The sequence below is a fragment of the Ruegeria sp. CDSA241 genome (genome assembly GCF_059611265.1).
Genome location: NZ_JBXWPF010000028.1, coordinates 1 through 53,215 on the forward strand (window position 1 = coordinate 1; position 53,215 = coordinate 53,215).

The following is a 53,215-nucleotide window of genomic DNA, read 5'->3' on the forward strand; positions in this document are numbered from 1 at the left end:
CTGTCCGAACTGATCGAAAGCGTCCCGGTCAAGTATAACCCAGCAATGCAGCGTTTGCTGTTCACGTTGCTTTTAACCGAAGCTCGGGCACCGACATCCAGTAAAGGGAAAGAGATTTTGCTTTTGGCGCGGCTCGACCGCCTCATGCATCTTGGCGCTGCGGACCCCACGCAATCATTGGTACAGCTGGCAGGCCCGACGAACAGTCTTGACCGATTTCAACGCTGGTTCGACGCCACCCTTCTGACCGGGGATGAAGATCGCAGTTGCACGGCGCTGATTGCTCAGCCGCATTTGTCACGGGACTATGCCGCTCAGATTTTCTGCAAGGCCCGGCGTGGGGATTGGGACTCGGCCGCTCTCACGCTTGAGGCAGCCCATGCCCTACAGGTTCTAGCACCACAAGAGCTGGAGGTTCTGGACAGGTTTCTAAGCCCTGAACTGTACGAAGACGCCGAGTATCTGCCGCAACCGGACGACCCCTCGCCCCTGATGTTCCGCTTGTTCGAAGCTATTGGCGAACGTTTGCCCTCGGCTGCTTTGCCCCGCGTCTTCGCAAATGCGGATCTGCGGGATGTTGCGGGCTGGAAGGCTCAGGTCGAAGCCGCGGAACGGTTGACACGCGTTGGGGCGCTAACGCCAAATCAACTGCTGGGGCTCTATACAGAACGGTCTCCGGCTGCGTCTGGAGCCGTATGGGACCGGGTATCGTCGATACAGCGGTTCGAAAATGCACTTGATTCTGGCAATTCGGCAAAGATCGCCAAAGCTCTGCCGGTGGTTTGGAACCAGATGCGCAATATCGGCCTGGAAGTGCCATTCGCTGAACTTTTCGCCGGGCGCCTCTCTCAGGTCAAACTACAGAAACCCGCGGCCGAGGATCTGCGGTGGCGCATTCTGTTGCTGTCAGATCTATATGAAACAGCGGCGTTGTCGGCTCCGGACAATTCTGAAGAAAGTCAGTTTCTGGCTGCGCTGGCTCAAGGTGATCCGGGGCGCGCGCCCTCCCCTTCGCCGCTGGCGGATGCCATCGCAGAGGGGTTTGCATGGGCGGCGCCGGTGCCAACCGATATCAGCAACATGCTGGACGAAGGCCGCCTCGGTGAGGCGCTTCTGGAGACGATGGTCCTGTTTGCCCATGGATCGCGGGGAAATCTGGTCGACCTGACAGCTGCCATGGCAACCCTGCGCCGGGTCGGTCTAGAAGATACCGCGCGCCGCGCCGCGCTGAACCTGCTGATCCTGCAGGGCAAGTGATCATGACGTCTCCGGGCTCTGACGAAATCTGGATTTCGACCTTTCTGGAAGCACAGGCCGCCGAGTTAGGCGCTGCCCAAAATACGCTTGTTGCCTATGGCCGCGATCTCAAGGATTTTGCGGCCTGGCTGCGGCGCCGGAAAATTGGGTTTGCCGAGGCCGACGCCAAGCAGGTTGAGGATTACCTGATCAGTTGCGACGCACAGGGATTGGCTCAATCCACCCGCGCCCGCCGTTTGTCTGCCATAAAACAGATTTATCGGTTCGCATTCGAGGAAGGCTGGCGTTCGACAAACCCCGCGATCAAGATCAAAGGTCCAGGACGGCCAAAGCGGCTGCCGAAAACTCTGGATGTATCCGAGGTGGACCGGTTATTGATTGCTGCGCGCGAAAGCGGGCGAAACAACATCGAAAAGCTGCGCAATACCTGCCTGATGGAAATCCTGTATGCCACCGGGATGCGTGTCACTGAACTGGTATCGTTGCCGGTGTCATCGGCGCGCGGCGATCCAAGGATGCTCTTGGTATTGGGAAAAGGCGGCAAAGAGCGGATGGTTCCACTGTCCCCTCCGGCTCGACAGGCGCTTTCGGCATGGTTGGCGGCTCGGGATGAGACTGAGGAAAAGCGTGTTACAAAGGGTGGGCAGAGTTCCCGATTTCTTTTTCCCTCACGTGGCAAGGCCGGGCATCTGACACGGCATATGTTCTATCATCTGATCAAGGAACTGGCGGTTCACGGTGGGGTCTCGCCCGAAAAGGTTACACCTCACACCTTGCGTCACGCTTTTGCGACACATCTTCTTGCCAACGGTGCCGATTTGCGATCGATCCAAACATTGCTTGGTCACGCGGATGTGGCGACCACAGAAATCTATACTCATGTCCTGGAAGAACGGCTGGCTGAACTGGTGTTGCAGCATCACCCATTAGCTAAAGATCCAGTTGAAAAGGGCTAACTCCTTGATCCAGTCAAGCCGCGCCCCCATAACAGACGCAGAAACACAAGCAGCTAAGGACCAATGGAACCCTCAACTTCTCTGATCGACGGCACATTCTGGCTTACGTCCGGTGCCATATTGCTATTGCTCTTCTTATCGGGGTTTTTCTCGGGTTCTGAAACGGCTCTGACGGCCTCGTCACGCGGCAAGCTGCGGGCGCAGGCGGACAAAGGGTCGCGCGGGGCGCAGAAGGCGCTGGACATCACCGACGACAACGAACGGCTGATCGGATCGGTTTTGCTGGGCAACAACCTGGTCAACATTCTTGCGGCCTCGTTGGCCACAGCGATGTTCACGCGCCTCTTTGGCGAAAGCGGTGTAGCATTGGCAACCCTGGTCATGACCTTGTTGGTTCTGATCTTTGCTGAAGTTTTGCCCAAGACCTATGCCATAACCAATTCGGAAAAAGCGGCATCCGCCGTTGCTCCGATCATCAGCGTGGTTGTCACCCTATTCTCACCGGTCGTTTCGGCCGTACGCCTATTGGTACGGGGAGTTTTACGCCTGTTCGGTGTACAGATCGACCCGGACAGCAACATTCTGGCCGTGCGCGACGAAATCGTTGGGGCCCTGCATCTGGGCCATTCCGAAGGCGTGGTCGAGAAGGAAGACCGTGACCGTATTCTGGGCGCCTTGGATCTGGGTGAACGTGCGGTTGAAGAGATCATGCTCCATCGTTCGAATATCGAGATGGTTGATGCGGATGACGCTCCCGAGGCGATCCTGAAACAATGCCTTGAAAGCCCCCATACACGCCTGCCTGTCTTTAGGGACGAACCAGAAAACATCGTTGGGGTTGTTCACGCCAAAGACCTGTTCCGCGCTATGTATGCCCATGCAGGAAGCAGCGAACGTGAAAACAACCGATTGAAAGAGTTCGATGTCTCAAAGGTAGCGAACGCCCCTTATTTTGTGCCTGAAACGACCACTCTGGACGATCAGATGCGGGAATTCCTGCGGATGCATAGCCATTTTGCGCTGGTGGTCGACGAATATGGTTCACTCAGGGGTCTAATCACGCTTGAAGATATCCTCGAAGAAATCGTCGGCGAGATTGCTGATGAGTTTGATATTGATGAGGACGTCCCGGTAACGCGAACCGAAGACGGCCAGTACCTTGTTGAAGGCGCCATGACGATCCGCGATGTAAACCGCGCGATGGAATGGTCTTTGCCCGACGAAGAGGCCAATACCGTGGCCGGTCTGGTCATCCACGAAGCGCAGATGATCCCGATCACGGGTCAGGTATTCTCGTTCCACGGTTTCAGATTCGAAGTCGTCGCGCGCGAAGGCAACAGGATCACAGAGCTGAAGATCCGTCCCCTCTGATCCTCTCGCCGCGACAGCCTATGTCGTGAACGGAACAGTATCCCTGGTTCTGCGATTGCAGGCTTTGACTATATCGCAAGGGGAGACTGTGACGTGAAGACAACAACTCAGGTAGCTGTAATCGGTGGCGGCGTTGTCGGGTGTTCGGTTCTTTATCACCTGACCAAGCTGGGCTGGTCGGATGTGATGCTGCTGGAGCGGTCCGAATTGACCAGTGGCTCGACCTGGCACGCGGCGGGTGGTTTCCACACGTTGAACGGCGACACCAATATGGCCGCACTGCAAGGCTATACGATCCGGCTGTATAAAGAGCTGGAAGAGATCACCGGCATGTCCTGTGGCCTGCACCACGTTGGCGGCATAACGTTGGCCGACGACCGCGACCGGTTTGACATGCTCCTGGCCGAACGTGCCAAGCACCGCTTTATGGGGTTAGAGACCGAAATCGTAGGCCCTGAAGAGATAAGGAAAATCGCACCAATCACCAATACCGACGGCATCATCGGCGCGCTCTATGATCCGCTGGACGGGCATCTTGATCCGTCCGGAACCACCCATGCCTATGCCAAAGCGGCGCGGATGGGCGGCGCAACAATCGAAACCCATTGCATGGTGCACGAAACAAATCAGCGCGCCGATGGCACCTGGGATGTGGTCACCAACAAGGGCACGATTCATGCTGAACATGTGGTCAACGCTGGTGGGCTCTGGGCGCGCGAGGTTGGCGCCATGGCCGGTGTCTATTTCCCGCTGCATCCGATGGAACATCAGTACCTGGTCACCGACTCGATCCCCCAGATCGAGGCAATTATCGACGCAGGTGGCGAACATCCCCATGTCATGGATCCCGCCGGCGAAAGCTATCTGCGGCAAGAGGGACGCGGTCTGTGCATCGGCTTTTATGAACAAACCTGCAGGCCCTGGGCTGTCGACGGCACCTCGTGGGATTTCGGTCACGAGCTTCTTCCCGATGATTTCGATAAGATCACCGATAGTATTGAATTCGCCTATCGCCGCTTTCCTGTTCTGGCCGAGGCTGGTGTGAAATCGGTGATCCACGGGCCGTTTACCTTTGCACCGGACGGCAATCCTCTGGTCGGGCCGGTTCCGGGGTTGCGCAACTATTGGTCGGCCTGCGGCGTGATGGCCGGGTTCAGCCAGGGCGGCGGCGTTGGTCTGACACTGGCACAATGGATGATTGAGGGCGAGCCAGAGCGCGACGTCTTTGCGATGGACGTGGCGCGGTTCGGGGATTGGATCAGCCCGGGCTATACCCGTCCAAAGGTCATCGAGAACTATCAGAAGCGGTTCAGCGTCTCTTATCCGAACGAGGAATTGCCGGCAGCCCGCCCAGCCCGCACAACGCCGATGTATGATATCTTTACCGATCTTGGTGCTGTGTGGGGTCAGCAATACGGGCTTGAGGTGCCCAATTACTTCGCCCAGGGGGATGAACCCGGCTATGAAACGCCCTCGTTCCGCCGATCCAACGCATTCGATGCCACCGGGCGCGAAGTTCGGGCCGTGCGATCAGGTGTTGGCATCAACGAAGTGCACAATTTTGGCAAATACCGCATTGCTGGACCTGCTGCCCGCGATTGGCTGGATCGGATCATGGCGGGTCGAATCCCGAAACCGGGCCGCGTGTCGCTAACCCCGATGCTATCACCAAAGGGCAAGCTGATCGGTGATTTTACCGTTTCCTGTCTTGATGAGACCGAGTTCCGTCTGACCGCCTCCTACGGCTCTCAGGCGTTTCACATGCGCTGGTTCCTGCAAAATGCGCAGAATGGCGTGACTGTCGAAAACATCAGCGATCGGCAGAACGGGTTCCAGATCGCAGGCCCAAAAGCCACGCAGGTTCTGGCGGCCTGCACCCGTGATGACCTGAGCGGATTTCGGTTCCTCGATCTGCGCCGCATGACCGTTGGGATGACCGACTGTATCGTCCAGCGCGTCAGCTATACCGGCGATTTGGGGTACGAGGTCTACTGCGATCCCATGGCACAAAGGCAGTTGTGGTGGACATTATGGCAGGCCGGGCAAGAACGCGGCATCGTCCCCTTTGGTATGCGCGCGATGATGAGCCTGCGACTGGACAAATTCTTTGGCTCCTGGATGCGAGAGTTCTCGCCCGATTACACGGCCGCGGAAACCGGTCTGGATCGGTTCATTTCATTCTCTAAGAACGCCGATTTCATTGGCCGCGCAGCTGCCGAGGCTGAAGGCGCCTCTGGCCCTGCCCGTCGACTGGTCGCGTTCGAGGTTGATGCCGAGGACGCTGATGTCAACGCGTATGAGCCGGTTTGGCTGGGCGGAAAGGTCGCCGGGTTTTGCACTTCGGGTGGCTATTCACACTATGCAGGCAAGTCCATTGCCATGGGGTTTCTGCCAACAGACCGCGCTGCGGACGGGCTGGAAGTGGAAATCGAAATACTTGGCCAGTTGTGCAAGGCACGCGTGATCTCAGAACCGTTATTCGACGCCGATGGCGCGCGTATGAGGGGATGACACTGCGTTCATTCGTCTGCATTGTTGGCGCATGACGCAAATACCCATCGTCCTTCTGGCCGCCGGACAATCCCGGCGTATGCGAGGCGCAGATAAGCTGCTGCAAGAAATTGATGGCTGCCCGCTGCTGCTCCGTTCCGCCCAGACAGCACGGGCCGCATCGTCGGTTATTGTTGCCCTGCCGTCCAAGCCTCATCCCAGGTACGACGTGTTGCAGGGGCTGGACCTGCATCTGGTCGAAATCGCAGATGCGGAAGAAGGTATGAATGCCAGCTTACGAGGGGCCCTGTCCGCTGTTGGGCAAGAGGCCGAAGCCGTCATGGTTCTGCTAGCTGACCTGCCTGAAATCACTCTGGATGACCTTCAGACGCTGATCAAGGCAACTAAGGCGTATCCGGATAAGCTGATCTGGCGCGGGTCGACCGCGTCAGGACAGCCTGGCCACCCTGTGATCTTCAGCCGTCTCCTGTTCGATCAGATCAGCCGCCTGACCGGAGACGAAGGCGCACAATCTGTGGTTCGGGACCATCCGGACAAGGTCCATCTATGTGTGCTCCCCGGCCAACATGCCGTGCTGGATCTGGACACGCCCGAAGCATGGGATATCTGGACCAAAAATCGCAACAGTTAAAACGAGTACGGCCCGGTCAATGAAGACCGGGCCGGTTACCCAATTAAGGACTACCACTTTTCACTGATCCTGAAAGCGCGTCCAGAACACACTAGGCATTCCGAATATTCCGCAACCGAACCTAAACAAGACCCCCTCGTTAACATGCCGCTCAGCGCTTCCAGAGACTGTGACAAGCCGTTGGCACCCCCTAGTGCCGCCGACTTCCCTTCGCTTGGGCAAGACCATCGTCACCTATCAGATGCTCTCAAACAACGTAAAATTGGCCTAAACTTGCATTTTCTGATGTATCAGTTTGGTTTTTACGCAACATTTCTCTCAATGTGTTTCTACTATAGGTTGTTCGTCCGAGAAAATCCAAATGCAAGTACACTCCATTTATCACAGACCATATATATAACATGTTCATAATATGATATGTTTCCGGCAAATTCAGCCTATGACATCAAATCTACTCACAACCAATGGCTGTGTCATAAATCCATCAAATTCTGAGCGCTCGCTTTGTTTATCAAACAGATTTAATTCAACCAAAATCATCATTTGACTGCCGAACAGGCAACAATCCACCGATTCTCACCTTATGATTCGGAAGAATTCCGCGAATCTTTGCCACCCGACGCCGGGATAGAGCCTCTCGTTTGTGGCAAAATTAAGATTTATTAACCAACCAATCAGGAAAGTCACAGACTGATGCAGCATCTCTTGATCCAAGGCGCGGCCAGTGTCGCGTGCTTCAATCAGGAGACCAAAATGAGCATCCGTAAATCCTCTCTTCTTATGCCACGCACATCAAACTGGATAGGCGTCTCAGCGCTGAGTGCGGCACTATTGGCGACGACTGCCCTGCCTTCGAAAGCTGACGAAGCGCTGGCTGATTTAGTTGAGAGCGTGTCACCTTCTGTCGTGACCATCATCGCGGAACAAAACGCCGCCAAGGGCCCGGAAAACGGACAGCAGTTTGATTTCGAAGGCCAACCTTTCGGTGAGTTCTTCAAACGCTTTGGCGTGCCTGAAGGGTTCGATGCCCCCCGTCGTGGTCCGTCTCAGGGTTTGGGGTCAGGTTTTATACTGGATGAAGCCGGGTACATCATTACGAACCATCACGTGGTCGACGATGCAGCGACCGTGACCGTGCGCCTCAATGATGACCGAACTTTTGAGGCTGAGGTGATCGGTACCGACCCGTTGACCGATATCGCAGTTCTCAAGATCGACGCGGGCGAGCCACTTCAGGCCGTAGAGCTTGGCAATAGCGATGTAATCCGTGTGGGCGAGGATGTCGTCGCCATCGGGAACCCGTTTGGCCTCAGCTCGACCGTGACGACCGGGATTGTATCGGCCAAGGACCGCAATATTTCGCAGGGACCTTATGCCGAGTTCATCCAGACGGATGCGGCCATCAACAAAGGCAATTCCGGTGGCCCGCTGTTCAACATGGATGGTGAGGTTATCGGCGTGAACTCGGCCATCTATTCCCCGAGCGGTGGGTCGGTCGGGTTAGGTTTTGCCGTCACGTCGAACATTGTGGACCATATTGCTGCGGATCTGCGCGATGATGGCCAAGTCAGCCGCGGTTGGCTGGGTGTGTCAATCCAGAATGTCAGCCCTCAGATCGCTGCGGCGATGGGAATTGATGCCTCAAACGGCGCATTGGTTTCGGACGTTGTTGCCAACAGCCCTGCCGAAGGCATCCTGGAACAGGGCGACGTCATCCTGACCTTTAACGGCGAACCCGTCGCGTCCAGCAGCGACCTGCCGATCCTTGTCGGAACTACCAAGGTTGGAACAGAAAGCACGCTTACAGTTTTACGCAACGGCAGTGAGCAAGACATAAAGTTGACGATCGGACAGCATCAGTCCGCATCGGCCGAAATGGACAAGTCAGTGGATGAAGGCATTTCGGGCACCGCCCTGGGCGTCACCGTTGCACCACTAACAGAAACCAACCGTGCGGAACTGGGCATGGCCGAGAATATTGACGGTGTGATCGTCACGGACCTGAAACCGGACAGCCCTGCAGCCAAAGCCGGTCTTCAGCGTGGCGACGTGATCGTGAAGCTGGGCAACCAGGACACGGCCACTCCTGACGCGCTGAAAGACGCGCTGGACAGTGAAAAAACTGATCCCGCGCTTGTCCTGATCAACCGTGGCGGCAACCAGATCTTTGTTGCGGTGGAAATCGCCTGATCGAACACCTGCGCGCGCCACGTGATGGGGAGATCTGGCGGGCGCCTCTCTGGCATGATTGAATTGTCCGCAATCTGCCGGAGCAGCCGGGTGCGCAACGACGCACCCGGCATCTAAACCGGTCAAATCTTGTACTTTGTTTGAAAAATTGTGTTTAAGTTCCGGTAGAAAGGATTTCAGATCATGAGCCGACGCCTGTTGATCGTTGAAGATGATGAAGACACCCGGGAATTCATAGCAAAAGGGTTCAGCGAGGAAGGATATGTCGTCGAACAGGCCGCGGATGGGCGCGAAGGGCTGTATCACGCCACAGATGGTGGCTTTGACGCCATCGTTCTGGATCGAATGCTGCCCGGTCTAGACGGCCTGTCACTGATCAAATCCATGCGCGCCGCGGGTCTGAAAACTCCGGTTCTGATGTTAACCGCAATGAGCGCGGTCGATGAGAGAGTCAAAGGCCTGAGGGCCGGTGCAGATGATTATCTGGTCAAACCGTTCTCTTTTCAGGAACTGCATGCGCGGATCGAAGCTCTGTTAAGACGCCCGCAGGAATCTGAGGAAAACCCAACCCTGACCTGCCGCGATCTGGATATGGATTTGCTGACCCGCAAAGTCACTCGCAACGGGCGAGAGATTACCCTGACACCGCGTGAATTTCAGATTTTGGAATTCTTCCTGAGACGCAAGAACCGCGTAGTGTCACGCACCATGTTGCTGGAAGGTGTCTGGGATTATCATTTCGACCCGAACACCAATGTGGTTGACGTCCATATCTCGAAACTGCGCCGCCAATTGGATGAAGGCGGAGAGATCCCGTTGATTGAAACAGTCCGGGGCGCAGGTTACATGATATCTGATGGATAACCTACGGCTTTCGTTCAATAATTCCAGAACGCGTTTGGTTCTGGCCAGCATGGTTCTGAGCACATTGCTGACAGCCACCGTGCTGGCCCTTGTCTATGTCACCGCAAATCGCAGTATCGAAAGCGAAACCCGCTCGGTGGTTTCCGCGGAATTGACCGGTCTGGCCGATGAATACGAAAGGCGCGGGCTCATCGGTTTGCTGACAGCCATCGAACGCCGTATTCCCACCGCCTCTGAACGGGATGCCCTCTACTTGTTGACCGACCGCAACGGGACGAAATTGGCTGGCAACCTGAGACAATGGCCCGATGACATCACTGCCGGAAGTGGTTGGGTCCAACTAGAGCTGCGACGCTCGGACAGCGAACAGCTGGTGCCAATCTCGGCTGCATCCATTCGTCTGCCGGGCGGAGAACGCCTGCTTGTCGGGCGGGATGCGCTGGCACGACAGCAGTTTGACCGTGTTCTTTTACGCTCGGTCGGCTTCGCGCTGGCAATCGCGCTGGCGCTGAGCGTCCTGACAGGCTGGCTGTTTACCAGGCTCGTCTTTTCGCGCCTGTCTGACATCGCCTCGACCGCAGAAAATATCGTTTCAGGCGACCTGTCGCGCAGGATGCCCTTGCGCGGGACCGGTGATGAATTCGATCAGGTTTCAGGTACGCTCAATACGATGCTGGACCGGATCGAGGAGTTGGTCAGCAATCTAAGGACAACCTCGAATTCGATCGCGCATGATCTACGCTCTCCTTTGTCGCGGTTGAAACAGCGGGTCGAATCCCTGTCAGATAGCCGCAAATCCGAACAGGATCGCGAAATCGACATCGCGCGCGCGACGACCGAGGTTGATCATGTCCTGCGGGTTCTGGGCCAACTGACTGAGATTTCGCGTGCCGAAGCAGGTGTCGGGCGAGAGCAGTTCGAAGATGTCGACCTTAATCAACTCGTGGCGGACGTGGTCGAGCTCTATGATCCGGTTGCCACGGATCAGGGCGTAACACTTGAAGTTACAGGGTCAACTGCCCCCCTTCCCGGCCACCGCCCCCTTTTGTCTCAGGCACTGTCCAACCTGTTGGAAAATGCTCTGCGATACGCGCCTGATGGTTCGACCATCACGATCAATATTGCGGATGACGGCCGGTACGCTAACCTCAGCGTGCGGGATCGCGGCCCGGGGGTTCCTCAGGACGATCTGGCCCGCCTGCAGATGCCCTTTGTGACGCTTGACCCCGCAAGAACCGAGCGCAATGCAGGTCTTGGGCTGGCTTTGGTTGCGGCGATTTCACATATGCACAAAGGCATGTTCGACGCCCGCAACTGTGACCCGGGGCTTGAGGCCACAATCCGTCTGTCACGCAAACCCTGACCCCCAAGGCAAAAGGATCGGGTGACAGTAATTCTGACACCGGTTAAAACGTCGATTATGTCTGACCCGATCTCAACTATCCGTAATCTCGGCCCGGCCTATGAACAGGCTTGCGCGCGTGCCGGTATCCACTCGGCCCAGCAACTGCGCGAGATAGGCCCCGACGCGGCCTATGCAAAACTCTTGCAGGCAGGATCGCGCCCTCATTTCATCGGCTATTATGTTTTGGTGATGGGGCTGCAAGGCCGCCCCTGGAACGATTGCAAAGGCGAAGAGAAAAAAGCCCTGCGGCAAAGGTTCGACGCAATCAAAGCCAGCAACAGCACTGCGCCGCAAACGAAGATGATCGCCGACTTGGATGCGATCGGCGTCCGGATATCTTCGGACGATTTGAAACCCGCATAGAAAAAGCCGCCCCCGACCCCGGGAGCGGCTTTATAGGCTTGATCTTAAAACAGATTAGCCGACCAGTTCGATGCCCGAGAAGAAATAGGCGATCTCAACCGCTGCGGTTTCCGGTGCGTCTGAACCGTGGACCGAGTTCTCGCCAACCGATTCAGCGAACTCGGCGCGGATGGTGCCGGGGGCCGCATCTGCGGGGTTGGTAGCGCCCATGACTTCGCGGTTCTTGGCAATGGCGCCTTCGCCTTCCAGAACCTGTACAATAACCGGCTCGGACGACATGAATTCGCACAGTTCGTCATAGAACGGGCGCTCGGCATGGACGTCATAGAACTTGCCAGCTTGTGCTTTGGTCATGTGAATGCGCTTTTGCGCTACGATGCGCAGACCGGCCTCTTCAAACTTGGCGTTGATCTTGCCAGTCAGGTTGCGGCGGGTTGCATCGGGTTTGATGATCGAGAATGTGCGTTCCAGTGCCATGTCGGCCTCTCCTTAAAATAGGGCGCGGGGCCCGCGCCGAAATCCATCGCGGGCCGCGTATCATGGTCTGTAGCTTATGAAAAGTGTTATGATGCCCTGCTCCGGCGCTTTGCCGGTCACAATGTGCTGGGCAACGGGTCCAGACTGTCGATCCGACGAACATAGAGCACGGCCAGAAGGCCGATAAAGCTGCACCCGCACATCATGCCAAGCACAAGAAAGGGTCCGTTTTCCGGGCTGACAAAGGCGCCGGTGATCGTGGTCAGAACCGCCCCCAGCGCAACGATCATTGCACCTGACAGGCCCGCCGCGCTGCCTGCCAGTTTGGGACGAACCGACATCACGCCCGACGATGCATTGGCGTTGGTCAGTCCATTGCCGAAACCGACACAGATGGCCGAGCCGAAAAAGACCCAAACCGTACCAAGCCCGACCCAAAACAGAAGCAGCCCGCAAAGCGGCCCTGCCGTGGCCACATTCCGCCCTATCAGGATCATCGTTGTTAACTGCGTCCGCGCCGCCAATCGGCCAGTGACAAAATTCCCGACCATGAACCCGCCGGTGATAATGCCGATCCCAAGACCCAGCATCGCGGGGCTCAGATCAAACCAAGCAGCTGCAACCAACGGTGCACCGGTGATAAAACTGAAAAAACCGCCGATCGAAAATGCCGCGCATAGGGCATAACCCCAAAACCTGCGGGCGCGGAACAGATGCGGATATTCCTTCAGCTGCGCCGCGAATGTTGGGGCGCGGTTTATATTGGTCTCTCCCATATCAAACCACAGCAAAGCCAGCAGACCGGTGCCAAGTAAGGAATACAGAACAAACCCCGAGCGCCAGCCAAACAGCATGTCCAACGCGCCGCCCAACATCGGTCCCAGCATTGGCGCCAATGCCATAGCCATTGCGACATAGCCCAGCTTGCTGGCCGCCTCGTTGGGGGGATAGCGGTCGCGGATTGAGGCGCTGGACAGCACAGACCCGGCGACGACCACAGCCTGAATGAGGCGAAAACCCAGAAACACCCAGATTGACCCAGCCAGCACGCAGCCGATGGATGCGACCACGAAGATCGACATGCAGATCAACAGGACCGGTCTGCGCCCATATCGATCCGACAGAGGACCCATGATCAGTTGCAGCACAGCAGAAACCGCCAGATATCCCGCAACCGCCAGATTCATAAGGCCGTAATCCACCTGAAAGTCCACGCTCATATGCGCCAGCGATGGCAGGAACATATTCAGCGTCAGCACCGACAACGCCGTGGCAAAGACCAGCGTGACCAACGACGGAGGTGTTCGGGCTGTATGCATGATGGAACCGTGTGAAAACTTCAGGCAAAACAGCGCTAACACATTGAATGCCGGTTGAACATGCAAGCTGCTGGCGGCGGCATAACGGCTCTGCTAAGAGCAGCATATGTTACGGATTCAAGACATCACCTATGCCGTTGAAGGCCGCCCTTTGTTCGAGGGCGCAAGCGCAACCATCCCCGATGGCCACAAGGTTGGGCTAGTGGGGCGCAATGGCACCGGCAAGACCACCCTGTTTCGCTTGATCAGGGGGGAACTGGCGCTGGAATCGGGCAGTATCGCTGTCCCGAAACGGGCGCGTATTGGTGGCGTGGCGCAAGAGGTGCCCTCGTCCGATGCCTCACTGATCAATACCGTTCTGGCCGCCGATACCGAGCGCAGCGCGTTGATGACTGAAGCCGATAGTGCCACGGACCCCGGACGCATCGCCGATATTCAGACCCGGCTGGCCGATATAGACGCCTGGTCGGCCGAAGCGCGCGCAGCCTCGATCCTCAAGGGGTTGGGGTTCGATGACGAGGATCAGCTGAAACCCTGTTCGGACTTTTCCGGCGGCTGGCGCATGCGCGTCGCGCTAGCAGCGGTACTGTTCTCGCAGCCTGATCTGTTGCTGCTGGACGAACCGACCAACTATCTGGATCTGGAAGGCGCTCTGTGGCTGGAAAGCTATCTGGCGAAATACCCGCACACGGTGATCATCATCAGCCATGACCGCGGCTTGCTGAACCGCGCTGTGGGGTCGATCCTGCATCTGGAAGACCGCAAGCTGACCTATTACGCGGTGCCTTACGATAAATTTGCGGAACGCCGCGCCGAACGTCTGGCACAGGCGGAATCGGAAAACACCAAGGCCAAGGCGCGCATCGCGCATCTGCAAAGCTTCGTGGATCGCTTTCGCTATAAGGCGTCCAAAGCAGTTCAGGCCCAGTCGCGCCTGAAGATGATCGAACGCATTCAATTGGTCTCGACCCCGCAAGAGGCTGCTCTGCGCGCTTTTTCCTTCCCCGAACCCGAAGAACTGTCGCCCCCGATCATTCAGATCGAAGGCGGTGTGACGGGATACGGCGAGACCGAGGTGCTGCGCAGACTGAACCTGCGCATTGATCAGGATGACCGTATCGCGCTGCTGGGCAAGAACGGTCAGGGCAAATCGACCCTGTCCAAGCTGCTGTCTGATCGTCTGCCGTTGATGGCTGGCAAGATGAGCCGCAGCACCAAGCTGCGCATCGGCTATTTTGCGCAGCATCAGGTGGATGAGCTGCATGTGGACGAGACGCCCTTGGATCATCTGCGCCGATTGCGCCCGAATGAAGCACCGGGCAAGTGGCGCTCGCGCTTGGCCGGGTTCGGATTGAATGCCGATCAGGCAGAAACCAAGGTCGGGCGGCTGTCCGGCGGTCAAAAGGCGCGCCTGTCGCTGCTGCTGGCCACCATCGACGCCCCGCATATGCTGATTCTGGACGAACCGACCAACCATCTGGACATCGAAAGCCGCGAGGCGCTGGTTGAGGCATTGACCGCCTATTCCGGGGCCGTAGTGCTGGTCAGTCATGACATGCACCTACTGTCGCTGGTGGCGGACCACCTCTGGCTGGTCTCGGACGGATCCGTCAAACAGTTTGACGGGGATCTGGAATCTTATCGGTCCCTACTGCTGGGCCGCGACAAACCTGTTAAGGAAAAGCCGCTGACGGCCAAGCCCAAACGCCCATCGCGCGAGGCGGTTCTGAACTTGCGCGCCGATCTGCGCAAATGCGAGGAACGGATCGAGAAATTGACGGATATGCACGAAAAGCTCTCGGCCAAACTGGCGGACCCCAGTTTGTATGAAGACGACAAGATCAACGACTTGGCAACCTGGAACCGGAAATTTGCCGAGGTGGTCGAGGCCATGCAAAAAGCCGAGGCGCTTTGGGTGGTTGCAGCAGAGCGGCTGGAACAGGCAGAGACCGCAGCATGATGGATACAGCCTTTCTCATCACCTCGTTTACAACATTGCTTGTGGTCATTGATCCGCCAGCACAAACGCCGATCTTTGTGGCCCTGACACAAGGCATGGATCGGCATGCGCGTTATACAATAGCGGTGCGCGCCTGTCTGACGGCGGCTGGGATTCTGGCCATGTTCGCCGCATTCGGCGAGGCGGTTCTGGGCTTTATTGGCATCTCGATGGAGGCGTTCCGCGTTGCGGGCGGCGTTCTGTTGTTCCTCACAGCGCTGGACATGCTGTTCGAACGGCGCACCAAGCGGCGCGAAAACAGCGCCGAAGAAGAAGAGCATCCTGATCCTTCGGTATTTCCGTTGGGTATTCCCCTGATTGCAGGACCCGGCGCGATTGCCACAATGATCCTGCTGGCCGGGCAGCATCCGGGCATAGAGGGTCTGGCCGTAGTGATCGGCATGATGCTGATCGTAGTGGCGATGGTGTTCGTCACCTACCTGTCTTCAGGCGCGGTGGCACGAATTCTGGGCAAGACCGGGCTGAATGTGCTGACCCGCCTGCTGGGCATGCTGCTGGCGGCCTTGTCAGTTCAGTTTATCTTGGATGGGCTAAAAGCCTTTGGATTTGCGTCATAAATCCCCATATTGGATTCGAGTGACTCAGTAAGGTAGCGGTATGGACGGCGACAGCATTGCAAATCTGGCCTATCTTGGATTGCTGGGCGCAGCGGTCGTGGCCTGGTTTATCTCTCAGAACCGGCAAAGCCTGAACAAAACGTTGCAACAGGCTCTGGCCTGGGTGTTTATTTTTATCGGCATCATTGCCGCCTATGGACTATGGGGCGATATCCGCAGCACTGTGGGCCCTGCCCCGCAGATGACCGTGACCGGCGAAAGCATCGAAGTGCCGCGCGCTTATGACGGGCATTACTATCTACCGGTTCTGGTCAACGGAGAACCCATCACCTTTTTGGTCGATACCGGCGCCAGCCAGATTGTGTTGAACGAGGCGGATGCCAGACGCATCGGTGTTGACCCCGATCAGCTGAACTATTTCGGGCGGGCCCTAACGGCCAATGGCGAGGTGCGCACCGCCCCGATACGGCTGGACAGCCTTGAACTGGGGCCGATCACGGATCGCAATGTCTCGGCCTGGGTGAATGAAGGTGCGCTGGATCAGTCCTTGCTGGGCATGGATTACCTGCACCGGTTCTCGAATATTCAATTCGCGGATGGGCGTCTGATCCTGTCGCGCTGATGCCCTCTCGATATTGAGAACATAATAAGAACATGCTAGAGTAATAGCATGTCCACACATCTTCTTGGCCGCAAACCCGCACGACAAATGGCAGGGCTGAATCTCCATCCGCAGATCACCCTGCAACTGGCCCGCGTGCACGAGGCCTGCGGCCCCGCCCGGCGCAGCTTTGCCATGTGGCTGGCCGGTCAGGCACAGGGGCCGGTGTTGTGGATTTCCCCCGCGTGGGAGGCCAGCCAGTTGCACCCAGGCGGGATGATGGCCTTTGCCGATCCTGCTCGGTTCCTGTTTGCCCGCCCCAACCATGCCGAGGATCTGCTGTGGTGCATGGAAGAAGCGTTGCGCAGCGGGGCAACCCCACTGGTGATCTGCGATCTGCCCGAGGCGCCCGGCCTGACGTCGGTCCGACGGATGCATCTGGCCGCGGAACAAGGCGGCACGATGGGGCCAGCCCCGCTGGGCCTGCTACTGACCCCTGGCGATGGCGGCGCACAGGGGGTTGAAACCCGCTGGCACATGGCTGCGGATCATCACGCCGGGGTTCCCTGCTGGACCCTGACCCGCCGTCGCGCCCGCGCCCTGCCCCCGGTCAGCTGGCAGGCCACCCAGACCAAGCCTCATGCCGGGCTGAACCTGACGCGGATCAAAGCCCAAGATGTGTATTGGGGGGAATAAGTTACGCGGCTCACGGCACTTGTGACTAGCCAAGTGCCACATCCAACCCTAGCGTTCCGGTATGAGCCATCCAATCCATGACAGCCGCTATTCTTGGCTTCGCCTTCTGATCACCCTCGCAATCGCTACGGTGGCGAATGTGGGCATGTGGGCGGTAATCGTCGTGATGCCCGCGATCGAGGCGCAATTCAGCGCCGGTCGGGCCGAAGCCTCATTTCCCTATGTCTTGTCGATGATCGGGTTTGCACTGGGGAACATGTGGCTGGGACAACTGGTTGATCGGTTAGGCGTGACCAAGGCACTGATCGGTGCCGCCCTTCTGAGCGCGGTCAGCTATCTGTTGGCAACATGGGCGCCGAATATGCTGCTCTTGTCACTGGCCCATCTGCTGTTGGGGTTGGGCACGGCTGTTGGTTTTGGCCCTCTGATCGCGGATATCTCACACTGGTTCATGAAACGCCGCGGGATTGCGGTGGCGTTGGTTGCCAGCGGAAACTACCTGTCCGGGGCGATCTGGCCAACGCTTCTGTCAGGCATCCTTGCACGTGAGGGATGGCAGCAGGTCTATCTGACGCTGGCGGTCATAACGCTGCTCGTTGTCATCCCCCTGTCTCTGCTGTTGCGCCGGCAAGTCCCGATCGAGGCCCATCAAACCGCCGCCGCCAATGCGCAGATCAACGCGCGCAGCGTGGGAATATCGCCGCGCAGCTTGCAATACGTTCTTGGTCTGGCCGGAATCGGCTGTTGCGTGGCCATGTCGATGCCGCAGGTCCATATCGTGTCCTACTGCGTCGGGCTCGGATATGGCCCGGCGGTCGGGGCCGAGATGCTCTCGCTGATGTTGCTGGGCGGCGTGGTCAGCCGAGTGATCTCGGGGTTGGTCGCCGACAAGCTAGGCGGGTTGATGACATTGCTGGTCGGCTCTTTCCTGCAATGTATCGCCCTATTTCTGTTCCTGCCCTATGACGGGATGGCCTCACTTTACATTATCAGCCTCATGTTCGGTCTGGCGCAGGGCGGCATTGTCCCCAGCTATGCGCTGGTCGTACGTGAATATATGCCCCCACAAGAGGCCGGAGCACGCGTTGGCTTTGTCATGATGATGACCATCATGGGCATGGCACTGGGCGGATGGATGTCCGGGTGGATTTACGACTTAACCGGAAATTATCAACTGGCCTTTATTAATGGCATCCTCTGGAACGGGCTGAACATCGTTATCCTGCTGATGTTGCTAAGGCGATCGCGGCCCCGCAGGCAGGAGGTCATGATATGACCCAACTGACAAGGCGCGCTGTACTGTCCGGGTTGACCGCCCTGCCATTTGCGCACCCGGCTCTGGCCGGGTTGCGTCCCTATGAACTGGTCCGCAATGGCACTTCAGTAGATTTTACGTTCGAGCTGTCCGGAATCACACAGTCCGGAACCATGCCGATACGATCTGCAGATATCCGAATTGACATGACCGACCTGGCCAACAGCCGGGTGGATGTTTCGCTGAACGTTGCCAAGGCGCGAACCAACCTGCCCTTTGCCCGCAAACCCATGCTCAGCGCTGGGGTTCTGGACGCCACAGGATTTCCCACAATTCATTTCACCTCGACCGATATTCAGCTTGGCAACGGTGGACGTATCTCGAACGGGGCCGAGATCACAGGAGATCTGACCTTGCGTGGTGTAACGCGACCAATCACATTGCGCGCCAATATTTTTCGCCCGCCCGGCAGCGCCCGAGACAACTTGAATAACCTCTCCATCCAACTCAGCGGTTCACTGAACCGTCACGAATTTGGCGCCTCGGGTTATTCCGACCTCGTAAAGGAAACTGTTGGCCTTGATATCCGGGCCAAGATCAAAAAGACTGGATAGATCAAAAACGACGCCACAAAGTCGATAAGCCGCGCGCACCGCGCTGGAAATATCGCAATCTGAGCCCATCATGCGCACGATCATTTCCTTTGCCGCCCTATTTCTTTCCGTCATTCTGCTTCAACTGTCCACCGGTGGCGTTGGCCCGCTGGATGCGATTTCCGGCCTGACCCTGAATTTCACCACTGGGCAGATTGGTCTGTTGGGCTCGGCTCATTTCGTTGGCTTCTTTGTGGGATGCTGGTGGGCCCCGCGCCTGATGGGAAGCGTCGGCCATTCGCGGGCATTTGCCGTTTGCACAGCTTTGGGCGCAATGGGGTTGCTGGGGCACACCCTGACGGACAACGCTTATATCTGGGCGGCCCTTCGGATCGCGTCAGGCGCCTGTGTCGCCGGGTGCTACACAGTGATCGAGGCCTGGCTGAACGCAAAGGTCACGAATGAGACGCGCGGGCGCGCCATGGGCACCTATCGCATCGTCGATATGGGCGCGTCCCTCTGCGCCCAGCTGATCATCGCAGTTCTGCCGCCAGCATCATATGTCTCGTATAACTTGCTGGCGATCCTGTGCTGCGCTGCCCTGTTGCCGCTAACACTGACGCGCGCCAGCCAGCCCGAAACGCCCGACGCCCCGCGGCTGCGCCCGAAACTGGCCTGGAACAGCTCTCCTCTGGCGGTGGCCGGGGTGGTGGTTGCCGCTTTAAGCTCGGCGTCCTTTCGGATGGTCGGCCCTGTTTACGGGCAAGAGGTCGGGCTTGGCGTCGATCAGATCGCGTTTTTCCTGGCGTCTTTCGTGCTGGGCGGCGCGTTGGCGCAATATCCGATGGGATGGCTGGCCGATAAATACGACAGGCGCTGGGTACTGATCTGGCTTTCGGTAGCCGCCGTCCTAAGCTGCGGTGTGACCATGGCCGCCAGCAACACCGGGACCGTCGGCGTCATGCTGGCCGCGTGTTTGTTCGGCTTTACGACCTTCCCGATTTTCTCGGTTTCATCCGCGCACGCCAATGACTTTGCCACAACCGAACAACGGGTCGAGCTCTCTGCCGCGCTGATGTTCTGGTATGCGCTGGGTGCGATTGCCTCGCCTTATGTGTCATCCACCTTGATCCAATCCTTTGGACCCGGCGCGCTTTTTGCCTTTGTAGCGCTTGGCCACGTGTTCCTAATCATCTTTGGTCTGGCGCGGATGCGGTCTCGACCGACACCCGAGGAACGCACCAGTTATGTCTATTCACCGCGGACCTCGTTTACCATCGGACGCTTGCTGAAACGTTCGCGCGAGGGGCGATAGAAATAGGGCCGGGAATATCCCGGCCCATTCGCTTTAGTGTTCGGTCCGTAGTTCCTTGTCGACCTCTTCCACCGGATCAACAGTCGGTTCGAGCGCGCCGTTGACGATACCGCCTACACCGTTCTCCATCGACAGGCCCAGCTCTTCGCCCAGCTTTTTCAGCGCGGGCATCTGCACGGCCATGCCCATGATCGAATCCAGCGCCTGGTTCACCACCGGCTTGTCGCCATTGGCGCCTCCGCCACCACCGGCGGCACCGATCCCGCCAACCTGATGGATCTTGATCGAGTCGATCTTTTCGGCAGGTTTGACCATTTCCGCAATGATCGTCGGCATCGCCTCAATCCGGGCCAGATCAACCTTCAGACGGATCTGATCAACGGACAGGGCATTGTCAGCCTCGACAATCGCGCGCTTACCTTCCGCTTCGGCCAGCATGTCGTTCTTCTTGGCCTCGGCGCGGATGTTCAGCGCATCCGCTTCGGCTTGCGCCTCTTCGCGGCGCGCCTCAGCACGGTCAGCGGCGGCCTCTTTCTCGGCCTGGGCGGCCAGACGGATGGCTGTGGCCTGACGTTCCGCCTCACGCGTCGCTTCGATCAGAACGATCTGCTTCTGACGCTCGGCCTCGGCCACCTGACGGGCGGTTGCCACCGCTTCGGTCGCTTTGGTCGCCTCGGCGCGGGCCAGATCGGCAGACGCACGGGCGCGGCTTTCCTCTTCGGATTTCTGCGCGATGATGATCTGACGCTCTTGCTCGGCAACCTCCAGCTCGCGCTCTTTCGAGATCTCGGCCTCACGGATTTTACGCTCGCGTTCAATGTCAGCCGCTCGAATTGCTTCCTCGCGCGCAATCCGGGCACGCTCGGTTTCACGTACAGAATCCTCGGTCCGCGCGGCGATCTCGGCCTCTTGCGCCACGCGCAGGGTTTCGATCTGTTGCGTCTGTTCGATGCGCGCCTGCTCTTCGTCCTTGTCGATCAACAGCTTCTGACGCTGAGCTTCCATCGCTGCACGGCGCACTTCCACCTCGGCATCCGCATCAATCTGCGCGCGCTCTTTTTTCGAGGTCGCAATCACCTCGGCCAGCTTGCGCATACCCACGGCGTTAAAGGCGTTGTTTTCATCAAGTGCTTCGAACGGGGTCTGGTCCAGCGCGGTCAGCGAGACCGATTCCAGCGACAGGCCGTTTTTCAAAAGGTCTTCGGAGACCGCATTCTGCACCTCTTGCACAAAGTCAGCGCGGTTTTCGTGCAGACCGTCCATGGTCATCTGCGCGGCCACGGCGCGCAGACCGTCGATCAATTTGCCTTCGATCATTTCCCGCAGCTGTTCGACGTCGAATGTACGGTCGCCCAGGGTTTGGGCCGCGCGTGCGATGCCCTCTTCGGTGGCCATGACCGAGACATAGAACTCGACCCCCACGTCAACACGCATCCGGTCTTTGGTGATCAAAGCGGCCTCGGCGCTGCGCTGCACCTCAAGACGCAGGGTCTTCATGTTGACGGGGCTGACCTCATGCAACAGCGGCACGACGATGACGCCACCATCCATGATGACTTTCTTACCACCAGCACCGGTTTTTACCAGGCTCACCTCGCGGGTTGCGCGGCGGTAGAGTCGGGCCAGTACAAGGCCGATGAACATAACGACCGCTAAAATGGTCACAACTGTGACGGCTAGGAATGTAAGTTCCATGCAAATTCCTCCGAGATTGGGGTTTGAAATTTAGTTAGTTTGACAAGCCGACCAGAACGAACCGGTCTTGCCGTCGGTCGCGCAGGACAAGCACTTCAGTGCCTTGTTCCAGCGTATCCTTGTCCTGCAGGGGCTCAGCGCGCAGGTAATGCGCATTGCCAAAGCGATCCATGACCCGCACTTCGGCCGGGCGGCCACGCGATGCTGTCCCTTGCGAGATGAAACCGCGACGGCGGGCCAACATCCGTTCGGACATAGCCTCGGTCTCGGTCTTCGGCAGCAGGCGGGCAAAGACCGCGCTAAAGCCACGCGCAAACCAGATGCCTAAGGCCCCAGCCGGGATCGCAGCCATCCATGAGGGCAGATCAAAGCCCATCACATCACGCAGGCCCAGCTGCAGGCCGATGCCAGACAGGCCGAAACCAGCCAGCAGAACCACCAGCCAGATCATGAACGGCACTTTGCCAAAGCCCAGCCAGCTTGCAGGACCGTCCGAGGTCACAACCGGCGTTTCCGCCGCAACCTCGGCCAGCTCGAACTCACCCAGATCGACATCCGCATCCAGATCAAGTTCGAAATCACCGATGTCCAATTCCGGAGCGTCAACCAGATCAAGGTCAACGTCGCCCTCGCCCGCCATCAGGCTTCCACCCAGCATCAGCGCCACCAGTTCAAGCCCCAAAAGGCCAAACAACAGAGCAATCGCGATGGTAAAGGGCACAAATGCACCCTCGAGTAGAAAGCTGAACATCAGTGGGCTGACTCCATTATTGTATACTATGGTATGCATTAAATATGGGGAGTCATGACAAAGTTTCAAGAGGTTGTGATTCTATATTTCAACCTATGGGTAATTGACACGATGCCTTTGGAGCAGTCGTGAAATCAGTTTTCAGGGGTTTTTTCCGTGCACGGGACCCGAAAGTTGCATCCGTGCAAAAGCCGGGCTTTTGCTGGGCTGTGACATAAGATAGACGGGCCTGCAGTTACATACGCGGAAACGGAACATGGCTCGGATTCTCATCACCTCGGCGATCCCCTACATCAACGGGATCAAGCACCTCGGCAATCTGATCGGCTCGCAACTGCCCGCCGACCTGTATGCGCGGTATCAGCGCGGCCGGGGGAATGAGGTCATGTTTCTCTGCGCCACCGACGAACACGGCACCCCCGCCGAGCTGGCCGCCGCCAAGGCAGGCAAGCCGGTCGCTGATTACTGTGCCGAGATGCATGGTGTGCAGGCCGATATCGCACAGCGCTTTGGCCTGAGCTTTGATCACTTTGGCCGCTCATCCAGCCCCCAGAACAAGATGCTGACCCAGCATTTCGCAGGCAAATTGGATGACGCCGGGTTGATCCGCGAGGTGAGCGAGAAACAGGTCTATTCCCACGCCGATGGGCGCTTTCTTCCTGACCGCTATATTGAAGGCACCTGCCCCAACTGCGGGTACGACCGTGCGCGCGGTGATCAGTGCGAAAACTGTACCAAACAGCTGGACCCGACCGACCTGATCGAGCCGCGCTCGGCCATTTCCGGTTCGACCGACCTTGAGGTGCGCGAAACCAAGCACCTGTATTTGCGCCAGTCATCAATGAAGGATCAACTAAACGCCTGGATCGACTCCAAGACCGATTGGCCGATCCTGACCACCTCCATCGCCAAGAAATGGTTACATGACGGCGACGGCCTGCAAGACCGTGGCATTACCCGCGATCTGGACTGGGGCGTGCCGGTCAAGAAAGGCGATCAGGACTGGCCCGGCATGGAGGGCAAGGTCTTTTACGTCTGGTTCGACGCGCCGATCGAATACATCGCCTGCGCCAAGGAGTGGGCTGATGCGACCGGCAAGCCGGATGCCGAGTGGGAGCGCTGGTGGCGCACTGACAAAGGTGCCGATGACGTGCGCTATATTCAATTCATGGGTAAGGACAACGTGCCTTTCCATACCCTGTCCTTCCCGGCGACCATTCTAGGTTCGGGTGAGCCGTGGAAGATGGTCGACCATCTGAAATCCTTCAACTACCTGAACTATGACGGCGGCCAGTTCTCGACCAGCCAAGGTCGCGGCGTGTTCATGGACCAGGCGCTGGACATCCTGCCTGCCGATTACTGGCGCTGGTGGCTGCTGAGCCATGCGCCCGAAAGCAGCGATAGCGAATTCATCTGGGAGAACTTCCAGCAATCGGTGAACAAGGATCTGGCCGATGTGTTGGGCAACTTCGTCAGCCGGATCACCAAGTTCTGCCGCTCAAAATTCGGCGAGGCGGTGCCCCAAGGCGGCACCTATGGCGACCGCGAGCAGGCCCTGATCGAAGAGCTGACCCGCCGCGTCCGCGCCTATGAAGGGTTCATGGAGGCAATGGAAGTTCGCAAATCCGCCCAGGAATTGCGCGCCATCTGGGTTGCCGGGAACGAGTATCTTCAATCCGCGGCACCCTGGTCGACCTTCAAGGAAGATCCCGAACAGGCCGCGGTACAGGTGCGTCTGGGTCTGAACTTGATCCGGCTCTATGCCGTGCTCAGTGCGCCGTTCATTCCCGAAACCACCGCCCGTATGCTGAGCGCGATGAACACGATGGATACCGCCTGGCCTGACGATGTTGCGGCGGCCCTGTCCGCCCTGCCCGCAGGCCACGACTTTGCCGTTCCCGATGTTCTGTTCGCCAAGATCACCGACGAACAGCGCGAAGACTGGCAGGACCGTTTTGCAGGTGTCCGCACCTAAGACACCCGACCGGGAAAAGAATACAGGGGGCTTAACGGCCCCCTTTTTTCATTTTGCGTTTGATCCAGATTGCCGGAAACGACCTTGCCAGATCAGGGAACTAGCCCTGGCCGATTTGCGTAAACCTGCCGCCCTACAGAAAAATATCCTTGGGTAAGCGATTGCCCTACGGGCTAACACGCTTGAGAAACCTAGCAAAACCAGCCATCCTCACGAAGAGTTTAGGCGACTCGGACCGCTGGCGGCGACCCGAGTTGTGTCCAGTTTTTGTTTCAATGGGGCTTCTGCCATGATCCTTGCATCAACACTTTTCAGCTTTCGACCGAATGACCCCATAGCCAAATCCGTTTGGTATGCCGCAGCTTTGGCCCTGTGTGGGTTGGTGGTGCCAGCTGCCGCGCAGGATAAAAGTGACGCCCCACCGCCCAAAGTGTCCATCGCAGCGGCCTACACGCAAGAAATCACGGACGAGGCGACTTTCATCGGTCGAGCTGAGGCGCTGAACAAGGCCGATATTGTCGCCCGGGTCAGCGGTTTTCTGGACAGTCAGAATGTTGAAGACGGCTCGATGGTGAATGAAGGCGATCTTATGTTCACGATCGAGCCGGACCTGTATCAGGCGACACTAGATGCACGGAATGCCGATCTGGACCGTGCCGAAGCAAATCTTGAGCTCGCCAAAGTTGACCTGGCCCGGAAGGAAGAACTTTACAAACGCGATGCCACTCCGGAAAGCGAACGGGATATCGCCCGTGCCAACGAACTTGTAGCCATTGCCGAAGTCAAAGCCGCGAAAGCCGCGATCCAACAGGCCGAACTTGATCTGAGCTATACTAAGGTCCACGCACCGTTCACCGGCCGTATCGGGCGGGTCGCTATCAGCGTCGGGGACGTTGTTGGCCCGAACAACCCACCATTGGTGAATATCGTCAGCGAGGCACCAGTGTATGTGAATTTCTCGTTGAACGAAAAACAGTTTACCTCGGTTCTTGAACAATATGGCGAGAATGCATCGTCGCTGGCCGAAAGCCCCAAAAGCCCGAATGTACATGTAACGCTGCCCAATGGATCGGACTTGGGCGAAACAGGTTCGATTGTTTTCGTTGACAACCATATCGACCCGCTAACTGGAACGATTGCAATGCGGGCCGAATTCACAAATGCCGACCGGCTGATCCTCGATGGTCAGTTCCTGAGCGTTCATATCGAAGCCCTGGAGCCGACCTTGCAGGTTCTGATCCCGCAGGCGGCCTTGTCACGTGATCAGCGCGGTGATTTCGTTCTGGTCGTTAACGATAAGCAAATGGTCGAACAGCGCTATATCACCACCGGCGACAATGTCGGAACTGCTGTGATCGTTCTAGACGGCCTGCGCGAAGGGGAAAGCGTGATCGTCGAGGGCCTCCAGCGCGTGCGCCCGGGTGTGGCAGTGGATGCTGTCACCGCATCCGAGCAGCCGGGAGAGTAACAGATGTTCTCATCCCTGTTCATCAGCCGGCCCAAGCTGGCCCTAGTTATTTCGCTTGTCCTGACGATCATGGGCGGGATCGGCTATATGGTTCTGCCGGTCGCCCAGTTTCCTGATATTACGCCACCGGTCGTCAGCGTTTCCGCCACCTATACCGGTGCCAATGCCGAAACGGTCGAGAACACCGTCGCCGCGCCGATCGAGGCGCAGGTCAACGGCGTGGATGACATGATCTACATGACGTCCACCTCTTCGGATAACGGTTCGTATTCGTTGAATATTACCTTCGAAGTTGGCACCGATCCCGACATTGCATCCGTCAACGTGCAGAACCGCGTTGCGCAGGCCATGTCTTCGCTTCCGTCAGAGGTGACTTCGTCGGGTGTCGTTACGCAGAAGGCATCGACCAATATGCTGATGCTGGTCACGCTGACCTCACCCAAAAGCACCTATGACAGTGTATTCTTGTCGAACTACGCTTCGATCAACCTGAAAGATGCGTTGGCGCGGGTACAGGGTGTTGGTAAAGCCGACGTTCTGACTAACCTTGAATATGCAATGCGGATATGGATGGATCCCGACAAGATGACCGCCCTGTCGATTTCACCGGGTGATGTCATAAACGCTATCCGAGAACAGAATATCGAAGTGTCTGCCGGTTCGATAGGCTCGCCGCCGGTCCCTGAGGGACAGACATTTCAATATACGATCAAGACCAAGGGCCGGCTGACCTCGGCCGCTGAATTTGGCAATATTGTCATCCGTACTGGTGATGCAGGGGCAATCGTACGCATAAGGGACATTGCCAGAACCGAACTTGGAGCGCAGTTCTATTCGGCTTCGGGTTATTTCCAGTCAGAACCCGCAACGGTTATCGGTATTTATCAAGCCCCCGGTGCCAATGCGTTGGCTGTTTCAGATCGTGTTCAGGCCGAATTAGACCGGCTGTCGCGTTCGTTCCCAACAGATGTTGAATATCAGGTTCCGTTCAACACGACCGACTTCGTGGAACAATCTCTGAACGACGTGGTTTCCACCCTGATGCTGACGTTCGTTTTAGTGATTTCGGTCGTATTTGTCTTTTTGGGCAGTTGGCGTGCCACGATCATTCCGGCGGTTGCTATTCCTGTTTCGCTGATCGGGACGTTCGCGTTCCTGCTGGCGTTTGGGATGTCCCTGAACACAATTTCTTTGTTCGCGCTTGTACTGGCAATCGGGATCGTGGTCGATGATGCCATCGTGGTGGTTGAAAACGTTGAACGCATTATCGCCGACGAAGGGTTGTCCCCGCCTGAGGCGACACGGAAAGCAATGGGCCAAATCACCGGACCCGTCATCGCAACCACTCTGGTTCTGCTGGCCGTTTTTGTGCCCGTGACCTTTATGCCTGGCATCTCGGGGCGACTGTATTCTCAGTTTGCAGTCACCATCTCGACTGCGGTCGTGATTTCTTCAATCAACGCTTTGACCTTGTCTCCGGCGCTTTGCGGACTGGTTCTGCGCGCGCGCTCGGGTCCGCCCAAGGGTATTCTGGCCCTGTTTGAGCGTTTCATCGGAACGCTGCGTGACGGTTATGTTGTCATTGTCCGAAAACTGTTAATTCTGCCAGTCGCCGGACTGGGCGTCATCGTTGTTCTGGCCATGGGTACAGGGACGATCATGTCGAACACATCAAGCGGTTTTATTCCGCTTGAAGACAACGGCTATCTCTTTGTGGACATCCAGTTGCCAGATGCGGCAACACTGGAACGAACCGAGACTATCGCAGGTCGGGTCGACGACCAAATCCGCGATATCTCGGGGGTCGCCAGTACGGTTCTGATCAACGGGTTTTCGCTGCTGAACGGCACAACCACAAATGGAGCGACCGTTTTTGTGAACCTCGACAACTGGGACGAGCGGCAAGATCCCGACCTGTCTGCCGATGCCATTCTGGGCAAGGTTTTGGCGATTGCAAATGGCGAATCCGCAGCTTCGATCGTGGCCTTCAACCCGCCACCGATTCAGGGCCTCGGCATGTCAGCCGGTGTGGAAATGGAGGTTCAGCAAGTCGGGGGCGGTACGCCTCAGGATCTGGCCTCGGCCGTTGGGTCCTTCGTCTATGCTGCAAACCAGCGACCCGAGATTGGTCAGGCCTATACAACATTCCGGGCCAATGTTCCTCAGCTATTTGTCGATCTGGACCGTGAGAAAGCGAAAACCCTGGAAGTGTCTGTTGCTGAGATTTTCCAGACGATGCAAGCCCAGCTAGGCTCGTACTATGTGAACGATTTCAACCTGTTCGGCCGCGTCTACCGCGTGATGATTCAGGCCGAGGGGAGCTATCGGAACAAGGTCGAAGATATTTCGAACCTGTATGTGCGCTCGACCAAGGGCGATATGGTTCCATTGGGTACGTTGATCGACGTGGAAAACGTGTTGGGGCCAGTCCTGTTAAAACGGCATAACCTGTTCCGTTCGGCAACTGTTACAGCTGTACCTGCGCCAGGGCTGTCCAGTGGCGACGCTATCACTGTGATGACAGAAGAATCCGCCAACGCCCTACCCTCGGGATACGCGTTTGAATGGACAGGTACCGCGCAACAGCAGCTTGCATCCGGCAGCCTTGTGATCATTATCCTCGGGCTTGCTGTCCTGTTCGCCTATTTGTTCCTGGTGGGGCAATACGAAAGCTGGTCGATGCCGGTGTCCATTCTTCTATCGGTTATTGTTGCCCTATTCGGGGCGGTTGCGGCGGTGGCCATCGTGGGCAGCGACATAAACCTGTACACGCAGATCGGGATGATCATGCTGGTGGGGCTTGCGTCGAAGAACGGTATCCTCATCGTTGAATTCGCAATGGAACAGCGTGCCAATGGCCTTTCGATCAAAGATGCTGCAGCCGAAGCCGCCCATCAACGTTTCCGCGCGGTGATGATGACCGCCCTCTCCTTCCTGTTGGGTGTTGTACCGTTGCTTGCCGCGAACGGCGCGGGAGCGGCTAGCCAGAAGGCCATCGGTGTCGCCGTCTTTGGCGGAATGCTGGCGGCGACTCTGGTTGGCGTTATCCTTGTGCCGGTACTTTACGCCCTGATGCAGGGGCTGAGGGAATGGCTCAAAGGGACAAAGAACGACCCCGACCCTTCGGAAGAAGCCGCATAAATCAAAAAAAAGCCCCGCCGATAACGCGGGGCTTTTCTTTAATGGGCCAGGCGCTTTTCGATCCAGCGCTGGATGGCAGCGATCTGATCGGCATCAAGCCTTAGGCCCAGCTTGTTTCTGCGCCAGATGGCATCTTCAGCGCAGCGCACATATTCCTTGGTGACCAGCCATTCCATTTCGCGTTCGGTCAGCGTCGCCCCGAACTCTTCCCCCAGATCCTCAGCGGTCTTTGCATCGGCCAGAATAGCGCGCGCCTCGGTTCCATAGGCGCGCACCAGCCGTTCCGCCCATGTGCGATTCAAAAAAGCATAGTCGAATTCCAGACCGGCAATAAGGTCTTGCACTGCGCTAACGGGGAAATCGCCACCCGGCAAAGAAACTCCAGCGGTCCATGGACCGGGCAAATCCGGGAAGTACTCAGCGATTTTCTCAAGCGCACTTTCGGCCAATCTGCGATAGGTCGTAATCTTGCCGCCGAAAACATTCAAAACCGGAGCACCGCCAAGCCCATTGACCTTCAGAGTATAGTCTCTGGTCGCGGCCGTTGCGCTGCTGGCCCCATCGTCATACAGAGGGCGCACACCGGAATAGGTCCAGACGATGTCTTCGCGGGTCACAGGCTGCTCAAAATATTTTGACGCAAACGCACACAGATATTCCTGTTCAGACTCGGTACAGACTGGAGGAACCGATGGGTCTGGGTGATCCTGATCAGTTGTTCCAATAAGGGTGAAATCTCTCTCATAGGGAATGGCAAAGATGATGCGCCCGTCTTCGCCCTGAAAGAAATAGCATTTGTCATGGTTGAATAACCTGTGGGTTACGATATGGCTGCCGCGGACCAACCGAACCCCCTCGCGCGAGTTCACGTGGATTTTTTCCTGGATGATATCGCCAACCCAGGGCCCACCGGCATTGATCAACATCTTCGCCAGGACGATACGGGTTTCGTCATTTTGGTTATCGCGGATCGTCACATGCCAAACATCATCCACCCGCTCGGCTGAAAGAACTTCGGTCCGAACCAGAATATCGGCGCCACGGGCCTCGGCATCACGGGCATTCAGAACAACCAGACGGGAATCTTCGATCCAGCAGTCGGAATACTCATACGCGGTCTCAAACCTATTTTGCAGCGGGACACCTTCAGGCGCGGAACGCAAATTCAGCGCAGAGGTCCCGGGTAGAATTTTCCGCCCTCCAAGGTGATCGTACATGAACAGGCCAAGACGGATCAGCCAGGCTGGACGACGACCACGCATCCAAGGCATCACTGTACTCAGCAGCCGTGAGGTCGGAGTGTCCGAGTCAAATCGCATCCCATCGTGGTAGGGAAGCACAAAGCGCATCGGCCAACTGATATGAGGCATTGCCCGCAGCAGCGTTTCCCGCTCAATCAGCGCCTCGCGGACCAACCTGAACTCAAAATATTCCAGATACCGTAGGCCGCCGTGGAACAATTTGGTCGAGGCCGAGGACGTGGCCGATGCCAAGTCGTTCATCTCGGCCAATGTCACCGACAATCCCCGCCCGGCCGCATCACGCGCGATCCCGCAACCGTTAATACCGCCACCTATGATGAATAGGTCAGTAACCTGGCCAGTCTGCTGTGCCATTTGCAGGTCAGTCCTTTTGCTGAAAACGTGCGGCAATTAACCCGTTCGATACTCGGTTCGTCAATGTGGATTTTCGTTTTTTTTCGCGTAACGAACAAGAATAGCGATTTTTTGCTGTTGTCCAAACGATGTTTGATTTCTTCCGGTTGCAATATTGCGAAAAAAGGAACAAAAACGAAAGAACCCAATAACCGGAGCTTCCCTTGTCTCTTTCGTTCCGCCAGTCAGACATCATAGAAATCGCCAAGCAGAATGGTCGCGTCATGGTCGAGGATCTGGCGTTGCAGTTTGGTGTCACGGTCCAAACGATCCGGCGCGATCTTTCCGAGCTTGCGGAACTGGGCAAGCTGGACCGGGTTCATGGCGGCGCGGTCCTGCGATCCGGCGTTTCGAATATCGGTTACGAGGACCGGCGCGCCCTGAATGCTGAAATCAAGACCCGTATCGCACAGGTTTGCGCTGCCAACATACCGGATGGTGCATCGCTTTTTTTGAACATCGGTACATCGACCGAGGCTGTCGCGCATCAGTTGCTAAACCACAAAGATCTTATGGTGGTGACAAATAACATGAATGTCGCGCGTATCCTGGTGGAAAACACGAACTGCCAGATCGTCGTCGCCGGTGGTGTTCTGCGCCGGTCGGACGGTGGTCTGATCGGCAACCTGACCAATTCAACGATTGAACAATTCAAGTTCGATTATGCGGTAATCGGGTGTTCCGCACTGGACGCCGATGGTGATCTTCTGGATTTCGATTTCCAGGAGGTCCGTGTCAGCCAGACTATCATTGCACAGGCCAGACACAGCTTTCTGGTTGCCGATCATTCGAAATTTCAGCGCTCGGCCCCTGCCCGTATTGCCTCGATGTCCGAAGTTGACGTTTTCTTTACAGATCAACTTCTTCCAAGTGGGCTTGCACGTAAATGTAAGGAATGGGGAACGCGGGTCGTATACAGCGGCCGAACCACCGGAGATTCGCATTAAACGCGTAATTCCAAACGTGGTTCTTGTCATAGGCGACCGGCCCTGACAGTATCGCAACATATTGCAATCAGTGCACGGCAAGGGGGAGATCCGGGCCATGATCGCGCTTTTATTTGCGTTACTCACAGCTACTATGGGGCTGAATTATTATAGAAAAACCAAAGCGGCCAATGTTGTGTTCTTCATCACTATGGCCCTAAGTGTTTATTGGCTGAAGTTTCATGCCACCAGCCAACTGACCATTCAGCTGTAGGAGGCCACAATGACACCCGAGCTTTCCCGCACCCTGAACGCGTTGGGAACCCTGGCGGTCAGCCTCGTTCTTGTACTGGCCTTCGGATACCAGCTGGCGCTGAACGAACTGCCCTGCCCGCTTTGCTTATTGCAACGGGTCGGGTTCGTAGCGGTGGGCGTTGGTTTGGGCCTGAACCTGCTATACGGAGCCCGGCCGCAGCATTATGCGTTGATGTTGCTTGCGGCACTGTTTGGGATCAGCGTTTCCGTTCGCCAGATCTTGCTGCATATCGTACCGGGTACCGGCCACTATGGTTCGCCTGTTTTTGGGTATCACTACTACACATGGGCCGCGATCTGCTTTTTTCTGATCCTTCTGGGCACGGCAATCATGCTGCTTTTCGACCATCAATATCAGGACACAACCGACGATCAACCACGGTTCGGGGGCAATACGCTGGCCAAAACCGCGTTCTTTGTGATGCTAGGGCTGGCCGCGCTGAATGCGGGGTCGACCTTGTTGGAATGTGGCCCAGGTATCTGCGCTGACCCGCCGACAAGCTACAAATTGATTGACGAACTGGACACCAACAACTGAGGATGGATAAACCTTCCCTCATGGAGGCATCGGAATGGGACTACTGGGGCAGCCGCTAGGCTATTATGACTATCTGACATTTATCGCACTTATACTGCTGCTGGCCGCTGTAATGGCGCTGTTTCTGTTCATAATGGGACTGCCCGGCCGCATCGCAATCAAACGCAACCATCCGCATGCTGAGGCAGTCAAGATCATGGGCTGGATGGGGTTTCTGGCTGTCGTTCCCTGGATTCACGCCTTTATGTGGGCTTTCCACGATGCAGCCACTGTCGATATCCGCCGTATGCCTGATGATGAACGCGATGCGATACGGAAGGATATCAAACGGTTAGGCGGTGATCTGACCGAAGAATATCGCGATCCACTGGACCCGGACGAAACACAAAAAAGCTAAGGCTAAAGGAAGTCCCACAATATGTTTGTCGCTCTTGGCATTACGCTTTTCTACATCATTTTTGTCTGGCTGATCTTCTTCAAACTACAATGGCTTAAGTTTAGTATCGCCTGGGGCATCGTTTCCTTCTGGGTGGGTGCTCATCTGTTATTGATCTTTATGGTTGCGCTGCGGTTCTTCCAGCCATTTTCGATCGACAGCCACGTGGTCCGCTCAACCATACAGATCGTACCGCGCCTGACTGAACCAACCATCCTTTCCGAGGTTCTGGTCGAGCCGAATACAGAGGTGAAGAAAGGGGATCCGCTGTATCGGTTCGACGACACCGTCTTTGCGCTTGAATTCGAAGAGGCATCCGCACAGTTGGTTGCAGCCCAGCAGAACGCCAAAATTCTGGAACAGGATGTGATCGTCGCGGGTGAAGCCGTCGAGCGAGCAAACGCGCAACTGGCATATGCACTGACCCAGCAGGCACGGTATGAAAACCTTGTCCCTGCGGGTGGTGCCCGAGAGGATGAGCTGGATCGCTGGAACGAACAGGTCACTGAAGATCAGGCCAAGATAAAAGAGGCCGAAGCCAATCTGGAAAAGGCAAAGCTGGCGCTGGATTCGCAGATCGACGGGGTCAATACCGGAATCGTTCAAGCTCAGGCTCAGTTGGAAAAGGCCCGGTACTTTCTGGACAATACTACGATCTACGCGCCCGAAGATGGTATGATCGTTTCACAACAGGCACGCCCGGGTCTGGTTGTCGGTGACATCCGATTGGGCGCAATCGCCAGCTTTGTGACCAAGGAAAATCCCTATATTCTCGCCACTTACCGGCAGCAGAACCTGAAATTTGTGAAACCCGGGCAACAGGTTGAGGTCGCGCTGGACTTATATCCCGGAGAAATCCTGACCGGCAAAGTCGAGGCAATCTGGTGGGCAACCCGCCAGGGTCAATATCTGCCATCAGGCCGCCTGCCCGGATTTGAACTGCCAAAAATTCCTGGACATATTGCCGTGCAGATTTCGGTCGAAATTCCAGATGGCCACGTCTTTCCCGCCGGTGGACATGCCGCGGTGGCAATCTATACCGGCCAGGGCAAAAGCTTTGAGTTCCTGCGGCGCATCAATATCCGCCTCTATTCCTTCGCAAACTTCATCCGACCACTGGACATTTAAGGACACGCTGTATGACACGGGCCAGGCTAAACCGCAGTTTGATGGGCACAGCCCTGTGTGCCGCGCTGCTGGTGGGATGCGCACCTGTCGGTCCTGATTTTGTGCGACCGAACTCTCCGGTCGTGAAGGAATGGATCGAGGTAAACAACCCTTCAGTCGGTGCCAGCGGCCTCACCTCGCGTAGTGCCCCTGTGGCAAAATGGTGGGAGACCTTCAACGACGCCACTTTGAACCGGTTGATCGCCGAAGCCTATGCCCAGAACCTGGCGCTACAGGTGGCCGGTGCGCGCGTATTGCAGGCCCGCGCACAGCTTGGGATTGCCTTTGGTGAGCTTTACCCCCAATCGCAGGCCATCGGAGGTTCGATCGAGCGGCGCCAGATCAGCGACAATATCGGACCGATTTCCGATATCAATCGGATCATCCCTCTGGATACCGAATTCTCGACCTCGCAGGTTGGCTTCGACGCCCAATGGGAACTGGATGTGTGGGGGCAGCAACGCCGGGGTGTGCAGGCCGCACGATCCAATCTGGCACTTCAGGTCGCTAATTACGATGACGCTTTGGTCACGCTGACCGGCGATGTAGCAGCGTTATATGTAAGCTTCCGCGCGCTGCAAGAAACCCTGTTCGTGGCACGAGAGAATATCAAGCTGCAACAGGAATCGGTTGATCTGACGCAACTGCGTTTCAACAACGGCGTCACCACTGAACTGGATGTGCAAGAGGCCACCGCCCTGCTGAACAATACCATGGCGCTGGTGCCGGAGATTGAAAGCGATCTTCAGCAGACCAAGAATGCTTTGGCTGTTTTACTGGGAACAACACCCTCGCGCATGGCCGGGTTGCTGGGTAATTCCGGTCGTATCCCTTCGGCCCGATCCAACGTCGCCGTTGGAGTACCAGCGGAATTGCTGCGCCGACGCCCGGATGTACGCGCCGCAGAACTGGCCGCTGCCACACAGTCTGCGCAAGTTGGGATCGCGATTGCTGACCTGTATCCCCAGTTCATCCTGTCCGGTTCGATCGGCCTGCAGGCCTCGGGCAGTCAGGACCTGTTTTCATCCGCCAGCAATACTGGGCTAGCCAGTGCCGGAGTGGTCTGGAATGTGCTGAATTATGGGCGGATCAAGAATAATGTCCGCGCCCAGGACGCAGCTTATCAGGCCTTGATTGCGAACTATCAAAACACCGTTCTGACCGCCTATTCCGAGGTCGAAAGCGCCATGGTCGCCTATACGCAGTCACGCAAACAAGTGACATTCTACCAAAACAGCGTCACCGCATCGCGCAAAGCTGCCGAGATCGCGGTGAACCAATACCGGGATGGCATCGCCAGCTATTCCCGCGTTCTGAACACGCAAACCGCATTGCTGCGATCACAGGCCAATCTGATCGAAGCCCGCCAGCAGGTCTCGAGCAATCTGGTTGCAGTCTACAAAGGTTTAGGCGGTGGTTGGCAAATCCGGCAAAATCAGGAGTTCCTGCCGGAAACCGTGCTGGCCGAAATGGCCTATCGCACCGATTGGGGAGACCTGCTGCAACAGGCTCCGATCCAAGCCAGCCTGAACTGAGCGCTATTTCGTCAGACCGCGCAAGCCGCCCGAAATCAGAATGTTGACCTCGTAGAGAATACGCGGCGCGGCCAGTCCTCCGGGGCTGGCCAAATAGTTCGGGCTCCATTCTGGTTCGAATTTCTGCTTGAACGAGCGCAGCCCCTCGAAGTGATAAAACTGTTCGCCATGTTCATAGACAAAGCCGCCAATGCGGTTCCACAGTGATGCCAGTTGCCGGTTTTCGATCCCGGAAAACGGTGCCGCCCCCAGCGAGAACCAGTGGAACCCCTGCTCGGCGCCCCATGACATCATCTCGGCAAACAGCGCATCCATAACAAAACTTGGGCTATCTGGTTCATACCGCATCAGATCCAGCGACAGTTCTGATTTTTGCCCGCCCTGAAACAGGTTAGCAAACGCGACGATCTCACCTGTTTCGCCATTCCGCAGCACCGCGTGGTCGAAATAGGACAGATAGGTTTCATCAAATCCGCCAAGCGCAAAACCTTTCTCGGCCCCAGCCTTTTGCGCCAGCCAGTCATCCGAAATCTTGCGCAACTCGGGCAGGATCAGGGTTAGTTCCTGTTTTGGAATAATCTCGAAAACATACCCTTCGCGTTCGGCCCGGTTCTTGGCCTGACGGAACCGCTTGCGGGATTTTCCGTCCAGCGAAAAATCTTTCAGCGGCACCCGCGCTACTTCGCCAATTTTCAGGATCGACAGGCCAAGGTCTAGAAAGGTCGGCAGGTATTTGGTGGAAACGCTGTAGAAGGCACAAAGTTTACCCTCACGGTCCGCCATCTCGCGCAGCTGCCATATCAGCTGTTTACCGGCGGTTTCATCCCCTACTGGCTCACCTTTGGTGACCAGTGCGTTGCCGGTATCGGCATAAGCCAGAAAAGCGGTTTCATCCGGCGCGATCAGGAACTGCTTGTCCCCGGTCAGGGAAATCTGGGATTCTGTGTCTTCGCTTTCCATCACCAGACGTTCGACTACTTCGGGGATTTCTGTGCGGGCTGGAACAGGAATCTCGCGCCCGAACAGAGAGCTAACGGCAACCACCCCAAGGATGACCGCAACCACAAGGCTGGATCGTAGGAACCGCGAGGCGTCGCCGTTCCAGGCAAACTCCCACCACAGGGCATTTTGATATTCGACATGGGAATAAGCAAACAGACCCACCCAAAAGATCACCGCAAGCAATGCAAGAACGCTGACCAGCCAAGGTATGTTCAACCTGAAGATCGAAGCGCCGCTAACCCGATAGAAAGCATCCCGGAACATGGCCAGCAGAACGATGCTACCCACCATGCTGAGCGCTTCGTGCGTATCCAGCCCTTTGGTCAGCGAAGCGACAAAACCGGCCAGCATCAACAGCATGGCCACAACCCAAGCCCGGTAAAGCTTGCGAAACAGCCCCCGTGACACAAGGATCAGCAAGACCCCTACCGCACTTCCGGCCAAGTGGGACGCTTCGACAAAGGACAGGGGTAGGAAATCCCGCAGCACACCCAGGTTACCGCTGCTTGCAGGCAACGCGCCGGAGACCAGAAGTATCACACCGGCCACTGCGGCCACGCCTGCGGCCACCATGGGCACGATCGGACGGATCACTCGATAAACCCAAGTGGCTGCACCAGTAATATGTCGCCGGTGGCTCAGCGCTGATGCCACAGCGATTGAAAGCGTGGCGATGAGGAAGGGAAGAAACGTATAGACCAGGCGGTACAGCAGCAGCGCGGCAATGACATCCGACCGGCCTGACGCGCCAAGTCCCGCGATCATAGTCGCCTCGAAGGCGCCAATTCCACCCGGCGCATGGCTGAGGATACCGACCGCAATCGCGCCAATAAAGATGGTGAAGAAATAGGGGTAGCCGATCCCAAGGTCTGTCGGCAGCAGCACATACAGAACCATCGACGCACCAAACACATCGCCCAAGGCCGCCAGCGTCAGCAACCCGGCCAGTTTGCCGCCGGGAAGGTTAAATCCAACCCCGCCATAGGCCAGCCTGCGCCCGCCTTTCGACAGCCAGATGAACAGCGTTGCCAGAGCGATCAAAAGGCCCAATCCTATGACCGTCTCGACCGTATCGCTGATTGGCAAAACCTTCGATATCCCGTCGGGATGAAAGGTCAGCAAAGCCCCTAACAGCAAGGTCATGCCGGACCAGAAAGCGATCCACGAGGTCGCAATAACCCCAGCGACACGCCCCAGATCCAGCCCCAAAGATGCGTAGATCCGATACCGGATCGCCGTGCCCGTGATGTAGGAAAACCCAAGGCAATTTGACACCGCATAACCACAGGCCCCGGCCATGCCCGCAACCGGCAAAGGGACCTCACCGTCGGCAACGCTCTGGACTGCAAAGACGTCGTATAAAGACAGGGAAACAAAGCTAAAAGCGGTCCAGCACAAGGCGATGAACAACAGCGTCCAAGAGGTGTTCGCCACATCCGTCTGAACGGATGACCATTTCACATGCGCAGACAGTTCATGCAGCACGGTCAGGGCGACCAGCATGACGATTACGGGAATGGCGGTTCTGACCAGGGGTCGTTCCAGAAAACCGGATACTCTTTCGGCAAGTCTGATGGCCCAGAGTTCTTTGCCTGTATCCTGATCAGTCATGTGATTTCCCTGTTTCAGGTTTGCAGCTGCCTTTGCGCGGGTGGCGAACGCATCGCAACTTTTACACATATTCCTTGCTGCTCAAAGCACTACAGCAATCAGACGCGGCCTTTCCGAGTAGAAAGAAGCAAGTTGGTTTCGGATCGCGTAATCCCTTCGATCCTGCGGATGCGAAACAGGATTTCATCCAGTTCGGCCAGGGTCTCGGTCCCAATCTCGGCAATCAAGTCCCAACCGCCATTTGTCGAATGGACAGCCCGCACCTGTGGCATGGCGGCAATTTGGGCCATGGTGCGCTCGGTGCCGCGCCCTTCGATTTCCAGCATCATCAACCCTCTGACCGGGCTTTGCGCCACATCCTGCCGTGTCAGAACCGTAAAACCTACAATCTCACCGGATTGCTTCAAACGTTGCAGACGGCTGCGCACTGTTGTGCGTGTGACTCCCAGTGTTTCAGCCAGTTCCGAGAGTGAAGCACGGGCATCCCGATGCAGAGCGCTGAGAAGCTTGCCATCCAAATCGTCCATTCAATACTTCCGTTATGTCACTTGCGGTTCCATTTTGAGCATTTTGATCCCTATCCGCAAGCCACATTGCCGGAGTAGTATTCCATATGGATACAAACAACGTAATTCTGGTTGGCGCCCCGATGGATTCGGGCAAGCGTCGACAGGGCTGCCGGATGGGCCCCGATGCCTATCGGGTTGCGGGGCTTCAATCAGCTCTTTCCGATCTCGGTCTTCACCTACGGGATCTCGGCGATGTCACACCTGACATTCCGGATATGTCCGAACATTCGCATCTCTTCGCCCTGCCCGAGTGTGTCGGCTGGACCAAAGCTCTCAGCCGTGTCGCGCAGGATGTCGCCCCACAAGGCCTGCCAATTTTCATGGGCGGCGATCATGCGCTTTCGATGGGCACGGTTTTGGGCATGGCACAGCACGCCGAGCGGATCGAACGCCCACTGTTCGTTCTCTGGCTGGACGCGCATAGCGATTTCCACACACCCGAGAGCACCGATAGCGGCAACCTGCACGGGACACCCGTAGCCTATTTCACCGGACAGCCCGGATTTGACGACTTCCCACCGGTTTCATCGCCAGTTCCGACCGACCGGGTCGGCATGATCGGTCTGCGCTCGGTCGACCCAGCCGAACGGGCTCGGCTGGAACAGGATCGCGCAATGCTGGCCGATATGCGAAGCATCGACGAAAACGGCATCAAAGCACCGCTGATGGCCTTTCTGGAGCGGGTCCGGGCAGCGGATGGCATCCTTCATGTTTCGCTGGATGTGGATTTCCTTGATCCGTCCATTGCTCCTGCAGTTGGCACAACAGTTCCAGGTGGCGCGACCGAACGCGAGGCTCATCTAGTGATGGAACTGCTGCACGAAAGCGGTCTTGTCTGCTCGCTGGATCTGGTAGAATTGAACCCGTTTCTGGACGAACGCGGCCGCACTGCAAAATTGATGGTGGATCTGGCCGCCTCATTGCTGGGCCGCCGCATCTTTGACCGCCCCACCCGGAGCTTCTGATGCAATCTCTACAAGCCCCACCAGCCGTTGTGATGATCCGGCCCCATGCGTTTGCTTCGAACCCCGAGACACGCGACGACAATGCGTTCCAGACCTTGGCCAACCGCTCGGCAGCGGCCACGTCTGTCCAAGCACGCGATGAACATGATCAGGCGGTGGCGCTGCTGCGCGATGCGGGTATTAAGGTTCATGTCTTCGACGATTTCGGAGACCTCGACACACCAGACAGCGTATTTCCGAACAACTGGTTCTCGACCCATCCCGGCGGACATGTGGCAATCTATCCGATGTTTGTGCCGTCGCGCAGGCGCGAACGTCGCGCCGACGTCATAGAAATGTTGAAACAGGAGTATCGTGTTCAGGACGTGATCGATTATTCCGGGCTTGAACAGGACAGACTGGCGCTGGAAGGCACCGGAGCGATGGTTCTGGACCACATTGGCCGCGTGGCCTACACGGTCAAATCCAACCGCGCCGACCCCGTTCTGTTGGAGCGTTTCTGCACCCATTTCAACTATGAGCCCATCGCATTCGAGGCGCATGATGCCGCAGGACGTGATGTCTATCACACGAATGTTCTGATGGGCATCGGCTCCAAATACGCGCTGATCTGTCTTGATATGATCGCGGACCCCGAACGCCGCGCGACAGTGAAAGCCAGGCTGGAAGAATCCGGTCGCACGGTCATCGACCTGACACATGATCAGATCGCTGAATTTGCTGGCAACGCCATCGAACTGAGCGGCCTGAATGGTCCCGTGCTGGCGCTGTCCAGCCGGGCACTTGCCGCCCTGACCCCGGAACAAATCGCTACAATCGAAGCCAGCGCGACACCTCTGCCGCTTTCGATTCCCACCATTGAAACTGCCGGTGGATCCGTGCGCTGCATGATTGCGGGCATCCACCTGTCCCGCCGATAGGAGCCCCTAATGCAACCATCTGAAAAGGCCCTGGTGCCGTTTGTGTCTGTCGACAATATGATGAGACTGGTCCACCACATCGGCGTCGAACGTATGATCACCGATATTGCGGCGCAAATCGAAGCTGATTTCAAACGGTGGGAAAGCTTTGACAAAACACCCCGCATCCCTGCCCACTCGCCACATGGGGTGATTGAACTGATGCCAACCTCAGACGGTGAGGCCTATGGGTTTAAATACGTCAACGGCCACCCCAAGAACACCTCCGAGGGCCTACAGACCGTTACCGCATTTGGATTGCTGGCAGACGTCTACACAGGCTATCCGACCCTGCTGACCGAAATGACCATGCTGACTGCATTGCGCACCGCAGCAACCTCTGCCCTGGTCGGCAGTTATCTTGCGCCCAAATCGGCCTCGACCATGGCAATGATCGGGAATGGCGCGCAATCCGAATTTCAGTGCCTCGCCTTCAAGGCCATGTGCGGGATTGATACTGTTCGCTTGTACGATACCGACGCGGCTGCTACCGAAAAATGTGCGGCCAACTTGGCGGGCTCTGGCCTCTCGGTCGTGAAATGCAAATCCCCTGAGGACGCCATCGAAGGCGCGCATATCATCACGACCTGCACGGCGGACAAGAAAAATGCCACGATCCTGACCGATAACTTGGTCGGCCCAGGCGTCCACATCAACGCGATCGGCGGCGACTGTCCCGGCAAAACCGAACTGCACAGGGATATCCTGCTACGCTCTGAAATATTCGTCGAATACCCGGAGCAAACACGTATTGAGGGCGAGATTCAGGCCCTGGAAGACGATCATCCCGTCACCGAGTTGTGGCAGGTCATGACGGGACAGGCCGAGGGTCGCAAAGATGATCGTCAGATCACGTTGTTTGACAGCGTAGGTTTCGCGATCGAGGATTTTTCAGCCCTGCGCTACATCCAGTCCGTAGTCCGGGGCACAGATTACTACGAACCCCTGGACATGCTGGCAGACCCTGACGACCCGCGCGATCTGTACGGAATGCTGATGCGCGCGAAATAGAGATACCCTGCCCCCACGCGCCAGCCGGGGGCAGGTATCACCAAAGATTGACTTCGTCAGATGCCAATTACCCGGCCAGCGAAGGCAGGTACAGAACGATGCCCGGAAAGGCGACCAGCAGCGCAATCGTCACGGCGTCGGCGATGAAAAACGGCGTCACGCCCTTGAACACGTCCTGAACGCTCAGATCAGGGCGGACGCCGGCAACGACAAAGCAATTCAAACCGATCGGTGGCGTGATCAGGCAGAACTCGGCCATTTTCACCACCAAAATACCAAACCAGATGGCGCACATCGGACCGGACATCCCAAACGTACTTTCCGCAGCGGTGACGGCCTCGCCCCCGTTCAGCGCCATAACTGCCGGATAGACAACCGGCAGAGTCAGCAATAGCATCCCGATGGCATCCATGAACATGCCGAGCACCGCATAGGCCAGCAGGATGCAGATCAGGATCAGCATGGGTGACATTGTCAGCGACGTGATCCAGTCGGAAAACGCGCTTGGCAAATCGGCGAAACCCAGGAACCTGACATAGATCAGCACGCCCCAGATGATCGAAAAGATCATCGCGGTCAGTTTGGCGGTCTCAAGCAGTGCGGATTTCAACTCTGCCCATCTCATGCCGTGGAACAGCGCGAAGCAGAACACGATAAAGGCACCGATTGCCCCGCCTTCGGTTGGCGTGCCCCAGGCTTTTTCACCAAACGGGTTATAGACGAAGCAGATGATGATCAGGATCACCGCAACAATCGGTAGGGCACCAGGCAGCGCGGCAAAACGCTGTTTCCAAGTAAAGCCAGTGACCGGCGGGCCGACATTTTTGAACACAACGGCGATGCCGACGATCAGCAGACCATAGATAACCGCCGAAAACGCTCCCGGTATGAACCCGGCGAGCAGCAGTTTGCCCACATCCTGTTCCACGATGATCGCATAAATCACAAGGATCGCCGAGGGCGGGATCAGTGAGGCCAAAGTGCCACCTGCAGCAACTACGCCCGCCGCAAATTGTTTGTTGTACCCGACCTTCAGCATTTCCGGGATCGCGATCCGGGCAAATACCGCAGATGTCGCGACCGATGCCCCCGAGACTGCAGCAAACCCAGCGGTGGCGAACACGGTTGCGACCGCAAGCCCACCCGGAACCCAGGCCACCCAGCGCTTGGCCGCCTCGAACAGCGCGCGCGTGAGGCCTGCGTAATAGGCAAGGTAACCGATCAGGATAAAGGTCGGGATCAGGCTGAGCGTATGGGCTGCAACCTTGGAATGCGGCACTTGCCCTGCGGTTTTTACCGCAACGGTCAGCGCCTTGCCAAATCGGTCAGGATCATATCCGAATTTGGCCCAGAATATCCAAACCAGACCGATCAGCCCCGCCAAAGCCGCGGCAAAAGCCACACGCATTCCGGTGATAACCAGAACCAGCAGACCACCGGTGACCCAGAGGCCAATCTCAATCGAGTCCATATGCTAGTCCTGCCCTTCGAATTGTTCGGCTTCAGCGGCAGCCTGCGCAGCAGCGTCCTGTATCATCGGCACCGCAACTGGGTTTTGTAGGCCCAGCACAAAGGCCCGTCCATAACCCCAGATTTGCAGCACAAGCCGCAAGCAAAGTACCGAAAACGCAATAGGTGCCAGTAACTTGGCAGGCCAGAGCGGGATGCCAATGTCGATCGAGCTGTCCCGGCTCCACAGAGGTGCGCCAAAGTCGAATGATCTGTCGAAATGGGACCAGCTGCCCCAGACCAATGCCAACATGAGCACCAGGATGAGAACGACCGAAATCAACTCGAACAGCCACAAAGCCCGTCCGTGTAGCCGCGAAATGACAATATCCATCCGGATATGGCCCCCATCGCGTTGTACGTAAGAGATACCTAGAAACGCAATCAAAGGCATGGCTTGCTCGATCCAATCGACATAGCCCGGCAATGGCGCGTTATAGGCGTTGCGCCCACTCACCGAGACAACTGCCAGCACCATTAACCCGAACACGGCAATTCCGCTGATCAGTGCAAGCGTACGCTCGGCCCTTAACAGCAGCTGGTCCAGCCTGCTCAGACGGCTATCATCCGCAAGCACCGTCGCCTGTCCTGCCATTCCGCTGGCCCTCTCTGTATTGGAATCAGTGTCCGGGTACCGCGCAGGGTACCCGGAACGCGTGATCAGTTCCCGCCACGCTGTTGTTTCAGCGTCAGTTGAACAAGATCATATAGATCCTGCGCAGGCAGACCCTGCGCGGACATGTCAGCGATCCACTGCTCGCGGATCGGATCAGCAGCCTTGGTGCGGAATTCCTCCAGCACGGCTTCGTCGATCTGAACTTTCTGCACGCCTTTTTCGGTCAACACACCATCCCACTGCTCCAGCAGACCGCCGTAATTGGTGAGATAATGGGCAATGGCCTCGTCGACAGAACTGTTAAGCGCTTCACGATGTTCCGCAGGCAGCGCTTCGTAGGCGTCGATATTGACCACAACCGGACAGTTTACAGTGCCGGGGTTCAGGTTGGCCGTCCACCAGTCGGCTTCGTTGATAGTGCCGAAAGACAAATGTGCGTGCTGAGCAAAGGCCACTGTATCAACAACACCGGATTCCATCGCATTAAACGCCTCGGTCGCGGGCACCGATGTTGGAACACCGCCAACGGCCTCAAACGCCTGGCCCAGCCCGCCAGTCGCACGTACACGCATGCCGTCAAAATCTGCAAGCGTTGAGCGCGGATCACCGGTTCCAACGATATTATACTGGGGCATTGGCGACGTCATGATGATCCGGGCATTCCACTGAGCCATCTCATCCTTAACGGCGGGATGATCATATACAGCGTGGCTGACGGCCACCTCTTCTTCCAAATTGTTCACACCCAGGAACGGCAGTTCAAGTACAGTGATCGCCCGATTTTTGTCGCGGTGATAGCCTGCGCAGAACTGCGCCATCTCGAATGCACCGATCTCAATCCCGTCCAGATTCTCTTTCGGCTTTGACAGCCCGCCATAGCTGACATTGATCGTGAATTCGCCACCGGTTTTTTCGCTGACCAGTTCAGCCAGTTTCTCGACATGTTCGGTAAAGGCCCGGCGTTTGCCCCAGACCGAAGCATTCCATTCTGTTGCTGCAGCTTCGGTAACGAATGCAACAGTCAGGGCGGCGACGGCGGCACCGCTCAACATTTTAGTCATAGTGATTTCTCCCATTGATGCGCCCCCTTTTTTGGGTCGCTTGCGCGTAAAGCTAGCGCCAACATCGATATGTGCCAACCCCTGCCAGACCACCCACCAAAATCTGCAATCCGCCCGCCAGCGCTAACAATCATAAGGTGTATATGAAATGTGTAAATTTCACGGGCGAGCACTTTGAAAACAGTTGAAAAGTGATTAACATCTATATTGCTGTTTTAAATATGCTTTTTTGACATCTTACGATTTCCTTTACAATTCCTTCAAAGGGATTGAAATTTATTAACAAATAAACCCTGCTATTTCTGTAATTTATTTCTTTGTTTTCTGATCTCCGTATTATCCTGCATCGGGAGGAAACAGGTCGACATTGCCTGTTCAGCGGGCAAGATTGTCCCAGTGAATTTAAGTCCAGAGGGAGGAACCTCAGAATGACAACCGCTGCTCAGGCAGATGCCAAAGTTTATCCGCCATCCGCAGAAATTTCAGCGCGTGCGCATGTCGATGCCAAGAAATACGGCGAAATGTACACGGCTTCTATAAACGACCCCGTTGCATTCTGGGGCAAACAGGGCAAACGCGTTGACTGGATCAAACCCTATACCCAAGTGAAAGACGTCAGCTATGATTTGGGCTCGGTCGGGATCAACTGGTATGCGGATGGCACTCTGAACGTTTCAGCCAACTGCCTGGATCGTCATCTGAATACACGCGGCGATCAGACTGCGATCATCTGGGAACCTGATGACCCGAATGAACCCGCCCAACACATCACCTATGCCGAACTGCACCGCCGCACCTGCCGGATGGCGAATATCCTGGTTTCCATGGGCGTGCGCAAAGGCGACCGCGTAGTCATTTATCTTCCGATGATCCCCGAGGCTGCATATGCCATGCTGGCGTGCGCACGTATCGGCGCAATCCACTCGATTGTTTTTGCAGGGTTTTCCCCTGATGCCCTGGCTGCACGCGTCAACGGATGCGACGCCAAGGTTCTGATTACAGCTGATGAGGCCCCTCGCGGCGGCCGTAAGACACCGTTGAAGTCAAACGCAGACGCGGCCCTGCTGCACTGCAAGGACACGGTGAAATGCTTGGTTGTCAAGCGTACCAACGGCCAGACCACATGGATCGACGGGCGCGACTACGACTATAACGAAATGGCGCTCGAGGCGGATGACTATTGCGCGCCTGCGGAAATGGACGCCGAAGACCCTCTGTTCATTCTGTATACCTCCGGGTCGACCGGTCAGCCGAAAGGTGTGGTGCATACCACCGGCGGATATCTGGTCTATGCGGCAATGACGCATGAGATCACCTTCGATTACCATGAAGGCGACGTCTATTGGTGTACCGCCGATGTCGGTTGGGTGACCGGCCACAGCTATATCGTCTATGGCCCACTGGCCAATGGCGCGACCACGCTGATGTTCGAAGGTGTTCCGACCTATCCGGATGCATCCCGCTTTTGGCAGGTCTGTGAAAAGCACAAGGTCAATCAATTCTACACGGCCCCTACCGCTTTGCGCGCCCTGATGGGGCAAGGCAATGAATGGGTCGAGAAATGCGATCTGAGCGATCTGCGCACGCTGGGCACTGTGGGTGAGCCGATCAACCCGGAAGCGTGGAACTGGTACAATGACGTTGTCGGCGGTGGGCGCTGCCCGATCGTGGACACCTGGTGGCAAACCGAAACCGGTGGTCACCTGATGACCCCCCTGCCCGGCGCCCACGCGATGAAGCCCGGCTCGGCCATGAAGCCGTTCTTTGGCATCCAGCCTGTGGTTCTGGACCCGCAATCCGGGGTCGAGATCGACGGCAACGGCGTCGAAGGCGTGCTGTGCATCAAGGACAGCTGGCCCGGCCAGATGCGTACGGTCTGGGGCGATCATGAACGGTTCGAGAAGACTTATTTCTCGGACTACAAAGGCTACTACTTCACCGGTGACGGCTGCCGCCGGGACGAGGATGGCGATTACTGGATCACCGGACGTGTGGACGATGTGATCAACGTCTCGGGGCACCGCATGGGTACGGCCGAGGTCGAAAGCGCTCTGGTGGCACATGCTGCCGTGGCCGAGGCCGCGGTTGTGGGCTATCCCCATGATATCAAGGGGCAAGGCATCTATTGCTATGTCACCTTGATGAATGATCGCGAACCCTCGGACGAGCTTGTGAAAGAGCTGCGCACCTGGGTTCGGACTGAGATCGGACCGATTGCCAGCCCGGATGTGATCCAATGGGCTCCTGGCCTGCCAAAAACCCGCTCGGGCAAGATCATGCGCCGTATCCTGCGTAAGATCGCCGAGAATGATTTTGGATCGCTCGGTGACACATCGACCTTGGCTGATCCGTCCGTGGTCGACAACTTGATCGAAAACCGCGCAAGCAAGTGAGGATGTGATGGACGCTGCCACGATCACTACACCCACCGTACTGATCCTTCTCGGCCCCCCGGGCGCCGGGAAGGGTACACAGGCCCGTATGCTCGAAGACAAGTTCGGGCTTGTCCAACTCAGCACGGGTGACCTGTTACGGGCGGCAGTTGCCGCGGGAACCGAAGCCGGAAAAGCCGCCAAAGCTGTCATGGAGGCGGGTGATCTGGTCAGTGACGATATCGTAATTGCAATCCTGCGGGATCGTCTGGCCGAGCCGGATTGCGCCAAAGGCGTCATTCTGGATGGCTTCCCCCGCACCACGGTTCAGGCACAGGCGCTGGACGCGCTGCTGTCAGAGACCGGTCAGCAGATCAACGCAGCCATCAGTCTTGAGGTTGAAGACGCTGAAATGGTGATCCGTATTTCCGGCCGTTACACATGTGCCGGATGTGGCGAAGGGTTCCATGATCGGTTCAAAACGCCCGCAGTCGAAGGCAAATGCGACAAATGCGGCAAGACCGAGTTCAAGCGCCGCGCAGATGACAATGCTGAAACCGTCGCCTCACGGCTGGCTGCCTATCATGCGCAGACCGCGCCGCTGATCACTTATTACCAAGACCATGGCGTTCTGAAAGGTCTGAACGCCATGGGCAATATCGAAGACATCGCCGGCAATCTGGAACGGATCGTCAGCGACACAATGAACTAGGGGAATATGACCCACCCTCAATAAGGGCCGAATTCCTAAAGGAAAACTTCAAAGGACCCGCTCTGGCGGACCAGAGAAGTCTTGCCTGATGCCACCTGGCATCAAGCATATCGAAAAGTGGCCCCGCGCGCTGGAGGGTTAGGACAACGGGCCGCTCAAAGAGGAAGCGAAGGAGGAACCCGCGATGGCGGATCAATCAACACACTCCGCGCAGACTGCCGAAGCCGATAAGGGCTATTGGCAGGCCAACCTGCGTCTTATCTACATCAGCCTGGTGATCTGGGCGCTGGTGTCGTTTGGATTCGGCATTTTGCTGCGTCCACTTCTGTCCGGCATTTCCGTCGGCGGAACCGATCTCGGCTTTTGGTTCGCGCAACAGGGATCCATCTTGGTCTTTCTGCTGCTGATCTTCAACTACGCCTGGCGGATGAACAAGCTAGACGCTGAATACGGCGTTGAGGAGGAGTAAGACCCTATGGACCAGTTTACCATCAACCTGCTGTTTGTGGGCGCGTCCTTTGCGCTTTACATCGGCATCGCGATCTGGGCCCGTGCTGGGTCCACATCAGAATTCTACGCCGCCGGTCGCGGCGTTCACCCGGTCACCAACGGTATGGCGACAGCGGCAGACTGGATGTCTGCGGCCTCGTTCATTTCGATGGCGGGCCTCATCGCCTTTACCGGTTATGACAACTCGTCCTTCCTGATGGGTTGGACCGGTGGTTATGTGCTGCTGGCGCTGCTTCTTGCCCCTTACCTGCGTAAGTTCGGCAAGTTCACCGTGTCAGAGTTCATTGGCGACCGCTTTTACAGCCAGACCGCGCGTATCGTGGCGGTGATCTGTCTGATCGTAGCGTCTGTGACCTACGTGATCGGCCAGATGACCGGCGTTGGCGTAGCTTTTGGCCGCTTCCTTGAAGTGTCAAACACCACCGGGTTGTTAATTGGTGCAGCCGTTGTTTTTGCCTACGCGGTGTTTGGGGGGATGAAGGGCGTGACCTACACACAGGTCGCTCAGTACTGCGTGCTGATCACCGCCTACACAATCCCAGCCATCTTTATTTCCCTGCAACTGACTGGCAATCCGGTTCCGGCTCTGGGTCTGTTTGGTGATACCGCCAGCGGTGAACCGCTGCTGACCAAGCTGGATGCGATCGTGACCGAGTTGGGCTTTAACGAATACACCGCCCACCACTCGGACACGCTGAACATGGTGCTGTTCACGCTGTCGCTGATGATCGGTACGGCCGGTCTGCCGCACGTAATCATGCGTTTCTTCACCGTGCCGAAAGTGGCTGATGCCCGCTGGTCTGCCGGTTGGGCGCTGGTGTTCATCGCACTGCTTTACCTGACCGCCCCTGCGGTTGGCGCAATGGCCCGTCTAAACATCAGTGACATGATGTGGCCAAATGGCGGCATCGAAGGTGGCGCCGTATCCGTCGAAGATATCGACAACGACGCCCGTTATGACTGGATGGCTACATGGAAGAAAACCGGCCTGCTGGACTGGGAAGACAAGAACGGCGACGGCAAGATCCAGTACTATAACGACAAGAATGCCGACATGCAGGCGCTTGCGGAAGAGAAGGGCTGGGTCGGAAACGAGCTGACCAAGTTCAACCGTGACATCCTGGTTCTGGCCAACCCCGAAATTGCCAACCTGCCGGGTTGGGTGATCGGTCTGGTCGCTGCCGGTGGTCTTGCGGCTGCTCTGTCGACCGCTGCGGGCCTGTTGCTGGCGATCTCGTCCGCTGTGTCACACGACCTGATCAAAGGCGCGATCAACCCGCAGATTTCGGAAAAATCCGAGCTTCTGTCGGCGCGGATCGCAATGGGCGTGGCCATTGTTGTGGCGACATATCTGGGCCTGAACCCTCCAGGTTTTGCAGCGCAGACCGTTGCCCTGGCGTTTGGTCTGGCAGCTGCCTCGATCTTCCCGGCGCTGATGATGGGGATCTTCTCGACCCGCATCAACAACACCGGTGCGGTTGCTGGTATGCTGGCTGGTCTGACTGTGACCCTGGTCTACATCTTCCTGCACAAGGGCTGGTTGTTCATTCCGGATACCAACTCGTTCACGGATGCTGATCCTCTGTTGGGTACGATCAAGTCGACTTCGTTCGGTGCGATCGGTGCATTGGTCAACTTCACTGTCGCCTATGTGGTGGCTGGCATGACCAAAGAAACCCCGCAAGAGATCAAGGATCTGGTCGAAAGCGTCCGCATTCCCCGTGGCGCGGGTGCCGCTCAGGATCACTGAGTAGAGATGCGGCCCCTGAGCACCTTGCCAAAGGCCGTGTCTTTCGACTGACTACTCCCGCCCGGCATTCCACCGGGCGGGATTTTTCGAATAGAAACCGAGGAGTATCCGATGCCCCTGCCCCAAGCCGAGATCACGCGGTTTCTGAAATCCGTTCACCCTTATGACGCCCTGCCCGCCGATGATCTGGCAACGCTGTCTGATCAGATCGAAGTTTGGGAGGTCGAAGAAGGATCCCCGGTGTATCAACTGGGCGCGCCCCTGCCCGGCGTATTCGTGATTTACGAAGGACAGGTTGAAATCACTGGCAGGAACGGCGCGATTGTCTCTCATCTGGGGCTGCGCAATTCTTTCGGGGAACGCGGTTTACTGAAAGACGGTAAAGCCGCGACCAAAGCGCAGGCGCACGCAAACTCGGTTTTTCTGGTGATCCCGCCCAACCTGATCCGAGACCTCATTGACGAACATGAAATCGTCGCCAAATTCTTTGATCGGACCCGCACGGAACGCTCCAGCCCCCAAAGCCTTGCAACCAGCGCTATCGACGTTCTGATGGCACATAACCCCGCAACCTGCCCCCCTATTACCACCGTTCGCGAAGCGGCGCAGATGATGAGGGACAGACATATTTCCTCTCTCTGCATCACCGAGGGGGACATTCTTTTGGGGATCGCCACCTTACGAGATATCTCGGGCAAATACGTTGCCGATGGGATGTCTGTGGATACCCCTGTATCGGCAATAATGACGGCAAACCCGGTGACGCTGTCGCCGTCGGATATCGGATCGGATGTTCTTCACATCATGATGGAGCGCGGCATCGGCCATATTCCGGTATCCGAAGCTGGGCGTCTGGTCGGAATTGTCACCCAGACAGACCTGACCCACTATCAGGCGGTCAATTCCGCCGAGTTGGTGCGCCGGATAGCAAATGCGCAAACCGCGCAGCAGATGGCAGAAGTGACCGAAGAGATTCCCCAGCTTCTGGTCCAGCTTGTCGCTGCCGGAAATCGCCACGAGATCGTTACGCGCCTGATTACCGATATCGCCGACACAGCCACCAGACGTTTGCTGGCAATGGCGGAAAAACAGCTTGGACCACCACCTGTGCCTTACCTATGGCTGGCCTGCGGATCGCAGGGACGACAGGAACAAACCGGGGTGTCGGATCAGGACAACTGCTTGATGCTGGATGACAAAGTAACCGATGACGACATGTCATATTTCCAGACACTGGCAAAAATCGTGTCGGACGGGCTGGATAAATGTGGGTACTTTTATTGCCCGGGCGACATGATGGCGACAAATCCACGCTGGTGCCAACCGGTAAGTGTCTGGCGTGATTATTTTCGCGGGTGGATCGCCAAACCAAACCCCGAGGCGCAGATGCTGGCCTCGGTCATGTTCGACCTGCGCCCCATTGGCGGCGCATTTCACCTGTTCGATGACCTGCAGGCCGAAACGCTGGCCGCGGCCCAAGCGAATTCAATCTTTGTGGCACATATGATCTCGAACTCGTTAAAGCACACGCCGCCGCTAGGCCTGTTACGCGGGTTTGCTACGGTACGCTCGGGTGAACATCGCAACACGCTGGATCTAAAGCATAATGGCGTTGTGCCTGTGGTTGACCTGGCCCGGATATACAGCCTTCAGGGGCAACTGTCCCAGGCCAATACACGTGCCCGCCTGAAAGCAGCTGGGGCGGCAGGCGTCCTCAGCCCCTCAGGTACCCGCGACCTGCTGGACGCTTACGATCTGATCGCCGAAACGCGGCTGGACCATCAGGCCCGTCTGGTGAAAGGCAACAAGAAGCCGGACAATTTCCTGCCCCCTTCCGATCTTTCGGACTTTGAGCGAAGTCATCTGCGAGATGCCTTTGTCGTGGTAAAAACAATGCAATCGGCGGTCGGCCACGGTAAAGGAATGCTGGGCTAAACCCTCAGGAACCTTGGAGAGTATTCATGTTCTTAGAACTGATCGGCACGATATTTGCAGGCGTCGCCCTAGCCGGCATCGTGATGGTGATCAACAAACTGACAGGTGGACGCCTGCCTCGTTGGTCCGCACCAGTCGCGGCGGGCATTGGCATGATCGGGATGACGATCAACAGCGAGTATTCATGGTTTGACCGCACGCGCGATACGCTTCCAGATGGTCTGATCATCATTCAAGAGGTCGAAAGCCGCGCTTTGTACCGTCCCTGGACCTATGCGATGCCCTTTGTTGATCGTTTTGCCGCAATCGACACCCTATCTGTGCGCACCAATGACCAAGTGCCTGAGCAGCGCCTCGTTGAACTGTATTTCTTTGGTCGTTGGGCACCGGTTTCAAAATTGCCGGTCGCTGTGGATTGCGACAAGAACCAACGCGCCAATCTGGCGGATGGGGCAGAGTTTGGTGACAACGGCCAGTTGCTGAACGCAGATTGGGTAACAGGCTCTACCAACGATCCGATCATCGAGGCCACTTGCGGAGTGTAACATGCTGACCCGATTAAGCCTGCGCCTGCGGATTTTCCTCTTCTTCTGCCTGCTGGCGGTCGGCGGGGTTGCCGTCAGCTCGGTTGCGCTTTGGGTCAGCTACAG

General features: G+C 57.0%; 44 protein-coding genes. 34 read left to right on the plus strand and 10 right to left on the minus strand.

Annotated features, from left to right (window positions below; translation table 11 throughout):
* The 9 genes from AC2FJV_RS19310 to AC2FJV_RS19350 all read left to right on the plus strand — a co-directional run.
* On the plus strand, positions 1-1,257 hold a 1,257-nt coding region (locus AC2FJV_RS19310), incomplete at its 5' end, for a hypothetical protein (RefSeq protein WP_496714404.1).
* Positions 1,258-1,259: 2 nt separating this feature from the next.
* Positions 1,260-2,213 (plus strand): site-specific tyrosine recombinase XerD, encoded by a 954-nt coding sequence (locus tag AC2FJV_RS19315; protein WP_496714405.1) that lies wholly within the window; start codon positions 1,260-1,262, stop codon positions 2,211-2,213.
* Between the two features lie 63 nt (positions 2,214-2,276).
* Entirely contained in the window at positions 2,277-3,584 is a 1,308-nt protein-coding gene (locus AC2FJV_RS19320) for an HlyC/CorC family transporter (protein WP_142634257.1), read from the plus strand.
* Between the two features lie 93 nt (positions 3,585-3,677).
* Entirely contained in the window at positions 3,678-6,095 is a 2,418-nt protein-coding gene (locus AC2FJV_RS19325) for a GcvT family protein (RefSeq protein WP_496714407.1), read from the plus strand.
* A gap of 31 nt (positions 6,096-6,126) precedes the next feature.
* Complete coding sequence (locus AC2FJV_RS19330) at positions 6,127-6,726, plus strand: nucleotidyltransferase family protein (protein ID WP_496714409.1); 600 nt, start codon at positions 6,127-6,129, stop codon at positions 6,724-6,726.
* 753 nt (positions 6,727-7,479) lie between these two features.
* Positions 7,480-8,916, plus strand: a complete 1,437-nt coding sequence (locus AC2FJV_RS19335) for a Do family serine endopeptidase (protein ID WP_496714411.1) — start codon at positions 7,480-7,482, stop codon at positions 8,914-8,916.
* A gap of 183 nt (positions 8,917-9,099) precedes the next feature.
* On the plus strand, positions 9,100-9,780 hold the full coding sequence (locus tag AC2FJV_RS19340) for a response regulator transcription factor (RefSeq protein ID WP_142634264.1): 681 nt from the start codon (positions 9,100-9,102) through the stop codon (positions 9,778-9,780).
* The gene (locus AC2FJV_RS19345) at positions 9,773-11,143 is read left to right on the plus strand and encodes a sensor histidine kinase (RefSeq protein WP_282027448.1); all 1,371 of its coding nucleotides are present in this window, start codon (positions 9,773-9,775) and stop codon (positions 11,141-11,143) included. The genes AC2FJV_RS19340 and AC2FJV_RS19345 overlap by 8 nt, the downstream gene beginning before the upstream one ends.
* A gap of 57 nt (positions 11,144-11,200) precedes the next feature.
* Positions 11,201-11,548: a TfoX/Sxy family protein gene (locus AC2FJV_RS19350; RefSeq protein ID WP_496687709.1), complete on the plus strand. Its 348-nt coding sequence runs from the start codon at positions 11,201-11,203 to the stop codon at positions 11,546-11,548.
* Between the two features lie 54 nt (positions 11,549-11,602).
* On the opposite strand, the gene ndk is transcribed toward AC2FJV_RS19350, so the two are convergent.
* Together ndk and AC2FJV_RS19360 are read right to left on the minus strand one after the other, a co-directional pair.
* On the minus strand, positions 11,603-12,025 hold the full coding sequence (ndk, locus tag AC2FJV_RS19355; protein WP_142634270.1) for a nucleoside-diphosphate kinase: 423 nt from the start codon (positions 12,023-12,025) through the stop codon (positions 11,603-11,605).
* A 116-nt stretch (positions 12,026-12,141) separates the two neighbouring features.
* A complete protein-coding gene (locus AC2FJV_RS19360) occupies positions 12,142-13,344 on the minus strand; it encodes a multidrug effflux MFS transporter (RefSeq protein WP_271946668.1) in 1,203 nt (400 codons plus the stop codon).
* A gap of 106 nt (positions 13,345-13,450) precedes the next feature.
* Here AC2FJV_RS19360 and AC2FJV_RS19365 point away from each other — a divergent pair, with 106 nt between their 5' ends.
* From AC2FJV_RS19365 to AC2FJV_RS19395, 7 genes are all read left to right on the plus strand, one after another.
* Positions 13,451-15,304: an ABC-F family ATP-binding cassette domain-containing protein gene (locus tag AC2FJV_RS19365; protein ID WP_281994729.1), complete on the plus strand. Its 1,854-nt coding sequence runs from the start codon at positions 13,451-13,453 to the stop codon at positions 15,302-15,304.
* Positions 15,301-15,921, plus strand: coding sequence for a MarC family protein (locus AC2FJV_RS19370; protein ID WP_142634274.1), 621 nt, complete (start codon positions 15,301-15,303; stop codon positions 15,919-15,921). Before AC2FJV_RS19365 ends, AC2FJV_RS19370 begins: the two co-directional genes overlap by 4 nt.
* Positions 15,922-15,961: 40 nt before the next feature.
* Positions 15,962-16,543, plus strand: coding sequence for a retropepsin-like aspartic protease family protein (locus AC2FJV_RS19375; protein WP_142634277.1), 582 nt, complete (start codon positions 15,962-15,964; stop codon positions 16,541-16,543).
* Positions 16,544-16,591: 48 nt separating this feature from the next.
* Entirely contained in the window at positions 16,592-17,218 is a 627-nt protein-coding gene (locus AC2FJV_RS19380; RefSeq protein ID WP_496687704.1) for an ImuA family protein, read from the plus strand.
* 61 nt (positions 17,219-17,279) lie between these two features.
* Positions 17,280-18,494, plus strand: a complete 1,215-nt coding sequence (locus AC2FJV_RS19385; RefSeq protein WP_271946656.1) for an MFS transporter — start codon at positions 17,280-17,282, stop codon at positions 18,492-18,494.
* Entirely contained in the window at positions 18,491-19,087 is a 597-nt protein-coding gene (locus tag AC2FJV_RS19390) for a YceI family protein (protein WP_281994730.1), read from the plus strand. Before AC2FJV_RS19385 ends, AC2FJV_RS19390 begins: the two co-directional genes overlap by 4 nt.
* A 70-nt stretch (positions 19,088-19,157) precedes the next feature.
* Positions 19,158-20,381 (plus strand): MFS transporter, encoded by a 1,224-nt coding sequence (locus AC2FJV_RS19395; RefSeq protein ID WP_496687701.1) that lies wholly within the window; start codon positions 19,158-19,160, stop codon positions 20,379-20,381.
* Between the two features lie 33 nt (positions 20,382-20,414).
* Here the strand turns inward: AC2FJV_RS19395 and AC2FJV_RS19400 are convergent, their stop codons facing one another.
* Together AC2FJV_RS19400 and AC2FJV_RS19405 are read right to left on the minus strand one after the other, a co-directional pair.
* The gene (locus AC2FJV_RS19400) at positions 20,415-22,076 is read right to left on the minus strand and encodes a flotillin family protein (protein WP_496714412.1); all 1,662 of its coding nucleotides are present in this window, start codon (positions 22,074-22,076) and stop codon (positions 20,415-20,417) included.
* A 34-nt stretch (positions 22,077-22,110) separates the two neighbouring features.
* A complete protein-coding gene (locus AC2FJV_RS19405; RefSeq protein ID WP_496693266.1) occupies positions 22,111-22,866 on the minus strand; it encodes an OB-fold-containig protein in 756 nt (251 codons plus the stop codon).
* A 217-nt stretch (positions 22,867-23,083) separates the two neighbouring features.
* On the opposite strand from AC2FJV_RS19405, the gene metG reads away from it, so the two are divergent.
* The 3 genes from metG (at position 23,084) to AC2FJV_RS19420 (ending at position 29,411) form a co-directional block, all read left to right on the plus strand.
* Positions 23,084-24,802, plus strand: coding sequence for a methionine--tRNA ligase (metG, locus tag AC2FJV_RS19410; RefSeq protein WP_496714414.1), 1,719 nt, complete (start codon positions 23,084-23,086; stop codon positions 24,800-24,802).
* Between the two features lie 289 nt (positions 24,803-25,091).
* Positions 25,092-26,270: an efflux RND transporter periplasmic adaptor subunit gene (locus AC2FJV_RS19415; protein WP_496714415.1), complete on the plus strand. Its 1,179-nt coding sequence runs from the start codon at positions 25,092-25,094 to the stop codon at positions 26,268-26,270.
* 3 nt (positions 26,271-26,273) lie between these two features.
* Positions 26,274-29,411, plus strand: a complete 3,138-nt coding sequence (locus AC2FJV_RS19420; RefSeq protein ID WP_496714417.1) for an efflux RND transporter permease subunit — start codon at positions 26,274-26,276, stop codon at positions 29,409-29,411.
* A 38-nt stretch (positions 29,412-29,449) separates the two neighbouring features.
* Here the strand turns inward: AC2FJV_RS19420 and glpD are convergent, their stop codons facing one another.
* The gene (gene glpD, locus AC2FJV_RS19425; RefSeq protein ID WP_271946636.1) at positions 29,450-31,027 is read right to left on the minus strand and encodes a glycerol-3-phosphate dehydrogenase; all 1,578 of its coding nucleotides are present in this window, start codon (positions 31,025-31,027) and stop codon (positions 29,450-29,452) included.
* A 203-nt stretch (positions 31,028-31,230) separates the two neighbouring features.
* Between glpD and AC2FJV_RS19430 the strand changes: the two genes are divergently transcribed.
* The 6 genes from AC2FJV_RS19430 to AC2FJV_RS19455 all read left to right on the plus strand — a co-directional run bounded on the left by AC2FJV_RS19430 (position 31,231) and on the right by AC2FJV_RS19455 (position 35,983).
* Positions 31,231-32,013 carry a DeoR/GlpR family DNA-binding transcription regulator gene (locus AC2FJV_RS19430; RefSeq protein ID WP_496687690.1) on the plus strand — a complete coding sequence of 261 codons (783 nt, stop codon included), beginning with the start codon at positions 31,231-31,233 and terminating at the stop codon, positions 32,011-32,013.
* Between the two features lie 97 nt (positions 32,014-32,110).
* The gene (locus AC2FJV_RS19435; protein WP_271946630.1) at positions 32,111-32,266 is read left to right on the plus strand and encodes a DUF5993 family protein; all 156 of its coding nucleotides are present in this window, start codon (positions 32,111-32,113) and stop codon (positions 32,264-32,266) included.
* Between the two features lie 9 nt (positions 32,267-32,275).
* Positions 32,276-32,845, plus strand: coding sequence for a disulfide bond formation protein B (locus AC2FJV_RS19440; protein WP_496687687.1), 570 nt, complete (start codon positions 32,276-32,278; stop codon positions 32,843-32,845).
* Between the two features lie 34 nt (positions 32,846-32,879).
* Positions 32,880-33,242, plus strand: coding sequence for a DUF3302 domain-containing protein (locus AC2FJV_RS19445; RefSeq protein WP_142634304.1), 363 nt, complete (start codon positions 32,880-32,882; stop codon positions 33,240-33,242).
* Between the two features lie 21 nt (positions 33,243-33,263).
* Positions 33,264-34,409 (plus strand): HlyD family secretion protein, encoded by a 1,146-nt coding sequence (locus AC2FJV_RS19450; RefSeq protein ID WP_281994737.1) that lies wholly within the window; start codon positions 33,264-33,266, stop codon positions 34,407-34,409.
* Between the two features lie 11 nt (positions 34,410-34,420).
* Complete coding sequence (locus tag AC2FJV_RS19455) at positions 34,421-35,983, plus strand: efflux transporter outer membrane subunit (RefSeq protein WP_496714419.1); 1,563 nt, start codon at positions 34,421-34,423, stop codon at positions 35,981-35,983.
* A 3-nt stretch (positions 35,984-35,986) separates the two neighbouring features.
* Here the strand turns inward: AC2FJV_RS19455 and mprF are convergent, their stop codons facing one another.
* Positions 35,987-38,596 (minus strand): bifunctional lysylphosphatidylglycerol flippase/synthetase MprF, encoded by a 2,610-nt coding sequence (mprF, locus tag AC2FJV_RS19460; RefSeq protein ID WP_496714421.1) that lies wholly within the window; start codon positions 38,594-38,596, stop codon positions 35,987-35,989.
* A 98-nt stretch (positions 38,597-38,694) separates the two neighbouring features.
* A complete protein-coding gene (locus AC2FJV_RS19465) occupies positions 38,695-39,123 on the minus strand; it encodes an Lrp/AsnC family transcriptional regulator (RefSeq protein WP_142634311.1) in 429 nt (142 codons plus the stop codon).
* 86 nt (positions 39,124-39,209) lie between these two features.
* On the opposite strand from AC2FJV_RS19465, the gene rocF reads away from it, so the two are divergent.
* From rocF to ocd, 3 genes are read left to right on the plus strand one after another with little or no spacing between them, the layout of a single operon-like run.
* Positions 39,210-40,130 carry an arginase gene (gene rocF / locus AC2FJV_RS19470; RefSeq protein WP_496687679.1) on the plus strand — a complete coding sequence of 307 codons (921 nt, stop codon included), beginning with the start codon at positions 39,210-39,212 and terminating at the stop codon, positions 40,128-40,130.
* Positions 40,130-41,050, plus strand: a complete 921-nt coding sequence (gene ctlX / locus AC2FJV_RS19475) for a citrulline utilization hydrolase CtlX (protein ID WP_271946611.1) — start codon at positions 40,130-40,132, stop codon at positions 41,048-41,050. The genes rocF and ctlX overlap by 1 nt, the downstream gene beginning before the upstream one ends.
* Positions 41,051-41,059: 9 nt before the next feature.
* Complete coding sequence (ocd, locus tag AC2FJV_RS19480) at positions 41,060-42,100, plus strand: ornithine cyclodeaminase (protein ID WP_496714422.1); 1,041 nt, start codon at positions 41,060-41,062, stop codon at positions 42,098-42,100.
* A 67-nt stretch (positions 42,101-42,167) separates the two neighbouring features.
* Here the strand turns inward: ocd and AC2FJV_RS19485 are convergent, their stop codons facing one another.
* From AC2FJV_RS19485 to AC2FJV_RS19495, 3 genes are all read right to left on the minus strand, one after another.
* Positions 42,168-43,571, minus strand: coding sequence for a TRAP transporter large permease (locus tag AC2FJV_RS19485; protein ID WP_142634319.1), 1,404 nt, complete (start codon positions 43,569-43,571; stop codon positions 42,168-42,170).
* A 3-nt stretch (positions 43,572-43,574) separates the two neighbouring features.
* Positions 43,575-44,204, minus strand: a complete 630-nt coding sequence (locus AC2FJV_RS19490) for a TRAP transporter small permease subunit (RefSeq protein WP_142634321.1) — start codon at positions 44,202-44,204, stop codon at positions 43,575-43,577.
* A gap of 65 nt (positions 44,205-44,269) precedes the next feature.
* A complete protein-coding gene (locus AC2FJV_RS19495) occupies positions 44,270-45,286 on the minus strand; it encodes a C4-dicarboxylate TRAP transporter substrate-binding protein (protein WP_496687677.1) in 1,017 nt (338 codons plus the stop codon).
* Between the two features lie 428 nt (positions 45,287-45,714).
* On the opposite strand from AC2FJV_RS19495, the gene acs reads away from it, so the two are divergent.
* The 6 genes from acs to AC2FJV_RS19525 all read left to right on the plus strand — a co-directional run bounded on the left by acs (position 45,715) and on the right by AC2FJV_RS19525 (position 53,110).
* Positions 45,715-47,679, plus strand: a complete 1,965-nt coding sequence (gene acs / locus AC2FJV_RS19500) for an acetate--CoA ligase (protein WP_496714424.1) — start codon at positions 45,715-45,717, stop codon at positions 47,677-47,679.
* Between the two features lie 7 nt (positions 47,680-47,686).
* Positions 47,687-48,370 (plus strand): adenylate kinase, encoded by a 684-nt coding sequence (locus AC2FJV_RS19505; protein WP_142634327.1) that lies wholly within the window; start codon positions 47,687-47,689, stop codon positions 48,368-48,370.
* A 184-nt stretch (positions 48,371-48,554) separates the two neighbouring features.
* Positions 48,555-48,839 carry a DUF4212 domain-containing protein gene (locus AC2FJV_RS19510; RefSeq protein ID WP_142634329.1) on the plus strand — a complete coding sequence of 95 codons (285 nt, stop codon included), beginning with the start codon at positions 48,555-48,557 and terminating at the stop codon, positions 48,837-48,839.
* Between the two features lie 6 nt (positions 48,840-48,845).
* Entirely contained in the window at positions 48,846-50,630 is a 1,785-nt protein-coding gene (locus tag AC2FJV_RS19515) for a sodium:solute symporter family protein (protein WP_142634331.1), read from the plus strand.
* Positions 50,631-50,741: 111 nt separating this feature from the next.
* Positions 50,742-52,565, plus strand: coding sequence for a DUF294 nucleotidyltransferase-like domain-containing protein (locus AC2FJV_RS19520; RefSeq protein ID WP_496714426.1), 1,824 nt, complete (start codon positions 50,742-50,744; stop codon positions 52,563-52,565).
* 26 nt (positions 52,566-52,591) lie between these two features.
* A complete protein-coding gene (locus AC2FJV_RS19525) occupies positions 52,592-53,110 on the plus strand; it encodes a hypothetical protein (protein WP_142634335.1) in 519 nt (172 codons plus the stop codon).
* Positions 53,111-53,215: the final 105 nt, after the last annotated feature.

Bases quoted from the DNA above. Each gene is read 5' to 3' on its own strand.
- AC2FJV_RS19315 (WP_496714405.1), top strand. From the start codon at position 1,260: ATGACGTCTCCGGGCTCTGACGAAATCTGGATTTCGACCTTTCTGGAA.
- AC2FJV_RS19320 (WP_142634257.1), top strand. From the start codon at position 2,277: ATGGAACCCTCAACTTCTCTGATCGACGGCACATTCTGGCTTACGTCC.
- AC2FJV_RS19330 (WP_496714409.1), top strand. From the start codon at position 6,127: ATGACGCAAATACCCATCGTCCTTCTGGCCGCCGGACAATCCCGGCGT.
- AC2FJV_RS19335 (WP_496714411.1), top strand. From the start codon at position 7,480: ATGAGCATCCGTAAATCCTCTCTTCTTATGCCACGCACATCAAACTGG.
- AC2FJV_RS19340 (WP_142634264.1), top strand. From the start codon at position 9,100: ATGAGCCGACGCCTGTTGATCGTTGAAGATGATGAAGACACCCGGGAA.
- AC2FJV_RS19345 (WP_282027448.1), top strand. From the start codon at position 9,773: ATGGATAACCTACGGCTTTCGTTCAATAATTCCAGAACGCGTTTGGTT.
- AC2FJV_RS19350 (WP_496687709.1), top strand. From the start codon at position 11,201: ATGTCTGACCCGATCTCAACTATCCGTAATCTCGGCCCGGCCTATGAA.
- ndk (WP_142634270.1), bottom strand. From the start codon at position 12,025: ATGGCACTGGAACGCACATTCTCGATCATCAAACCCGATGCAACCCGC.
- AC2FJV_RS19360 (WP_271946668.1), bottom strand. From the start codon at position 13,344: ATGCATACAGCCCGAACACCTCCGTCGTTGGTCACGCTGGTCTTTGCC.
- AC2FJV_RS19365 (WP_281994729.1), top strand. From the start codon at position 13,451: ATGTTACGGATTCAAGACATCACCTATGCCGTTGAAGGCCGCCCTTTG.
- AC2FJV_RS19370 (WP_142634274.1), top strand. From the start codon at position 15,301: ATGATGGATACAGCCTTTCTCATCACCTCGTTTACAACATTGCTTGTG.
- AC2FJV_RS19375 (WP_142634277.1), top strand. From the start codon at position 15,962: ATGGACGGCGACAGCATTGCAAATCTGGCCTATCTTGGATTGCTGGGC.
- AC2FJV_RS19380 (WP_496687704.1), top strand. From the start codon at position 16,592: ATGTCCACACATCTTCTTGGCCGCAAACCCGCACGACAAATGGCAGGG.
- AC2FJV_RS19385 (WP_271946656.1), top strand. From the start codon at position 17,280: ATGAGCCATCCAATCCATGACAGCCGCTATTCTTGGCTTCGCCTTCTG.
- AC2FJV_RS19390 (WP_281994730.1), top strand. From the start codon at position 18,491: ATGACCCAACTGACAAGGCGCGCTGTACTGTCCGGGTTGACCGCCCTG.
- AC2FJV_RS19395 (WP_496687701.1), top strand. From the start codon at position 19,158: ATGCGCACGATCATTTCCTTTGCCGCCCTATTTCTTTCCGTCATTCTG.
- AC2FJV_RS19400 (WP_496714412.1), bottom strand. From the start codon at position 22,076: ATGGAACTTACATTCCTAGCCGTCACAGTTGTGACCATTTTAGCGGTC.
- AC2FJV_RS19405 (WP_496693266.1), bottom strand. From the start codon at position 22,866: ATGCATACCATAGTATACAATAATGGAGTCAGCCCACTGATGTTCAGC.
- metG (WP_496714414.1), top strand. From the start codon at position 23,084: ATGGCTCGGATTCTCATCACCTCGGCGATCCCCTACATCAACGGGATC.
- AC2FJV_RS19415 (WP_496714415.1), top strand. From the start codon at position 25,092: ATGATCCTTGCATCAACACTTTTCAGCTTTCGACCGAATGACCCCATA.
- AC2FJV_RS19420 (WP_496714417.1), top strand. From the start codon at position 26,274: ATGTTCTCATCCCTGTTCATCAGCCGGCCCAAGCTGGCCCTAGTTATT.
- glpD (WP_271946636.1), bottom strand. From the start codon at position 31,027: ATGGCACAGCAGACTGGCCAGGTTACTGACCTATTCATCATAGGTGGC.
- AC2FJV_RS19435 (WP_271946630.1), top strand. From the start codon at position 32,111: ATGATCGCGCTTTTATTTGCGTTACTCACAGCTACTATGGGGCTGAAT.
- AC2FJV_RS19440 (WP_496687687.1), top strand. From the start codon at position 32,276: ATGACACCCGAGCTTTCCCGCACCCTGAACGCGTTGGGAACCCTGGCG.
- AC2FJV_RS19445 (WP_142634304.1), top strand. From the start codon at position 32,880: ATGGGACTACTGGGGCAGCCGCTAGGCTATTATGACTATCTGACATTT.
- AC2FJV_RS19450 (WP_281994737.1), top strand. From the start codon at position 33,264: ATGTTTGTCGCTCTTGGCATTACGCTTTTCTACATCATTTTTGTCTGG.
- AC2FJV_RS19455 (WP_496714419.1), top strand. From the start codon at position 34,421: ATGACACGGGCCAGGCTAAACCGCAGTTTGATGGGCACAGCCCTGTGT.
- mprF (WP_496714421.1), bottom strand. From the start codon at position 38,596: ATGACTGATCAGGATACAGGCAAAGAACTCTGGGCCATCAGACTTGCC.
- AC2FJV_RS19465 (WP_142634311.1), bottom strand. From the start codon at position 39,123: ATGGACGATTTGGATGGCAAGCTTCTCAGCGCTCTGCATCGGGATGCC.
- rocF (WP_496687679.1), top strand. From the start codon at position 39,210: ATGGATACAAACAACGTAATTCTGGTTGGCGCCCCGATGGATTCGGGC.
- ctlX (WP_271946611.1), top strand. From the start codon at position 40,130: ATGCAATCTCTACAAGCCCCACCAGCCGTTGTGATGATCCGGCCCCAT.
- ocd (WP_496714422.1), top strand. From the start codon at position 41,060: ATGCAACCATCTGAAAAGGCCCTGGTGCCGTTTGTGTCTGTCGACAAT.
- AC2FJV_RS19485 (WP_142634319.1), bottom strand. From the start codon at position 43,571: ATGGACTCGATTGAGATTGGCCTCTGGGTCACCGGTGGTCTGCTGGTT.
- AC2FJV_RS19490 (WP_142634321.1), bottom strand. From the start codon at position 44,204: ATGGCAGGACAGGCGACGGTGCTTGCGGATGATAGCCGTCTGAGCAGG.
- AC2FJV_RS19495 (WP_496687677.1), bottom strand. From the start codon at position 45,286: ATGACTAAAATGTTGAGCGGTGCCGCCGTCGCCGCCCTGACTGTTGCA.
- acs (WP_496714424.1), top strand. From the start codon at position 45,715: ATGACAACCGCTGCTCAGGCAGATGCCAAAGTTTATCCGCCATCCGCA.
- AC2FJV_RS19505 (WP_142634327.1), top strand. From the start codon at position 47,687: ATGGACGCTGCCACGATCACTACACCCACCGTACTGATCCTTCTCGGC.
- AC2FJV_RS19510 (WP_142634329.1), top strand. From the start codon at position 48,555: ATGGCGGATCAATCAACACACTCCGCGCAGACTGCCGAAGCCGATAAG.
- AC2FJV_RS19515 (WP_142634331.1), top strand. From the start codon at position 48,846: ATGGACCAGTTTACCATCAACCTGCTGTTTGTGGGCGCGTCCTTTGCG.
- AC2FJV_RS19520 (WP_496714426.1), top strand. From the start codon at position 50,742: ATGCCCCTGCCCCAAGCCGAGATCACGCGGTTTCTGAAATCCGTTCAC.
- AC2FJV_RS19525 (WP_142634335.1), top strand. From the start codon at position 52,592: ATGTTCTTAGAACTGATCGGCACGATATTTGCAGGCGTCGCCCTAGCC.